The sequence below is a fragment of the Parabacteroides sp. PFB2-10 genome (assembly GCF_029893085.1).
Lineage (GTDB): Bacteria > Bacteroidota > Bacteroidia > Bacteroidales > Tannerellaceae > QVMG01.
In genome coordinates this window covers 1-44,972 of the sequence record NZ_JARXWI010000023.1, presented here as the reverse complement: position 1 = coordinate 44,972, position 44,972 = coordinate 1, and the positions used below count along the sequence as shown (strand labels likewise).

General features: G+C 46.0%; 31 protein-coding genes. 18 read left to right on the top strand and 13 right to left on the bottom strand.

Annotation, left to right across the window (positions count from 1 at the left end; translation table 11 throughout):
• Positions 1–79: 79 nt before the first annotated feature.
• The 5 genes from M2137_RS13970 to M2137_RS13950 all read right to left on the bottom strand — a co-directional run bounded on the left by M2137_RS13970 (position 80) and on the right by M2137_RS13950 (position 11,030).
• Positions 80–319, bottom strand: coding sequence for a hypothetical protein (locus M2137_RS13970; protein WP_280767063.1), 240 nt, complete (start codon positions 317–319; stop codon positions 80–82).
• Positions 320–579: 260 nt separating this feature from the next.
• Entirely contained in the window at positions 580–2,487 is a 1,908-nt protein-coding gene (gene yidC / locus M2137_RS13965) for a membrane protein insertase YidC (protein WP_280767062.1), read from the bottom strand.
• A 21-nt stretch (positions 2,488–2,508) separates the two neighbouring features.
• A complete protein-coding gene (locus M2137_RS13960) occupies positions 2,509–4,122 on the bottom strand; it encodes a CTP synthase (RefSeq protein WP_280767061.1) in 1,614 nt (537 codons plus the stop codon).
• Between the two features lie 121 nt (positions 4,123–4,243).
• Complete coding sequence (locus M2137_RS13955; protein WP_280767060.1) at positions 4,244–5,848, bottom strand: glycosyl hydrolase family 65 protein; 1,605 nt, start codon at positions 5,846–5,848, stop codon at positions 4,244–4,246.
• Positions 5,849–6,266: 418 nt separating this feature from the next.
• The gene (locus tag M2137_RS13950; RefSeq protein WP_280767059.1) at positions 6,267–11,030 is read right to left on the bottom strand and encodes a LamG-like jellyroll fold domain-containing protein; all 4,764 of its coding nucleotides are present in this window, start codon (positions 11,028–11,030) and stop codon (positions 6,267–6,269) included.
• Between the two features lie 288 nt (positions 11,031–11,318).
• Between M2137_RS13950 and M2137_RS13945 the strand changes: the two genes are divergently transcribed.
• The 5 genes from M2137_RS13945 (at position 11,319) to M2137_RS13925 (ending at position 18,018) form a co-directional block, all read left to right on the top strand.
• The gene (locus M2137_RS13945) at positions 11,319–15,461 is read left to right on the top strand and encodes a hybrid sensor histidine kinase/response regulator transcription factor (protein WP_280767058.1); all 4,143 of its coding nucleotides are present in this window, start codon (positions 11,319–11,321) and stop codon (positions 15,459–15,461) included.
• 121 nt (positions 15,462–15,582) lie between these two features.
• Positions 15,583–15,855: a VOC family protein gene (locus tag M2137_RS13940; protein WP_280767057.1), complete on the top strand. Its 273-nt coding sequence runs from the start codon at positions 15,583–15,585 to the stop codon at positions 15,853–15,855.
• A 36-nt stretch (positions 15,856–15,891) separates the two neighbouring features.
• Positions 15,892–16,422 (top strand): methylated-DNA--[protein]-cysteine S-methyltransferase, encoded by a 531-nt coding sequence (locus M2137_RS13935; RefSeq protein WP_280767056.1) that lies wholly within the window; start codon positions 15,892–15,894, stop codon positions 16,420–16,422.
• Between the two features lie 34 nt (positions 16,423–16,456).
• Complete coding sequence (locus M2137_RS13930; RefSeq protein WP_280767055.1) at positions 16,457–17,179, top strand: DUF169 domain-containing protein; 723 nt, start codon at positions 16,457–16,459, stop codon at positions 17,177–17,179.
• The gene (locus M2137_RS13925) at positions 17,176–18,018 is read left to right on the top strand and encodes a hypothetical protein (protein WP_280767054.1); all 843 of its coding nucleotides are present in this window, start codon (positions 17,176–17,178) and stop codon (positions 18,016–18,018) included. The genes M2137_RS13930 and M2137_RS13925 overlap by 4 nt, the downstream gene beginning before the upstream one ends.
• Here the strand turns inward: M2137_RS13925 and M2137_RS13920 are convergent.
• A complete protein-coding gene (locus M2137_RS13920) occupies positions 18,005–18,964 on the bottom strand; it encodes a hypothetical protein (RefSeq protein ID WP_280767053.1) in 960 nt (319 codons plus the stop codon). The genes M2137_RS13925 and M2137_RS13920 overlap by 14 nt on opposite strands.
• Positions 18,965–19,164: 200 nt before the next feature.
• On the opposite strand from M2137_RS13920, the gene M2137_RS13915 reads away from it, so the two are divergent.
• From M2137_RS13915 to kdsA, 13 genes are all read left to right on the top strand, one after another.
• Positions 19,165–19,452, top strand: a complete 288-nt coding sequence (locus tag M2137_RS13915) for an HU family DNA-binding protein (RefSeq protein ID WP_280767052.1) — start codon at positions 19,165–19,167, stop codon at positions 19,450–19,452.
• A gap of 156 nt (positions 19,453–19,608) precedes the next feature.
• Positions 19,609–20,262, top strand: a complete 654-nt coding sequence (gene upp / locus M2137_RS13910; protein ID WP_280767051.1) for a uracil phosphoribosyltransferase — start codon at positions 19,609–19,611, stop codon at positions 20,260–20,262.
• Positions 20,263–20,518: 256 nt separating this feature from the next.
• Positions 20,519–21,028, top strand: coding sequence for an RNA polymerase sigma factor (locus tag M2137_RS13905; protein WP_280767050.1), 510 nt, complete (start codon positions 20,519–20,521; stop codon positions 21,026–21,028).
• A 141-nt stretch (positions 21,029–21,169) separates the two neighbouring features.
• A complete protein-coding gene (locus tag M2137_RS13900) occupies positions 21,170–23,101 on the top strand; it encodes an NAD(+) synthase (RefSeq protein ID WP_280767049.1) in 1,932 nt (643 codons plus the stop codon).
• A 13-nt stretch (positions 23,102–23,114) separates the two neighbouring features.
• On the top strand, positions 23,115–25,010 hold the full coding sequence (locus M2137_RS13895; RefSeq protein WP_280767048.1) for an AAA domain-containing protein: 1,896 nt from the start codon (positions 23,115–23,117) through the stop codon (positions 25,008–25,010).
• A 258-nt stretch (positions 25,011–25,268) separates the two neighbouring features.
• A complete protein-coding gene (prmA, locus tag M2137_RS13890; protein WP_280767047.1) occupies positions 25,269–26,117 on the top strand; it encodes a 50S ribosomal protein L11 methyltransferase in 849 nt (282 codons plus the stop codon).
• Between the two features lie 96 nt (positions 26,118–26,213).
• Positions 26,214–26,468 (top strand): YtxH domain-containing protein, encoded by a 255-nt coding sequence (locus tag M2137_RS13885; RefSeq protein ID WP_280767046.1) that lies wholly within the window; start codon positions 26,214–26,216, stop codon positions 26,466–26,468.
• Between the two features lie 9 nt (positions 26,469–26,477).
• On the top strand, positions 26,478–26,894 hold the full coding sequence (locus M2137_RS13880; RefSeq protein ID WP_280767045.1) for a phage holin family protein: 417 nt from the start codon (positions 26,478–26,480) through the stop codon (positions 26,892–26,894).
• Positions 26,863–27,216 carry a hypothetical protein gene (locus tag M2137_RS13875; RefSeq protein ID WP_280767044.1) on the top strand — a complete coding sequence of 118 codons (354 nt, stop codon included), beginning with the start codon at positions 26,863–26,865 and terminating at the stop codon, positions 27,214–27,216. The genes M2137_RS13880 and M2137_RS13875 overlap by 32 nt, the downstream gene beginning before the upstream one ends.
• 251 nt (positions 27,217–27,467) lie before the next feature.
• Entirely contained in the window at positions 27,468–28,472 is a 1,005-nt protein-coding gene (gene gap / locus M2137_RS13870) for a type I glyceraldehyde-3-phosphate dehydrogenase (protein WP_280767043.1), read from the top strand.
• A gap of 144 nt (positions 28,473–28,616) precedes the next feature.
• On the top strand, positions 28,617–30,707 hold the full coding sequence (locus tag M2137_RS13865; protein WP_280767042.1) for an ATP-binding protein: 2,091 nt from the start codon (positions 28,617–28,619) through the stop codon (positions 30,705–30,707).
• Positions 30,708–30,756: 49 nt separating this feature from the next.
• Positions 30,757–31,680, top strand: coding sequence for a tRNA (adenosine(37)-N6)-dimethylallyltransferase MiaA (gene miaA / locus M2137_RS13860; protein ID WP_280767041.1), 924 nt, complete (start codon positions 30,757–30,759; stop codon positions 31,678–31,680).
• A 3-nt stretch (positions 31,681–31,683) separates the two neighbouring features.
• The gene (kdsA, locus tag M2137_RS13855) at positions 31,684–32,484 is read left to right on the top strand and encodes a 3-deoxy-8-phosphooctulonate synthase (protein WP_280767040.1); all 801 of its coding nucleotides are present in this window, start codon (positions 31,684–31,686) and stop codon (positions 32,482–32,484) included.
• A 2-nt stretch (positions 32,485–32,486) separates the two neighbouring features.
• On the opposite strand, the gene M2137_RS13850 is transcribed toward kdsA, so the two are convergent.
• The 7 genes from M2137_RS13850 to M2137_RS13820 all read right to left on the bottom strand — a co-directional run bounded on the left by M2137_RS13850 (position 32,487) and on the right by M2137_RS13820 (position 44,484).
• Positions 32,487–33,416 carry a TIGR01212 family radical SAM protein gene (locus M2137_RS13850; protein WP_280767039.1) on the bottom strand — a complete coding sequence of 310 codons (930 nt, stop codon included), beginning with the start codon at positions 33,414–33,416 and terminating at the stop codon, positions 32,487–32,489.
• 354 nt (positions 33,417–33,770) lie between these two features.
• Entirely contained in the window at positions 33,771–34,397 is a 627-nt protein-coding gene (locus tag M2137_RS13845; protein WP_280767038.1) for a lysine exporter LysO family protein, read from the bottom strand.
• The gene (locus M2137_RS13840; RefSeq protein WP_280767037.1) at positions 34,394–34,675 is read right to left on the bottom strand and encodes a LysO family transporter; all 282 of its coding nucleotides are present in this window, start codon (positions 34,673–34,675) and stop codon (positions 34,394–34,396) included. Before M2137_RS13840 ends, M2137_RS13845 begins: the two co-directional genes overlap by 4 nt.
• A gap of 15 nt (positions 34,676–34,690) precedes the next feature.
• Positions 34,691–36,613 (bottom strand): trehalase family glycosidase, encoded by a 1,923-nt coding sequence (locus M2137_RS13835; protein WP_280767036.1) that lies wholly within the window; start codon positions 36,611–36,613, stop codon positions 34,691–34,693.
• A gap of 15 nt (positions 36,614–36,628) precedes the next feature.
• On the bottom strand, positions 36,629–39,757 hold the full coding sequence (locus M2137_RS13830) for a glycoside hydrolase family 2 TIM barrel-domain containing protein (protein ID WP_280767035.1): 3,129 nt from the start codon (positions 39,755–39,757) through the stop codon (positions 36,629–36,631).
• 110 nt (positions 39,758–39,867) lie between these two features.
• Positions 39,868–41,379: a RagB/SusD family nutrient uptake outer membrane protein gene (locus M2137_RS13825; RefSeq protein WP_280767034.1), complete on the bottom strand. Its 1,512-nt coding sequence runs from the start codon at positions 41,377–41,379 to the stop codon at positions 39,868–39,870.
• A 24-nt stretch (positions 41,380–41,403) separates the two neighbouring features.
• On the bottom strand, positions 41,404–44,484 hold the full coding sequence (locus tag M2137_RS13820) for a TonB-dependent receptor (protein WP_280767064.1): 3,081 nt from the start codon (positions 44,482–44,484) through the stop codon (positions 41,404–41,406).
• Positions 44,485–44,972 lie beyond the last annotated feature (488 nt).

Genomic DNA, 44,972 nt, shown 5'->3' with positions numbered 1-44,972 from the left:
CAAAAACAACTACAAAAATGACCACGTTTTGAAACGCAACTTTAAGGGGTCAGTTTAAATTGGCCGAAGGGGGTCACGTTCAATGGAATTTCCAGTTTATTTCAGATGCTGATACTTTTTTCTTTCCGTGAGTGGTTCCGGCTTTGCATCGTTGTGCATCGTTATTCCATTTTTTTAGATCCGCCCGGTAACCAACATTAAAATCTATCTTTCCGGATTCATACCTTATGCGTAAGCGTACTTTTCCATCGGGCTTGTATCCAGTCTCTTTTGAGCCTTCTTTGTCAATAAAAAATAATATGTTACGGTTGATATTCATTTTAGTCCCTGTTTAGTCCCCGATTTACAAAAGTAGGGACTAAAAACGGGATATGCAATGATTCTTAAAAATATTTAGTTATATTATTGCTGGTTGTAAATCAATTGATTACATTTGTGTTTGATATTTCAAGATATTACGATTATACGGGCGTTTTGGAGTCTCCAGCTCCACAAAAAATCCCAACTGTATCTGATACAGTTGGGATTTTTTGTGGGTGATTAGGCCGGTTGGCTGTTATCGTTTGTGTTGTTGCATTGTTATCTCTTGCGTTGTTGCTGCTGTTGTTTTTGTTTGCGCAGAACCTCTTCCTGTTGCTTTTGGGCATCTTCGAGGCGCTTCATGAAGCTTGATTTCTTTTGCGGCTTCTTTTTGTTGGACTCGAGTTTGGCCAGGAGCTTTTCTTCGTTGATGAAGAAGCGGAAGGCGATGGTTTGTGCGATGGTCATCAGGGTGGAAATGAAATAATAATAGGTCAAACCGGATGCGTACTGGTTGAAGAATACCAGGAACATCAACGGCATAAAATACATCATTGCCTTCATTCCCGGCATTTGTTGCTGCCCGGTATTGGACATTTCCATGTTGAACTTCGTATAGATGATCTGCGTGACGGTCATCAACAGACAGAACAAGCTGATATGATTACCAAAGTAAGGAGTGATCAAAGGAATATAGGTGTTCCAGCTTACAATCGCATCGTAGGTCGAAAGGTCTTTTGCCCAAAGGAAACTCTCGTGGCGCAGTTCGATGGCCGACGGGAAGAACATGAACAAGGCGATCAGGATCGGCATTTGCAGAAGCATCGGTACACAGCCGCTCATCGGACTGGCGCCGGCTCGGCTGTAGAGTTCCATCGTTGCCTTTTGTCTTTCCATCGCTTTGGCTTCGCCCGGATATTTAGCATTGATCTCTTCCACCTGCGGACGCAATACACGCATCTTGGCAGATGACATATACGACTTGTAAGTCAATGGGAATAGAACAATCTTAACCGCCAGGGTCAACAGGAAGATGATCAGTCCGTAACTGTTGAAGAAACGACCCAGGAAGTCAAACAACGGGATGATGAAATACTGGTTCACCCAACGGAAAACGCTGCTTCCCAACGATACGATACGTTCCAGGTCGAGTTGCTGATCCTTAGGCACCCCTTTGTCGTAAGCTTTCAATAAAGCATAGCTGTTAGGCCCGAAGTAATAGGTGAAGTCGGTCGACTCACGTCCCTGTATATCAATAGGTACGGAGGTCGTCGCTTTGTAGTTCTTCAAGTGTACATCGGAGTTTAGCATTTTAGACTCCAGGGTAGTGCCTTCAAATCCTTCTCCTTCCATAATCAGAACCGTAGAGAAGAACATATCTTTAAATCCGATCCATTTCAGGCGGTTGGATATCTTTTTACTGTCGTTCTTTGCCTCACTCAGTTTCTCTACATCGTCGGATATGAATTTGTAGTGTAGCGCGGCATAGCGGTCTTCAAACTTACGTCCCTTTTCCTGCTGGCGGATATCCTGTTGCCAGATCAGGTCCAGTGCAGTGGTCGATGGCGACAACATACCGTTCATCCCGACCGCTTTGATGGAGTAAGTCATCATATAGTCGTCGGGCGTTAATGTATAGATAAAATCCAGGTAACTATCCGTATCCGTAGCCAAGCGCATGGTGATGCTATTCGGATCATTTCCTTTTATCGGCGTAAAGAACAGGTCGCGGGTATTCAGTATACGATTGCTGGCTGTGATCAGGGTGAAGTCGAACGTAACCTCATCCTTATCGAACAACACCAGTGGATCACCATTGTAGTTGTCGTACTCTTTCAACCGGGCGTAGGCCACATGCCCTCCCTTGTTGCTCAGGCGGATTTCCACTTTGTCGTTTTCCAGTGTGGCAAATCCTTCCGTTCCCGACAGGGCATTGGCGAAAATACCAAAATTGTTTTGCAGGCGCACTTGTTGCAATGAATCGCTTGCTTCTGCTGAAATAGGATCAGCCTCTTTGGCTACCGCCTCTTTCTCCATTTCTACTTGTTGCAGATATTCTATCTTCGCGATAGAGTCCTGGTATCTGCGTTGGGCTTCTATTTGTTCCGGGGTTGGCCGATTCAGCCAGCTGAAAACAAACAAGACCAGCCCGATCAATATGAACCCTAAAATTGTATTCTTATCCATTTATATTCAGTTGATGTATATTCAGTCTTTCTTTTGATTGTCTATGGCTGCTTTCACAAAGTTCAGGAAAAGAGGATTCGGGTTTACCACCGTGCTGTTGTATTCCGGATGATACTGCACCCCTACATACCAGCGGTGCGAAGGCAGTTCGACTACCTCTACCAGGTTGGTTTCCGGATTTCTTCCCGCGCACAGCATGCCGGCTTTTTCGAACTCTTCCTTGTATTCATTGTTGAACTCAAAACGATGGCGATGGCGCTCCTGGATCAATTCTTTCCCATAAGCCGCGTATGTCTTGGATCCCTCTTTGAGAAGACAGTCGTAAGCACCCAGACGCATCGACCCACCCATATTGGTAATGTTCTTCTGCTCTTCCATCAGGTCGATCACAGGGTAGGGGGTAGTCCGCTCCATTTCGGTCGAATTGGCCTCTTTCAAGCCTAAGACGTTGCGGGCAAATTCGATAACCATGCATTGCATACCCAGGCAGATTCCTAAGAGCGGAACATCGTTCTCACGCGCGTATTTCAAAGCGGCCAGTTTCCCCTCGATACCCCGCTGCCCGAATCCGGGAGCAATTAGGATGCCATCCATGTCTTTCAATAGCTCAGCCACGTTCTTATCGGTTACCTTTTCGGAATGGATTGTATGGAGATCTAAGCGTCTTCCGTTGTAAATAGCTGCCTGCTGCAATGATTCGTCAATTGATTTATAGGCATCCTGCAGTTCGACATATTTACCGACCAGTCCGATCTTTACATCTTTCTTAGCCGCCACCTTCTTGTCGAGGAAGGCTCTCCATTGTTTCATATCGGGTGTCGGTCCAACTTCCAGCCCCACACGTTGCAATACGATCTCATCCATTTTCTGGCGTTGCAACACCAAAGGCACTTCATAGATGGTCGGCACGTCGATAGATTGAACAACGGCATTCTCCGCCACGTTGCAGAATAGAGCCACTTTGCGCGTGATCGACTGGTTTAGCTCATGTTCGGTACGCAATACCAGGATGTCCGGCTGTATACCCAGTTCCTGCAATTGTTTGACAGAGTGTTGGGTCGGCTTTGTTTTGTATTCTTTTGCCGCGGCGATGTAGGGCACGTATGTCAGATGCACACAGAGGCAGTTCTTGCCTAATTCCCATTTCAACTGACGCACGCTTTCAATATAAGGCAGAGATTCGATATCCCCCACAGTACCACCGATCTCGGTGATCACAAAATCAAATTTGTATTTTGAGCCCAGCAATTTTACATTGCGTTTGATCTCGTCGGTGATATGCGGAACCACTTGTACAGTTTTGCCTAAGAAATCACCCCGGCGTTCCTTGTTGATTACACTTTGATAGATACGACCGGTAGTAATGTTGTTCTCTTTGGTCGTTTGTGTGTTGAGGAATCGTTCGTAATGCCCCAGGTCGAGGTCCGCCTCGTGCCCGTCGACGGTCACGTAACATTCCCCATGTTCATACGGATTGAGTGTACCCGGATCAATATTGATGTAAGGGTCAAACTTCTGGATGGTCACTTTATAGCCTCTGGCTTGTAGCAATTTACCCAGTGATGCGGAAACAATCCCTTTCCCTAAAGAAGAAACAACGCCCCCGGTAACGAAAATGTACTTTGTATCTGCCACGATAGTAATATTTTAGTTTCTTAATATGCAGTTTATTTTAAAAACGACAAAGTTAGTCAATTTCGTTTATATACCCCACGGTGTTGGGCTTAATTTATGCGAAAGTCAATTGAGGATTTATTTATAACTCCACCTTCAATTTCCCGATAGTTTCGTTTTGCGCTTTCATTTCACCATCGACAAATACCATCAAACCACGTCCTTTTCCGTATTTTGTACCTTCCCGGTCATATAATACGGTAATGGTTTTTCCTTTATAGCTCACTCCGTCCAGGCAGAACCATTCCCAAGCTTTGTCGGGTATCAAAGGGTTAACAACAAGCGAATTATCATCCTGCGTTCGGATGCCTACCAATCCGGAGATAAGGTTGTCGCAATAGGTCGAATGGTTGTAGTCTTTTCCTCGCTCCACGCCTCCCTTTTCATCCGACCATCTGCCATCTTTCCAGGCTTTCAGACGTGTACGCGAAATCCAATCGCCTGTATATGGATTCTGATTCTCATCAATCCAGGGGAGGATATTGCCTTCTTCATCTACGATTCTATGCGATAGGCTGTATTTCACAAACTGCTCGTAATAATCCGCTTTGGTTACAACATCCTGTTCGTAGTTATTCAATAGATTAGCAAGCGCAGTCAGCGTAACAGAGGTGGAGTAGGGCCAAACCGGACCGTTCCATTGACATTCGTGTCCTTTGTAAGTGATGATAAACCGGGGATGAGATTGTTCGGCTGTTGTCAGACCATAGGGAGCGTTAAATCCGTCATTTCGTTTGATATATTCCCAAGCCTTTTCATAGCCTTTTCCTTCGGTCGGCAGATTGAAATACCAGGGCGTATAACCATGCTGTTCCCTGACATCGACCCATTGGTCGTTTTTCTCCGAGCGTGTTTTGAAGAACGTAGCCTTTTTATCCCACAGTCCATTTAAAACAAGGTTTTTAATCGTGTCTGCTTTCAGGCGATAGATTGTTTGAATCTCTTTTTGGCCAAGCTTTTCAGCCATCTTAGCAATGGCCATGGCATCGCCATACATATATGAATTGATTGTCGGGCGTTTGCCGCTTCCGCCAATTTGCATTTCCATGGCATCGCGGTCGTCGTATGTGCTGAATAATCCGTCGCTGTTTCTTCCGATAAAGTGGCCATGATGCTGCCAACCCTTTTCCCAAGCCTGGTAGTTGGTGATTAAATCGGGCAATAATTCCAAGGCTACAGGATCTTGCGTTACATTGAAATATTCCCACAGAGAGTTTGCTGCCCAGAAGCTATACATGCGCGGATTTCCTTCGGTAAACCAGAATTTAGCATACGCATGCAGAAATTCATTGTTTTTCAACCAACGTCCTTCATAAAAATGATGCCCAGCCGCGCAGGATATCGAATTGTATTTCCCCGCCCAGTTGACCGTTGGCAGGAATTCTGAAATGATAAAGCCGGTTGGCGTTTGTTTTATATGCTTGCGGAATGTCCACCAACGAAAATAATAGGTCGTTTCAATCTCCTTATCAGGACACTCGAAAAAGGGAATATTCTTCTCCAGAAACCCCCAGGCGTTTTGATTGGGAATATATTGGGGATAGAGCTCGTTGTCGTTTTCATTGAACTTTTCGATATAAAACCGGAAATCAGCCGGGTTTAATACGAAGTGATCCTGGGCATTGACTTTTAATCCTAAGAGAATCATAAAAGCAATGATGATACCTAAAGTGAAGTGCCTTTTCATATTTTCTTCTTCTTTATTATGTATTATCCCCCTTTCCTATTTAGTGGGAATCAGGTAATGCTTTCTTTCCAAGTCGAAGTCCAACAGTCTGTAAAAATACGAAAAAGTTTTAAATCCCAATTGAAGATCGGCCTTAGCCAATCGATCTATCTTCCCATTCTTTCCAATCTGAAGAATTTATCGCTGCCCCGTTCTTATACCCCTGCCTCTTGAAATGTTAAAATGTGGATTGTAAGCAAAAAGCTTCTTTTACTTACAATCCCATACGTTAAAAAGTGTTTCTCCCGGGAGTTTGTCTCCAAAGTCCCGCTTTTTTGCGCGCAAAGTCCCGTTGAAATTACAAATCGTAAATTAGAGGTTTTGCCGGAAATGATCAAATTAACGTTTGTTCACATTGTTGTGGGTATCTAAATCAGGTTTATCTTTTCCATATTTTTTTCACCCAACCCGAACTGCCTTTTACAATCATCAGACCTTCGTTGTTGTCGTTCAGATTGATTTGTATTTCACCGATACCTTTTTGGGTTGTATACAGGCATTTTCCCGTCAGCGTGAAGAGGTTCACCGTTTCTTTTTGCGGGCTTTTGATATACAATAGATCACCTATGATATAAACATAGAGGCTATCCTCTTCAACGGAATCGATGGCGGTCGTTTCCTCAACGCTGACTTCGCAGATGGCAGTGAGGCCGCTATCTTGTGAGACCGCAATAATAACGGTCCATCCGGAAGCGACAGCTGTAACCTCCCCTTCATTGGATACCGTTGCAACGGAGGGATTGCTACTGATCCATTTTACCGATTTATCTGTTGCGTTCGAGGGTTTTATTGTTGTTGTTAAAACCTTTTTCTCTCCTTTTACCATAGATAAACTAACGGCACTGAGCAAGATGTCAGTTACTCTAATCTCATTTTGAGTCGTACTTTTTACGGTGATTTCCGATATGCAACTGGTTTTTCCGTCTTGTGTGACTGCTTTGATTTTAGCCTTTCCCGTTGATTTAGCAACCACGACTCCGTCTATCACATCGACTACATTTCGATTGTCGGATGACCATATCAAATTGCCTAACACGGCATTGTCTGGGAAAGCATATACGATAAATTTAAACAGATCTCCTACCTCCATCTCTTTTGACGCCAGGTTCATTTTTATGGATGCCGGCTTCTCGCCCATAAGCGCTTGAATCTCTTTTGCGGTTAATGCACGGTTGTAGATGCGGAATTCATCCAATAGACAGGTAGAGTAGGGATCTGAACTCCATTGTGACCGGACAAGATAATTTTGCATGGTTACTCCCATACTTTTGGGAGCAATCAATGTCGCGCTGGTCTCTTCGAATATCTGTTCGCCATTGACATACATACGGAATGTGTTGGTCGCCATATCCTGCGTTATGCTCAGATACACCCATTCATTTGTTGGCAGGGCATACTCCGTGGCTGCCACATATTCGCCCTCAGGGCCTATGATCTTATAGCGCACATTGTTTCCCGCTTTGGGGCATAACATCATAAAGACGCCGGAGCCGTTGCCAAAGTCAAACACGCGAGAGTTGCCCGATATCGAAGCATAATTTGCCCAGGTGGTCACGGTGAAGTCTTCCAGTTCGCTCACAATACCATCGGCCAAATGCACATACGATTTCTCTGACGCATCGAAAGAAATGGCAGCATTACTTTTTCCATTCTCCCATACAGCTCCATTTAACAAGGTTCCATGATAGCCTCCCCAGGCATCGTATGTGGTTTCATCCTGCCCCTCATTGAATGAGAAGTAGGCATGCTGGTTACTGCGCGGCATAATATGGAAACTTTCGTCAGGCACGAATGCTCCCGCTTTATTATAAGCTTCTACTTTATAATAATAATTTTTGTCATTTTCCAGTTGGTCATCCACATAGCGGTTGCTATCGATTCCTTCCGCGACAACCTCAAACCCTGACGCCTCACCGGAACGAGTAATCGGACTATCCGGATTTTCCGAACGATAAATACGATACATAACATCGTATTGGGAATCCCATGTCAGGGTAGCTTGCTTGTCTCCCGATGAGATATGAAGTCCGGATAGCTCGGTAGGTGCTATGATTGTTTTAGTGGCCACCGTCAGCGCATCGGAATCACTCGTTTCTCCCCGGTTGTTTATGGCTGAAACCGTATAATAATAGGTCGTTGCCTCCTTCAGGTTCGTATCCCTGTAAGTCGTGTCTGTAAAGAATTCTTGTATCGTTTCATACGCCCCATCTATGGCAGATGCCCTTTTCAGATTATACGACCTGGCCTCTTTCAATGCATTCCAGGAGAGATCAAGCATAGTGGAAGAGACTGCTTCGCCCTTTAATCCATCGGGTGCTTCGATTTCCGGATCCAACACAAAAGCGATCTCCCGTGAATAAATAGATGCTGTCTCTTTGTAGCTGATCGCTTTTACGCGATAGACCGCAGATTGGGAGCCCACTTCAATGGGGAATACGACATTTCCGCCATAGGTATAATCGGTTGTTGCATAAATGGTATCCAGTATGGCAAACTCGTTTTCGCTCGCCTGTTTGCGTTCTACTACATAACAACGACCTGTTTCTCCATTGTGATCATACCATTTCAGGGTGAAGGTTTTATAATCATCCGACAGGCTCGTCTGAATCCAAGGCGGAGCAATTTTCCATGTATGTATATACTCACCGGCTTTTTTGAAACCGACTTTCGATTGGAGTTCGGCAAATACTTTTCCGGCAGGGGTCAGTTTTCCGCCCAGTTCAATAGCTCGTGCATCCTGTACCCAGTTGTAAAAGAAATGATGTTCCAGCTTATCTAATTTCTCCATGTGAGCAAGAATCTCTGCCAGCTTCTTCCTTTGTTGTTCCGCGTTCTCCGGAGACAAAGGTTTGTTGACGGTTGTTACATTTCCGTTTTCATCATAGATTATATTCAGGTCTGCATCGCGCTTAGGCCCGGAGGCTGTTGCCCAAGACTCGTTTGTCCAGTTAGCTCCGTTGTTCCATTCCGTGATCCAGAGGGGGCGGCCGTTTGCGTTAGTAGATGTGGCGCTGACCATCCAATCCCACCAACTGGTCGGCTGATACTGATAAGCATGGGAAACGACAAAGTCTACGCGGTAATTCAACGAGTCGCAAATGGCCATAAACTGATTGAGCCATGAATGAGGAGTAGAAGAGGGAACCGGAGAACCGATACGCAACCCGGATTTGAATATTTCCGGCCACTGGGAGATAGCATCGTCTACGATAATGTCTGCCTGGTCGGGTCTTTCCGGTTCGTTGTATCCCAACACATGCGACACATTGTTTCTGGAGTTGATAATATCAAACGATTGCCATCCGAGGTTATGACGCATCGGCACATATTCCGTATCTATATTTTCGGTATTGGCAGCCGCATCCCAATCGTAAGATATGGTCGGACCTGCTTCATTCAGGGCATCACTTCCGACTCCGCCTGCCCATCCTTTTTTCGATGTCCATTCCCATTTAAACACGCGAACAAAAGAGACAAAGCCTTCCATTCCTTCAGGCATTTCCGCTACTTCCACATCTTCATCACTGGCAATAAAAACCCGACTGAAACCCGTACCATTAGGATTGTTCGCCAACGTGGCAGAGAAACCTTTTTTGAGTTTGAAAGATTGTATTTTATTATCGAAATCTCCCAGATTATTATGGTATTTATTGATCTCGAAAGATCTGGATTCACCGCTAAAGTTCTTTTCGGTATAAACCGTCAAGGCCTGCTTAGCGAGGTTCATGCCGTTAGGGATGATTACAGTTCCTGAAGCATAGATGGCTATACGATCCTTCTCTTCATTGAACGGCTGTCCGTTTATCTTTATATATTGTAGCCAGTCTGATTTCACTTTCGAAGGCTTGACAGCATTAAAATACAACCAGCTATCATCAGATGTCAGATCTATCTCGCTGTTCCGGATAGGCGTCTTTGAGGTCAATCTGATGTTTGAGTTTCCGGAAACCGTTACTTTCGAGTTGATAAAAGCGGCTATTTCAGTATCCTGATCCGTTATGTCGACCGGCATTTGTACAGTAGATCCGGAAGTGACAGGCGCGTATGCTCCGCTATTGTCGAAAGAGACTTTAGTGATCTGCATATCGACAGCTCCTTGAGGATAATTCTTCCCGATAATGATACGAGGAGCTATGTCTTGTTCAGTCAGGGATAGGTTTCCTATTGCCCAAAGTGCCTTGTCATTACAAGAGATGAGGATGTAATAGGTGCCTCCCGTTTCATCTGTTTCAAAAAGTACCTCCCGTTTATCCAGGTTATTTCTACCTGAGTTTCCATAATGCACACTTTTAATCAGTTCTTCTCCGGTGTTTTTCTTACTTATAGACAGTTCTATTTTCCCGCCATTATCTGAATTGTTTACCCAACCGGAATACAGAGAGAATTTATAGGATGTATTCGGTTTGAGGTTGCTCAACGGGTAATAATAATAAGTGCTGGTTGAAATGCTTCCATCCCACCGGATGTAAAATACCCTTCCTGCATATTTGGCTCCGCTATATTGCATAGTGTGTTTCTCCGTATCAAGAAATCGAATTCCGCTTCCTGCATTTAAATTGTTCCAGCTAAGGCTTTCCGTGCTTCCCCATCCCATTTCATCAGGTCTTACTGTCGATGATCCGGAATTCTCGCCCAAGCTCCCTTCAATCAGATTCTCGCCTCCTGCATCCGGCAACGTTGTTATCTCTTCGCCATCAACCAAATCATAGATATCTTCCAAAGACTTTGAATCAAGGTAAGTCCCATTTTGGTAAATATGAACCATAGTTCCTTCCACCGCATAACGAAGTGTCTGCTCTTCGGTTGATGAGAAGTTCAATGTCGAAGGGTTTGTCAATGAACTTGTCCACAAGAATTTCTCTGCTCCGATAGAAGTCCGGAAACCGGAACGGTTTTTTTTTCTGGCTTCGATGTCCAGTCCGCGGCCTTCAGCAGACATTATCTTTCCGGTTACTTCTACTGTAAAATCCGCTGTGTACTCAAAGGGGATCATCATTGTATCCACTTCATTGCTTTTCGTAAAACTGCGATTTCCGGAAAACAGGGTGTTTGCCAATTTTTCTTTTGCTGCCAGGTCTGGCTCCTGCGCACGTATGCTAAAACAGACGAATAGCATAAGGCATAATAGTAATGCTCTCTTCATGATAAAGTAGAATTTAAGAATTAATAAATAGAGTAATATTTGTTTGTCGTATTAAACCTGGCTTAACAATCGCATTTTGCTGGAGGCAAATAAAAGTCATTTTGCAGAGGTGACGGGATGTGATTTACTCAAAAAGGAAGACAAAGGGAAGGCCTGGGCAAATTGTCGTCCTTTTTGAATTTAAATTATCTATTATTAAAAACAACTTCACTTTTTGTTCTATCCAAAATTTGTATTTTTGTTTCGTTATCCGAATCATTTTAGCACAGTAAAACACAAGCGAATATCATGAAGGGGATCTGTTGTTCATGCAGCAAATATCTGTATGTTTTCTTTTTTCTGAGTAATCTGTTCATCGTGTCCGGCAGTGCCTATGCCGAATCCTATAAATTCAATCATATAACCATTGAAGACGGACTACCCTCCTCCGAGATATACCAGATATATCAGGATAAAGAGGGGTATATGTGGTTTGCTACCCGAAATGGGTTATGCCAATATGATGGGTATTCGATTCGTACTTACAAATCGAACCTGTACACACCTGAACTGCTTACAAACAATACCATCTATTGTGTTGCCGAAGACAATGATTCCCGCTTATGGATAGGCACATACAGCGGGCTAAACGTGCTGCATAAAAAGACCGGCATGCTTCAACAGATAACCCACGAAATGCTCTTAGGCCGATGGATCAGTAAATTGCTTATCACAAAAAACGGAGACTTGATTTTAGGAACTGAAAACGGTGTGTTCAGATATAATCCCGAAACAGAAGAATGCTCATTGATAAATTCCAGCGGAGGTGTCAAAGCTTTGATTCAGGACAGTCATGATTTTATTTGGATTGGAACATGGTCCAGTGGCATTTTCCGTTATGATCTTGCAGAAAATAAGACTTACAGCTATCCTTCATTCACTCCGAATAATTCTTGTTATTCGCTTTATGAAGATCAGAGAAAACGCATTTGGGTAGGGACTTGGGATGCCGGGCTTTTCGTTATCAGGAATCCGTATGATATGGATAATCTCCAGGTAAAAGGGTATAGTCACGACCAAAGTATGTCAAGCAGCATCGCCGACAACTATATATATGAGATATCGGAGGATCTGAATACCGGTATGATATGGGTAGGAACGCGAAATGGACTGAGCATTCTGATCGATGAGAATGAAGGGCGTTTTCAAACAATCTTACCTGACAACTCTAAAAATTCCATTTCATTCAAAACTATCAGTTCTCTTTTGCGTGACAAAGAAGGTACGATATGGATTGGCACAATGGGAGGAGGCGTGAATAGCACATGGACACGCAAAAGCGAGTTTAACAGCAACAACCTGGAAGAGGTAAAACATGAATATATTAGCACATCATCAGTAAGAGATATCATGGTAGACCAAAACGGACTTATCTGGATCGCCCTCGACAACCGAGGATTCTTACTCTACAACAGGATAACAGGGAAATATACTTACAATACGGACTCTCCCGATTTTCACGAATTCGGACGGTTACCAACTATTAATACAATCAAACAATCGCCGACAACCGGAAAAATATGGATTGGTACATTCGACTGGGGGCTTTATCAATATGACGAAAAAGCACCGGCGGGACAACGTGTCAAACTTTATAACAGAACGACGGCTCCCTGGATGTCGAATCAATGCGTTTTCACCATACAAGAAGACTCACGGCAGTTAACCTGGCTTGGTTTTAGGAATGGATTGATGGTAGTTACCCCTCAGGATGAAGGGATCAGCCTGAATGATGCAAAAATCAGGTCTACCTCTTTTTATTCATTTTCTTTCGTGGATATAACAGAAGATGAAGATGGAGGAATTTGGGCTGCCACCTCAAATGGAGGGATCGTGCGTATCATTGGTGACCCACGCGAAAAAGAGGACCTGCATATACAGGAATATTCGCCGGAAAACAAAAAACTTAATAATAGCTTTGCCACCTGCTTATTCATAGACAAGCAAAAGCGCCTATGGGCCGGCACGGAAGGAGGTGGATTAAGTCTGTACAACAAAGAAACTGATTCTTTTCTTCCGGTTCATCAACGATTAAATCTTCCCGGGGATGATATTTTCAGTATTCAGGAAGATACGAAAGGGAATCTGTGGATAGGATCCAATGTCGGGTTGATCAAATTACAAATACCCCATAATACCGATTCTGCCAAATATAGTCTATATACCTCTTCCGATGGCCTGCAAGACAACCTTTTCAATCGTAACGCCGCTTTTACGGATATTAACGGTGAAATGTTCTTTGGAGGACATTTTGGCTATAATTCCTTTTTCCCAGATCGCATGAGTGAAGAGAACACATTCCCTCCCATTGTTATCACCGACATTAAAATATTTAATAAACCATGGGGACAACTCGATCCCAAAGAACAAAATACGATTTCATCCTATGCTCCCGGATTTACTGACAAAATAAAATTGGATTATAATAAAAATAATTTCGAAATAGAATTTGCTGCGTTAGGATATGCGGCCTCTTCTCATATTAAATATGCTTACAAGCTGGAGGGATTTGATATGGATTGGCAATATACGGATGCCAGCCGGAGATTTGCCTATTACAACAATCTAAAAACCGGAAACTATACTTTCTCACTAAAAAACACCAATGCAAACGGCAGTTGGAATGACTCTGTCAAACAGCTACAGGTCACCATCCTGCCTCCACCTTGGGAAACCGCCTGGGCATACCTACTCTACGTATTATTGATTGTACTGGCGGTGTATGGAGGGTATCGATTCGTCAGATACCGGATCAAACTGACGCAAAGCCTTCAGTTAGCTGAGCTGGAACAAGCCAAGCGAGACGAGGTGAATCATTCCAAATTGCAATTCTTCACCAATATCACCCATGAGTTATTGACTCCGTTGACCATTATCTCCGCATCGGTCGATGAGTTAAAGCAAACAGCCCCCGAAAACAAAGAGCAATACCGGGTGATGACAAGCAATGTCAATCGGTTGATTCGTCTGTTACAACAGATATTAGAGTTTCGTAAGGCGGAAACAGGCAATCTAAAACTGAAAGTGTCCCAGGGGGACTTAGCCGGTTTTGTGCGCAATAGCGTAGAAAGCTTTAAACCGTTAATAAAAAAACAACGGATGCATTTCTCTTTGATATGCGATCCGGAATACTTCCCGGCCTATTTCGATCCGGACAAATTGGATAAGATATTGTATAATCTCCTGTCGAACGCGGCAAAATATAATACACCCGGCGCTGCTGTATGGATCGATTTGCAATATGATACGGAAAACGGATGGGCTGTTCTTTCTGTGAAAGATAATGGAAAAGGGATGTCAAAGGAGACGGTAAACAATCTGTTCAAACGCTTTTATGAAGGCGATCACCGTAAGTTTAAAACAGCTGGCACAGGGATTGGCTTATCACTGACAAAAGATTTGGTCTTATTGCACAAAGGAAATATCGAAGTAAATAGTGAACCGGGTAAAGGAAGTGAATTTAAGGTGATCATCCCTATTCGAAAATCTTTCTATTCGCCGGAAGAAATCGACGACAGCATATCTATTCCAGACAGCGAAACTTCGTATTCACTCCCTAACAAAGTCGTTAAGGAAAGCGACACCATCGAACAGCCTCCCCGCGAACACACCATCCTTCTAATCGAAGATAACGACGATTTATTACAATTAATGGTTCGTCTCTTGAGCTTGGACTTTATTGTGCATACCGCAAAAACAGGCACAGAAGGCATCCGCTGCATGGAAAATGAAGAGATCGACCTGGTTGTTTCCGATATTATGATGCCGGAGATGGACGGCATAACATTCTGTAAACAGGTCAAGAACAATCTGGAAACCAGCCATATCCCTATTATTCTGTTGACAGCCAAGAACCGGGAGGAAGACCGCGTGGAGGCATACGAATCGGGTGCTGATGGCTTTATCACCAAGCCGTTTAATCTGAGCGTATTGCATGCGCGCATCAACAACCTGATCAAAGCCAAAGAACGCAATACCCATGATTTCAAAAAACAACTCACCTTCGAGGCGAACGAACTCAATTATACCAGCCTCGACGAAGAGTTTCTGCAACGAGCCATCGACTTAATACACGAACACCTGGATGACCCCGAGTTTGACCAGGTCATGTTCCAGGAGGCCATGGGCACCAGCCGGTCGACACTCTATCGAAAACTCAAATCTCTTACCGGGCTTAACCCCTCTTCTTTTATCCGTAACATACGCATCAAAGCAGCATGCCGGATCATGGAAGAAAAGAGAAATCTGCGTATCTCCGAAGTGGCCTATGCCGTCGGATTCAACGATCCGAAGTATTTCAGTGCATGCTTCAAAAAGGAAATGGGCATGTTGGCCAGCGAATACATGGAGCGCTTTGTTCCCGATTCGCTTCTGAATGAAAAAACCAATTAGGTTTTTGGTGTTTAGATGCCCCTTGAACGGCTTTATAAAATTGCATAAAACATCTGGCAAGCTATTTTGTCAGGTGTTTTTTTATAGGTATTTTTACAAGCAGAACAAATTTGAAATGCATATGAAAATCGAACACATAGCTTTTTGGGTAGATGATATTGAAAAGATGCGGGAGTTTTACCTTTACTACTTCAATCTATCCTGTGGGGATAAATATGTTAATCCCACCAAGAACTACACCTCCTATTTCCTTACCATCAATGAAGGCGGAAGTCGCATTGAACTGATGAACCGGCCGGATACGATAGCAAGTGAACCACGCACATCGGGTGATGGCTACTATGAAAGCGCTGTCCTTGATCCTGAAGGTAACTATATAGAATTATTAGGGTGATTGGTTTGAAACTGTCAATTATAAAAATCGAATAATATGGAACGACTATTTGTCAATATCACTCACATGGAAACTGAATTGGGGTTGATGGTTGCCGCAGCAACGGAGAAAGGGATTTGTATGTTCGAGTTTGCCGACTATAAACTGATCGATTTGGAGCTCAGCCAATTGGGCGAACAGTTCAAAGCCCCGCTTGTACAAGGCGATAATCCGCATTTCAATACCCTTCGTAAGCAGTTGGACGAATATTTCAAAGGAGAACGCAGGGAGTTTGATATTCCGTTGGATCTGGTTGGCACGGAGTTTCAGAAAACTGTCTGGCTTGCTTTACTGAAAATCCCCTACGGCAGCACCACAAGCTACGGAAAGCAAGCCGAACTGATCGGTAAGCCATCCTCTGTTCGAGCAGTTGCCAACGCCAACGGAAAGAATAAAATCTCCATTATCCTGCCCTGCCACCGGGTTGTCGGAGCCGATGGGTCGCTCACAGGGTATGGCGGAGGGCTGTGGAGGAAAAAGAAATTGCTGGAATTTGAGAAAGAAAATATGTCGGCAACTGTTGGATAAGGAATTGATTTATACTTAACAAAACAATAGAACGATGGATATCAATCTTTTTATTAATAATTACAGGGAAGCCTTTGGCGAAAAGGCGGAACTACCAATCGTTTTTTGGTATTCCGATACCCCGCTTGCCAATACCGAAAAGATAAATGGCTGTTTCTTCAAAGGGCTGAAAGCTGTGAGAGAGGGAAATCTCATAAGTCTGAATGCGGAGGTGATTGGCTGTGGAGGAGGAAAGTTCTATACCGGTTTTGCCGAAATGCCCGAACGGGTACCTAACTTTGTTTCGTTGAAAGAAAAATATAAAAAGACGCCCGAAATGGTGGTTGAGTTTATCGAAAACCTGGGTGTGCCGCTTACCAATCGGATGTATCTGAACTTCGCCCGTATCGACAGGGTTGAAACTTTTGACGAGGTAGAAGGCCTCCTGTTCTTAGCTACGCCCGATATACTTTCTGGGTTAACAACATGGGCCTATTTTGACAATAACTCGGAAGACACGGTTACTTCGATGTTTGGTTCAGGCTGTTCGGCTGTGGTAACCAATGCGGTGGTTGAGAATAGCCGAAACGGAAAACGAACGTTTATCGGTCTTTTCGATCCTTCTGTACGTCCTTATGTGGAAGCGAATATCTTAAGTTTTGTCATCCCTATCTCCCGGTTTAAGGAGATGTATTACACCATGCGGGAAAGCAGCCTGTTTGACACGCATGCATGGAAGAAGGTACGTGAACGGATTAACAATGAAATTGTCAAATGACCCATCGTTTACCTTACATACCGGACGAGTTATTACCCATTGTTCAGGGCAAGCTTCATGATTTCAACCAAAGAAGATTTGCGGATAAGGGGTATTACATCGTGTTGTATCCAACCAATAAGTCGCTCTATTATACACTTTGGTTCTACAATCCGGACGCGGAATATCACCCTTTCATTTATTTATTCAACCTGGAATTGGACGCCCTCTCTTCTGTCCGGAAAGCCATGCGTACAATCGCCAATTCCCTATTGCCGCTGGAATTAAAAGAAGAGATCGCTTCCACTCCTTATCAGGGTGATGATATTGTCTTGTTTGGTAAATACCGAGGGCATCACCTTCAATCGATCTACCTGATCGATCCACGTTATATAAACTGGATCGCCGACAAGTATGAAGCGAAAACAAAAAGCGAACGCCGTTTCAAGGAGTTAGCCAAGACTTACAACAAGGTGTTCCTGGATCTTCAAACCAAGAAGAAGTATAAGACCGCCTCCGGCCATTTTGCGGGTAGGCCGGGTGAAAAGATTGAAAACTTGGAATTAACGATTACCAAAGTGCGTGTTGAAGATGATTACTACAAAACCTATCTTGTCGGTGGAGTGGAGTATTTCTATGTCGACCAGTTGCTGACTGCAACCGATTCGGCCGGTAATTATTTTTTGCTGACAATAAAGGCGAAAGACAGAAGTCTTACGTCTAAAACACTTTCACCTGGCACACATCCGTATCAAAAAGATGAAAAAATACATATTGCTTCGGCGAAAGTTTTAAAACAAATAGAATCGCATAACACGAAGTACACGAAGATCGGGTATGTTAAGTTCACAGGGAATTAATAGATTCACGTTGTTTTTTCAGAAAGGCTAACCGCTCCTTTTCACCACATTGTGAAATGAGCGTGGCGTAGCGCTTCAGTGAATCGATCCAGATTCTTTGCTCTTCGCATATCCCCGGATTCTCGGAATGAATGTAGTCGATTCCGAACATATGGAAAGCGCTCAATTGAAAATGTTCTTTACTTACGTAGGTATAGGAGGCCTCCAGGTTAATGCTGGAGATATAAATGTCTACTTCATTACCATTCGCATATTTCCCTTTGTGCGCAATCTCTTCAATTTCATCGATCAGATTGTTCAATTCCTCTTTCATCAATCGGACCTCCTCTCCCGAAACAAGCTCCATTTCATAAAAGAAACGGATGTCTTCGATGAGTGTAGCAAATATGTTTTTATCCCACAATAAGGTGGTATGTGCTACTCCCCGGTGCATATCCGATACCTGATGTGTGATTTCGGAAAGGTTGTCAGGCAAGGTGACGGAACTCATCTTTGGCATACTCTTAATGCCATGAGTCTGATGCAACCAACTGCATACGCGGAATTTAGTTAGTGTCTTATATTGTAAATAATAAAGAAACGGCAAATGACTGGAGGCATTGCTCGCTTTTCCTGTTGGCGTATTCCGCACATATAAATACAGGTTATAGTAACCTTTGAGTATACCGTAAATGTAATCAAACGGGTTTTCCTCTTTCTGCAGATTAAAGGAAAACATGGCACCGTGGGTAACCGAATTGCCGGCGATCTCATCAAGCGACAATCCCAATTCCTTGGCAATGAGAACGACTTCGTAAAAGGAGAAAGGAACATCCCCCCGGATTCGACGATAGGCAGCCTCTTTGCCTATGGATAATGTCTCCATCAGAATATGAAGCACGTTTCGATCGTCAAGCATTTTCTCCTTAACCGCCTCTATCAATTCACTATTAAGCTCTGACTTCATGTTTAGTTCACTTTTGTTGTGTTTTCAATTATCGCAACTAAAATAGTAAAAATACCAATATCATTTCGTTTTTCGAAACAATTACGGCCTATTTTTATACAGTATATTCTGTTATAAAGCCTTGAGTTCGTTAGATAGGTAAATTTGAACACCACACAACGCTTATATTTGTATAGGTTTAATCAGAAACATTAACTATCATGAACAAGAAAGAATTTATCGACGTTTTAGCCCAAAAAGCAGATCTGTCTAAGACAGATGCCAAAAGAGCCCTGGAGGCCTGCATGGAAATCGTAACGGAATGTATGACCAAAAAAGAAGAAATCGTATTGATTGGATTCGGTACCTTATTGCCCAGGCCGCAAAGCAGCCGCCTCGCCAGAAATCCTAAAACGGGTACTCCGGTCATGATCAAGCCGCGTACTACCGTAAAATTCAAACCAGGCAAATTCCTGCTTGAAGCGATGAATGAGGGACATGAAAATTAAAACATTATCAGGATCTGAATCAGGATCAAGGCAGCAGAGAATCTATTTTATACCTCTTATTCTTTTGACGGAAAACAGATAAAAAATAGATTCTTTTTTTTCGTAATAGTTGGCAACAACACCCGTAATGACTACTTTTGACTCCCAAAAAAGTATATGAAGGTTATTTATCTGAACACGCCAAATTCCATCTTAAACAGTTTTGTTGCCGAGCTGCGCGACACCACCATACAGAAAGACAGTATGCGTTTCCGCCGTAACCTGGAACGCATTGGAGAAGTCATGGCTTATGAAATCAGCAAAACATTTTCGTTCACAGAAAAGAATATTCAAACTCCCTTAGGCATAGCTCCAACCTATACACCGGATAACCAAACAGTCCTGGCGACGATCCTGCGTGCAGGAATACCTTATCACCAGGGATTTTTAAGTTATATGGATCACGCAGAGAATGCGTTTGTTTCCGCTTACCGGAAATACAAAGACCGATTGAATTTTGATATCCACATTGAATATATTGCTGCGCCTCCTTTAACCGGAAAAACATTGATCATTACCGACCCGATGCTTGCCACGGGCTCATCGATGGAGCTGGCTTACGAAGCCTTACGCACCAAAGGGGAACCCGCCGAAATCCACTTTGCCGCTATCATTGCCAGCCGGCAAGCGGTCGACTACCTGCAGGAAAAACTGCCGGAAGCGCCCATTACCCTGTGGATTGCTGCCCTCGACGACGACCTGGACGAGCATGCCTATATTGTACCTGGCCTGGGAGATGCCGGTGACCTGGCTTACGGTGAGAAGGAATAAAGGGATGCTTTCTTGAGAATTGTAATCATTTTGTTGAAAATGTCATTTTTCTCAACTTGAAAAGGTTGAATATTCTATTCAAAAACCGCTTCATTTCTTGAAAAACAAAGAACTTTCAATTCTTCAAATATTTTCTTCAAAAAATTGTTTTCCATCTTTTTCGCTCTTCCTACATTCGCATATCGATCAGCGATAAATCAGCGATTTCAGGGAGTAAATAAGGTTTTTATAATAACAGCGAAAAACGATTTTAACAATGACTGCTTTACAATTTCAGACAAGATTACTCAGTTTGCAAGACAACTTATTCAGTTTTGCACTGACACTGACCGCAAACAAGGAAGACGCGCAGGATTTACTGCAAGACACGACACTGAAAGTGTTAGACAACCGCGACAAGTTTACGGACAACACAAACTTCAAAGGTTGGGTGATGACCGTTATGCGTAACATTTTCATCAACAACTACAACCGGATGATCCGCACACATTCTATTATTGATGCCGGAGCCGACCTGTACAATGTAGACTCTTTCGACCATTCAGGCTTTGATTCACCGGAAGGATGCATCGACATGAAAGAGATCAACCGCGCCATTGAAGGCTTGAGTGAAGATATGAAAGTACCTTTTGCCCTTTTCGTAAGCGGATACAAATACGACGAAATATCCGAAATGATGGATATACCTATGGGCACAGTCAAAAGCCGGATATTTGTTGCCCGCCAACGTTTACAAAATGAATTAAAAGATTTTTATTGCAATTAATAACCGTTTCCACATTTAAAGATTTTAGACAAAAAGAAAAAAGAAGGTGAAGCCCCCCGGTTTCACCTTCTTTTTTTTGTATGGGCCTATTGTGTGAGCTCGCTGAAAAAGACTTATCTTTGAGCCTTGACTTAAAGGATTATGAACTACGGATTCGTTAAAGTAGCCGCGGCTACTCCACCGGTAAGGGTGGCAGATTGTTTTTATAATATCGAACAGATAGAAGTTTTCATGCGAAAAGCAGCCGAACAAGGAGTGCAAGCCATTGTCTTTCCGGAATTATCTGTTACAGCGTATACCTGCCTGGATCTGTTTTTGCAACAGACGCTGATTGAAGAGGCGGAAAAAGCGCTTGTTCAATTAGTAGAAAACACCAAAGACATTGACATGCTTACCTTCGTCAGCCTTCCTCTGCGAAGCGGGAATTGCTTAGTCAACGCCTGTGTAGGCATACAAAAAGGACGCATATTGGGCGTTGTACCCAAGACATATCTCCCCAACGGCAAAGAATTTCAGGAGAAACGCTGGTTTACCTCCGCTACCGACCTGCAGGGGAACACCATAAATATATCCGGGCAGCTCTATCCTATGAGTGAAAATATGCTGTTCACAGCGGGAACTGTCTCTTTCTGTGTGGATATTTGTGAAGACTTATGGATGCCGATTCCTCCCAGTTCCAGACTGACCATGGCCGGGGCAACGATTATCGTCAACCCGTCGGCCAGCAATGAGGTGATCGGAAAACACCAATATCGTAAGCAATTAGTAAAACAACAATCCGCCCGTTGCCTGGCAGGCTATGTCTATGCTACGGCAGGTTATGGCGAATCGACCTCCGATGTTGTCTTTGCTGGCAGCTCCCTGATTGCGGAAAATGGAAACATCCTGGCTGAAGCCAAACGCTTTCAACGCGATGGCGAACTGCTCATCAGCGAGATCGATATTGATCATTTACTCCATGACCGCATGGAAAATACCAATTTCAACAAAGGACTGACTGGATTCGAACGGATCGAAGTGTTGCAGGTATCAGCTTCTCTCCCCCATACCGACCAGCCTGTCGCGCTTACACGTAAGATCAATCCGCACCCATTCCGCCCAAGCGGCGAAAAGCTGTCGGAACATTGTGAAGAGATACTGCAAATACAAGTGGCCGGATTAGCCAAACGACTGGAACATACACAGGCACAAACCGCCGTTATCGGGATCTCCGGCGGACTGGATTCGACACTGGCTCTATTGGTCACCGTGATGACATTCGACCTGCTCCAAATCCCCCGGGCAAATATAACAGGCATTACCATGCCCGGATTCGGCACCACCGGCCGCACCTATGCCAATGCCCTCAGCCTGATGCGTTCCTTAGGCGTGACGATCAGGGAAATATCTATAAAAGAGGCCACCACCCAACATTTCAAAGACATTAATCATGACCCTGCCGTGCATGACGTGACCTATGAAAACAGCCAGGCGCGCGAACGGACACAGATCCTGATGGATATCGCTAACCAGGTGAACGGTCTGGTGATCGGCACCGGCGACCTCTCCGAACTGGCGTTGGGCTGGGCTACCTATAATGGCGACCACATGTCGATGTATAATGTCAATGTAAGCATCCCCAAAACATTGATTCAGTCGCTTGTCGTTTGGATAGCGGAAAACCGGGCCGACGAAACGTCGCGCCTTACCCTGCTTGACATCGTAGATACGCCTATTAGTCCGGAGTTAGTACCCGCCGACACGGAAGGAAACCTATTGCAGAAAACGGAAGACCTGGTTGGCCCCTACGAACTGCATGATTTCTTCCTTTATTATTGCATGCGATTCGGCAGCCGTCCTGCCAAAATATATTACCTGGCACAACTGGCTTTCGACGGCATCTACGACAAAGCAACCATCAAGAAGTGGCTACATACCTTCTATCGCCGTTTCTTCCAGCAGCAATACAAGCGCAACTGCCTGCCCGACGGCCCCAAAGTCGGGAATATAAGCTTTTCACCACGCAGTGACTGGCGCATGCCAAGCGATGCGGCCTCCGCCATGTGGCTGAAAGAAATAGAAACACTCGATTAGTGCCCTGTTTCAGATGCAACACCCCCCTGCCTCTGCTTTGGCCGATCTGCAGAAACAGTATGATCTGCTTCAGTTGGAGTATGCCTACGAGAAAGAAAACTATCGCCTGCAGGCAGAGCGTATCGGTGTCGAAAGGAAGATTCAGCAAGGCCTGTGCTGGTATCCTGTCGCGCCGGGCAGGAGTTATTACAACTCCCTGAATCAGCTTGTCGTTGTCGTGGAGCGGCGTTCAGACTTCGAGACCGAGCATAACTTTGAACCCGGCCGTCCCATTGTCTTTTTCAATACCGCGTTGAGCGGTGAAATGCAATACCTCACTTTTACCGCAACAGTTAGTTATGTCGGCGACGAGTATATGGTGGTGGTTCTGCCTTCGGCTGCCGCTTTGGCCGAGGTGCAGGGAAGAATGGATCTGGGTATTCAGCTCTATTTTGATGAGACCAGCTACCGAATCATGTTTGAAGCCCTGACCCGGGTGATGAAAACAAACACCGGTCGGCTTGCCGAATTGCGCGAGAAACTGATCGGTAAACAAATGCCCTCCACCCGCTCCCTTTTTCCAACCCGCTTCCCCTGGCTGAATCCGTCGCAGGAAAGCGCCGTCAACAAAGTATTGGAAGCCAAAGATGTCGCAGTGGTACATGGCCCGCCGGGCACCGGAAAAACAACCACCTTAGTCGAAGCCATTTATGAAACGCTGCGCCGGGAGAACCAGGTATTGGTCTGTGCCCAGAGCAACGCAGCAGTCGACTGGATCTCGGAGAAGCTGGTCGACCGGGGCGTCAACGTGCTCCGCATCGGAAACCCGACACGGGTAAACGAAAAAATGCTTTCATTCACCTACGAGCGTCGCTTCGAGGCACATCCCGATTATCCGGAATTATGGAGTTTGCGGAGGAATATCCGTGCCTTACAGTCGGCCTCGCGTAAGAGCGGAAGCAGTGGAGAGACCGTTCGCAACCGCCTATCCCGCATGCGCTTCCGCGTGACAGAACTGGAAGTGAAAATCGATATGGAACTATTTGAGGAGGCGCGCGTAGTGGCCAGCACCTTGGTTGGTTCCGATCATCGCCTGATGCTGAACCGCCACTTCACCACCCTCTTCATCGATGAAGCCACACAGGCATTGGAACCCGCCTGCTGGATCGCGATCGGCAAGGCCGACCGGGTGATCCTCGCCGGCGACCACCAGCAGCTTCCACCCACCATCAAATGTCCCGAAGCCGCCCGTGGCGGGCTCGACTTCACCCTGATGGAGAAGATTGTTAGCCACAAACCCCAATCGGTCTCCCTGCTCACCATGCAATACCGCATGCACCAAGCGATTATGAAATTCCCTTCGCAATGGTTCTACCACGACCGCCTGGTGGCAGCCCCGGAGGTGAAAGAGCGCGGCATTCTGCAATACGATCAACCCATCAACTGGATCGACACCTCGGAGATGGATTTCACCGAAGAGGTGCGCTCGGGAAGCATGAGCCGCGTAAACAAACAAGAGGCACAATTATTGATCGCCGAGCTCAAAGCCTACCTGGAAAAAATCGGGAGAGACCGCATCCTGGAAGAAAACATCGACTTCGGACTGATCTCACCCTATAAAGCACAAGTCTATTACCTGCGCCAACGCCTCAACCAGGACTCTTTTTTCAAACCCTACAAACGACTGATCAGCATCCATACCGTAGACGGATTTCAGGGGCAGGAACGCGATGTGATCCTGATCAGCCTGGTACGTGCCAACGAAACGGGGCAGATTGGCTTTCTTCACGACCTACGCCGCATGAACGTAGCCATCACCCGTGCCCGAATGAAACTGATCATTCTGGGCGATGCCCAAACACTCACCAAACATACCTTCTACCGTAAGCTGTGGAACTACATTCAGGAGATCAACCAATCGCCGGAATAATTGCCATAGGCTACCCCCTCGTTCTAAAAGTGTTAAAAAGCAAAATGTAAGCAAAATGGCCATTTTGCTTTACAATATGATACGTTAAAAAATGTTTCTCCCGGGAGTTTGTAAAAATACTCCTGCCATTTCGAAAAAAAACTCCTGCGATTTTGACAAAATGATATTTCGCTTTTCGAGAGAAAAAGGGGGATTTAACGTTTGTAAACCATAAATTAATTGTATATTTACCCACCTGAAACGTTATACACAAACCAAATGAATTATTACGAACTGACGATCACCTATACAAGCTCTCTTCCTCAAGATATTATTCATGATATACTGGCCTCGGAATTAGGCGAGGTCGGGTTTGAAAGCTTCACGGAAACAGACAAAGGACTGCTCGCTTATATCAAAGAAAATCTATACGATAAAGAGGCATTGCAAAACCAACTCCGCTCCTTCCCCCTTGTTGATGTCACCTTTCATATCGAAGAGGCGCTGATCAAAGACCGGGACTGGAACGAAGAGTGGGAGAAAAATTATTTCAAACCGATCCGCATCGATCAGGATTGCCTGATACGCGCCTCTTTCCATGAAGAGGAGCCGGGATATACCTATACGATTGTGATCGATCCCAAAATGGCCTTCGGAACCGGGAACCACGAAACGACCTATCTGATGATCAAAGAGATACTCGGGATAGACTTTGCCGGGAAAGAGGTATTGGATATGGGATGCGGCACGGCCGTTTTGGCTATTCTGGCCGCTATGAAAGGAGCACAGAAGGTGACGGCGATCGATATCGACGAATGGGCTTTCAAAAACGCGTTGGAAAATATTCGCCTGAATAAAAGGGAAGAGATTGATGTGGCCTGCGGAGGCGCTGAATTGATTGCCGACTATCCGCCTTTCGATATTATCTTTGCCAATATCAACCGCAATATCCTGTTGCAGGACATACCCACGTATGCCCAAAACCTGAAACCCGGCGGACAGCTTTATATGAGCGGATTCTACCGCGAGGATATACCTCTGATCGAAGAGGCATGTAAACAGCAGGGCTTGCGCTTGATCTCTTTTACGGAGAAGAATAACTGGGTCGCTGTAAAAGTTGAAAGTTAAAGTCTTTTAACACTAAAAGGAGAAGATCTTTTAAACTATAATTGAGTTAAAAGCGTTATGAATATATAGATTATAAACAATTAAAGCATTGAGATTATGAAAGGTTCAGATTCAAAATTATTAGTAGGTCTTGCCATTGGTGTAGCTGTAGGTGCTGCTGTAGGTTATTTAGTAGGGTCGGATAAAGGCGAAGAGCTGTTGGAAGAGCTGAAAGATATGGCAGGAAAAGCAAAAGAAGGATTCAATGTAGCCGTGGCTAAAGCAAAAGAATCCGGACAGGAAGCGTTGAAAACAGCAAAGAACTATAAAGATGACATGCTGAAAACGGCTCAGGGAGCAACGGAAGAATAACATCAGTTTATGGATAAAGATTTAGGACAAGTTTTCACAGAGCTGAAAGATGATCTGACAGCGTTTGTAGAACTAAAAGTCGAATTCCTGAAACTAACAGCATATGAGAGAGCGGGGAAATGGATTTCCTCACTCTCCTATGTATTGGCATTAGTTGTGCTCGGTATATTTGCGGCCTTTTTCATTTTTCTGGCTTTAGGGTTTCAGATCGGAGAATGGCTCAACTCTACCAGTGCAGGTATTGCTATTGTAGGAGGAATCTACCTTCTCGTTATCGGAATCTTAATTATGAATAAGAAATGGTTCACCGGAAAACTCACCAACAGCATTATTGCTGCTCTGGATGATGAAGAGAATGAACCGGTACAAACAAGTGAAACAATCAATGAAGGCAGTGCAGAAGACACCCCTGGAACAGCTTCGTGAAAAGAAGCAATCTATAAAGCGGGAAACGGACGCCCAGGCGCATAAGATAAACAACGATCTGAGCTATTTGCATGAGAATGCAGGACGGCTGATCATTGCCAGTGCCGCGTCTGCCCTGTTGCCGGGAAAAGCCAAACGCAGCCCTTCATCACAACAGGTTTCCATGCCGAATATCGCTACAGACGGCGATGGAAATGCGCTGGGTGGTAGCGGACTTTTTTCTATCGCATTCAAGATGGCGCAACCATTCCTGCTTACCTGGGGAATCAAAGGAGCCAAGAAACTTATCGGCAGTCTCTTCTTCAAAAAGAAAAACAGGTAAAAATAAGTGAGTTTTAACAATTAATTTATGTTAGAAAACACATTTTTCTACTCTCAGGAGAAACAACTTATAAAAAACATAACTACCTTTGCAGTCGAAAAATCATGAACAAGATGAAATGTAGAGGAATACTTTTCGCAGTATTTGTATTAATGCTCTTCGTATTGACCTCATGCGCCACACCTTGTGGATGTTAGAAGTAAAAGCAAAAACAGTATTTTTAATAAACCCATTTAAAAAGTTTTATTACAATGATTAAAGTAGGTATTAACGGTTTTGGTCGTATCGGACGTTTGGTTTTCCGTGCAGCTCAGACAAGAAATGACATCGAAGTTGTAGGTATTAACGACTTGATTAGTGTTGAATACATGGAATACATGTTGAAATACGACACAGTTCACGGTAAATTCAACGGTACTGTTGAAGTAAAAGACGGCAATCTGGTTGTAAACGGTAAAGCAATTCGCGTTACAGCAGAAAGAAACCCGGCTGATTTGAAATGGGATGCGATTGGTGCAGAATATGTTGTTGAATCAACTGGTTTGTTCCTTTCAAAAGATACAGCAAAAGCTCACGTTGATGCTGGTGCAAAATATGTAGTTATGTCTGCTCCTTCTAAGGACGACACCCCTATGTTTGTTTGCGGTGTGAACCTGGATGCTTATGTAAAAGGTACTCAGTTCGTATCTAACGCATCTTGTACTACCAACTGTTTGGCTCCTATCGCTAAGGTATTGAACGACAAATTCGGTATCACTGACGGTTTGATGACAACTGTTCACGCTACTACTGCTACGCAGAAAACAGTAGATGGTCCTTCCGTAAAAGACTGGAGAGGTGGCCGCGCTGCAGCTGGTAACATCATTCCTTCTTCTACAGGTGCTGCCAAGGCAGTAGGTAAAGTAATTCCTCAGCTGAACGGTAAACTGACTGGTATGTCTTTCCGCGTTCCGACTTTGGACGTTTCTGTTGTTGACTTGACAGTGAACCTGGCTAAGTCTGCTACATACGAAGAAATCAAGGCTGCCATGAAAGAAGCTTCTGAAAACGAACTGAAAGGTATCCTTGGATACACAGAAGAAGATGTAGTTTCTTCTGACTTCATCGGCGACGCTCGTACTTCTATCTTCGACGCGAAAGCCGGTATCGCTTTGACCGACAAATTCGTGAAAGTTGTATCTTGGTATGACAACGAGTGGGGTTATTCAAACAAAGTGTTGGAACTTATCGCTCACATGGCTAAAGTAAACGGATAATTAATATCCTTATATACATTGAAAAGCCGCATCAACCAATGCGGCTTTTTTTTATTCTATTTAAAACCGTTTATATACAATTTATTATTATTCTTTTTTATTACATTTGCTTTCTGGATATAGTAACCCTATAAATTGCTTGAAATGAGCCTGATCAGAAATATTATTGGCGGCAAGAACACGCCTTTCAATTCACTCAGTAAAACCGTTAAAGAGATTTTCCAGTTATTTCTCGATTGTGAAAAGTCGGAGGCTGCCAAGAAAGGATTGGCCAACGTATTGGAATTCTTCGATGCCGACCGGATATATATCGGGTACTTCAATGAAAATGACTCCTCCATTTCTTTTATTCATGAGAATACGGCCAAAGGCGTTGCCAATGCCACCGGCATATTGAATCAGCAATTCAATCACCAAAAGAAATATTCCGAAGAAGAATATCCCTTGTGGATTGGAAATATAAAGAATGGCATCGACACGGTTATCTCGGATATCGACCGGATGCCTATGATCTCTTTTACGGAGATACCCCTTTTATTAGAGAATAATGTAAAATCATCGATCACCACCTCTATCCATCAGGATGGTGTCGTTTGTGGTTTTCTGGGGATCGATTTCGTGAACCGGAAATACAAATGGACGAAAGAAGATATTGAAAACGTGCATTTCTTTGCCAACATCTTTTCCGTTGTGATTGAAAATGAATATATGCAAAAAGAGATCGAGGAGACCACCCTGGAGGCATTCAAGAGCAATACGCTTTTTCAATTAATATTCGACACATTGCCTGTCGGCATCGAACTATATGACAACAACGGTATACTCCGGAAAATAAATCCCTACGGTTTACAGTTATTAGGCACAAAAGAAGAGGAGGTATTAGGCGTCAACCTGTTTGAGAACCCCAATATCTCTCCCAAATCTTTTGATAAGCTCCACAAAGGGGAACCCACGGTGTTTGAAAACGACTATTATTTCGACAGAGTAAACGAAACCGGCTATTACAAATCGACCAACAGCCGAAAAGTCATGCGCCTGATCGGAAAGTGTACGCCTTTGAAAGACATGCACGGCCATGTGTTCGGATACCTGCAGCTGGTGCATAACGACACCGGTTATTATAAGACAAAGGAGGAGATCAACACCAATCTGACCAAACTGCAAATGGCGCTGGAAGCACAAAACGCTTTCTTCTGGGAATATGATGTTAAAAACGATAAAGCGATTATCGACAATTCGCTCGATAACAAGAAAGAAAACAGCTTAGCGGGATTCCAACAAGAACATGCAGCCAATATCTCCACCTATTTTGAATATATACATCCCGAAGATGCGGAAGCCTTCAGGCAACATCTTCAGGAGTTGCTGCGGGGAGCGATCCCCTCTTTTGAGGAGACCTATCGAATGATTATTGCCGACAAGACATACTGGATATACACTTGTTTGCGCACCTACAAACAGGATGATAACGGCAAACCGGAAAGGATCATTTGCCTTACGACCGATATCTCGGAACAACGGGAGAAAGACCTGGAACTTATCAAGAACAGAGAGTTCAACCGGGTCAGAAGGTCTTTCGTATCAAACATCAGCCACGAGATACGCACGCCGATGAATGCCATCCTCGGTTTCACAAAAATCTTGACAGAGTCGAAAGAATCCAGCGAACAAGCCCGTGAATACGGAGAGATCGTGCAACAAAACAATGAGATCCTATTGCACATGATCGACAGCATACTGGACTTCACACAAATCGAAGCCGGTCCGATTATTTATGAAAAGGAGCTGGTCGATATGAAAGAGATCTGTCGCGCGGCCATCAACCTGACTACCTTTAATAAAAAAGAAACGATAGACTTCCATTTCGACTCATCACTACCCTCACTATTCGTCCATGTTGATAAGAAACATATCAAACAAGCGATTTACCATCTCTTAGACAACGCGAACAAATTCACCGAGAAAGGCTCCGTCTCCCTGTCATACAGACAAGACGAAGAGGGCAATATCAGGGTGGAAATAACAGACACCGGCATCGGATTAAGTCAGGAGGAAATGGCTCATATCTTCGATCAGTTCTACAAAATCGACGATTATCAACGAGGCGTAGGACTCGGATTGAGCATCACACGGCGATTTATTGAAGACCAGGGTGGACAGGTTGGTGTGAGATCCGAAAAAGGAAAAGGATCAACCTTCTGGTTTACACTGCCTGTAGCCGAACAACCGGTATAGTCGACGTGGCGGGGGATAATCCGGTAATTTTCCTTACTTTTGTCTCTCAATGGAACCATACGAGCTTATTACCCTATTAGGCCCAACGGCATCCGGGAAAACACCTTTTGCCGCGGCGCTTGCCGCGCGCTTAGACACGGAAATTATCAGCGCCGACTCCCGACAGATCTACCGCTCCATGGATATCGGTACGGGAAAGGATTTAGCAGATTACGTCGTAAACGGGAAGCAGATCCCCTACCATCTGATAGACATCCATCCGCCCGGCTACAAATACAATCTGTTTGAATACCAGCATGACTTCTTTGCTGCCTATCAGGATATCAAAAGCCGCGGGAAACTGCCCGTGCTTTGTGGCGGTACAGGCATGTATATTGAGGCGGTACTCAAGGGTTACAAGCTATTAGACGTTCCGCAAAATCCTCCTTTACGCGAATCATTGAAACAGAAGTCGCTGGAAGAGCTGGAGGTGATCCTGGCCTCTTACAAAGTATTGCACAACAAAACCGATGTCGATTCCGCCCAACGCGCTATCCGGGCGATCGAAATCGAAGAGTATTACCGCACAAAAGCGCCCGATGTCAACGAATACGATCCGCTGCATAGCCTGATTATCGGAGTCGATATCGACCGTGAACTTCGGCGAAAGAAAATAACCCGGCGACTGCATGCCCGCTTAGAGGAGGGAATGGTCGAGGAGGTGAAGAGCATACTCGAAACAGGCGTACAGCCGGAGGATCTGATTTATTATGGTCTGGAATACAAATACCTCACGCAATACATCATCGGCGAGCTCACCTACGATGACATGGTCAGCCAATTAGAAATAGCCATCCACCAGTTTGCCAAGCGACAAATGACCTGGTTCCGGGGAATGGAGCGCCGAGGCCATACAATTCACTGGATAGATGCCACGCTTCCCACGGAGGATAAAATAGAAATAACAATAAAACTATTAAATAATACATATTGAATCATGGTGACAATTGACAACTTCAAAAGCGACAACTTCTTCCTGATGGCCGGTCCATGTGTGATCGAAGGCGAAGAGATGGCTTTGCAGATAGCAGAAAAGATCCTTCATATCACGGAAAAACTTTCTATCCCCTATATATTCAAAGGCTCTTACCGCAAGGCTAACCGCTCGCGTATCGATTCCTTCACCGGAATTGGCGATGAAAAAGCGCTTAAGATCTTGCGAAAGGTACATGAAACGTTTGGCATACCGACCGTAACCGACATTCATGAGAATCAGGAAGCCGCTATGGCCGCCGAATATGTCGATGTATTACAGATACCGGCCTTCCTGTGTCGCCAGACCGATCTATTGATTGCCGCGGCAAAAACCGGCAAGATCGTCAACATTAAAAAGGGGCAATTCCTCTCTCCCGCCGCCATGGAATTTGCCGCACAAAAGGTAGTCGACGCAGGAAACAATAATGTGATGATCACCGAGCGCGGAACCACCTTCGGATATACCGACCTGGTGGTCGATTGCCGGGGCATTCCTCAGATGCAACAGTTTGGTTTTCCGGTGGTGATGGACGTAACCCATTCGCTTCAACAACCCAACCAGACCAGTGGCGTTACCGGCGGCCTTCCTGCCCTGATCGAAACCGTAGCCAAAGCAGCCATCGCCGTAGGCGCCGACGGCCTCTTTATCGAGACACATCCCGACCCGACAGTAGCCAAATCTGATGGCGCCAATATGTTGAAGTTGGATCTTCTGGAAGAGCTTTTGGTTAAATTAGTTCGTATCCGGGAAGCGATTCGATAAATTTACTCCTGGGAAAACAATCTCCCCTGCCAGGTATTCCGCTCTTCCAAGCGGCGGTTTACCTTGGCGGTAAACTGGTAATTCTTCCATCCCCAGTCGGGAGCGATCAATAGTTCCTTCGGCGATTGGGAAACAAACCGTTCCACCACAAAAGAGGGGTTCAGTCGTTCTATAAAATCGATCACCAATTCCACATATTCCTCTGCAGTATACAAAAGGAACCGCTCGGGGTGTTCCATGTATTCCCGCCCCATGCGCGTCTGACGGATCAGTTGTAATTGATGCAGTTTGATGGTAGTCAGTGGCAGATTCGACAACAGATCGGCATGATGCAGGATCTCCTCACGCTCTTCACCAGGCAGTCCCAGGATCAGATGCGCCCCGGTATAAATGCCCCTGTCGGCTGTTCGCCGTATGGCCTCTTTCGACTCTTCCCAACTATGTCCCCGGTTGATACGTTCAAGCGTACGATCCAGGGTCGATTCTACCCCATACTCCACCATCACAAAGGTATGTTTCGACAGTTCCGCCAGATAATTCAGTAATTCATCCGGCATACAATCCGGTCGTGTCCCGATAATCAACCCCACCACATCCGGAAAGGCCAACGCCTCTTCATACTTTCTTTTCAGCGTCTCCAGTTCGTCGTAGGTATTGGTATAGGCCTGAAAGTAGGCCAGGTATTTCATCTCCGGGTATTTGCGCGAAAAGAAAGCGATTCCTTCTTCCAACTGTTCCCGAACCGATTTCTCCGTATGGCAATAGTCCGGGCTAAAGGTCTGGTTGTTGCAATAAGTGCATCCGCCTACCCCCTTCGTGCCATCCCGGTTTGGACAGGTGAATCCCGCATTCACAGAAATCTTCTGCACCTTAAAAGGAAAGAACTCCCGCAGGAAGTCTCCAAAATCTCTATATCGCTTCTCTTCGTTCATCTTAGTCGGTGTTTTTTGAGCGTCTATTGTGTAAATATACATATTATCTCCCGATAAAGCCTAATCCGCCTTTTTTGCCCATTTTTCTCTCTTTTTAAACATTTCGTAGTGTAAGCACGGAAGGGCAATTTTAACTAAAACTCGCCCTTTTTGCTTACTATTCGTATTGTTAAAAAGTGTTTCTCCCGGGGGTTTGTGAAAAAAGTCCCGGGTTTTCGGAAAATTTCTCCTGCGGTTTTGACAAAATGATATTTCTGCCTTTAGGAAGCGAACGTTATTTTGCAAATCGATAGCGTAAAGCAAATTATTGTAAAGCAATGTTTGCTTCGATGTATATCGAATGTAGTATTTTTATTATAACGTACAGAAGAAAGAGACCAATAGGGGGACACTCAGGTCGACCAATATGCCATGCAGGATGGCGACGAATACGAGGTCTTGTCCGGAATATTTGGTGATGATAGGCAGGGTGGTGTCGATGGTGGTGGCTCCTCCGGCACAGATGGGAGCCAGGCGTCCGAAATACTTCACCATTAGTGGGGCGAACAATAGGGTGATAATCTCCCGCATAATATTGGTCATAAGCGCGATTGTGCCCAATTCGGCGGCCAACTGAACACCCAGAGAGGCCTCTTTGAGTTCGGTGATCAGGATGGACGAGAGCGAATAGTAGGCAAAACCGCTGCCTACCGCCAAACAGTCAAAAACACTCCATTGGGTGATAACCAGACTGACCAATGCCGAGAAGGAGAGGGTGCCGATGATGGTTGCCAGCGGAACCAATAATAGGGTGGGGCGGATGTTACGGATAATATCTCCCAACTTTTTATCGCAGCCGATACTGATTCCCACCTGAAGCATCAATAGGTATAATACATAACGGGTGAGATCGCCCTCGATCGTGATCTCAAACAGGTTCAATCCCCATCCCAACACGCATCCTAAGGCAAAGAAGAGTACCACGATAAGACTTCCTTTCATGATTTACCCTCCTTTTTTTTGAAAACAAATCGATAGACAAGCCAGGCTGCCAGGACACTGCCCAGGGTGCCAGCCACGGCCAACAGCAACGCCTGTCCGCCGAGCAGCGGCAGGTTGCGGATGATATTCTGATCGCTCCCCACCTGTATGCCCAATAGGAACAGGAGAAGAATAATGGTATAGTTAATCGGTTTCCCGATATGCTTCAGAAAGGTTGCTTTGCGCAGGAGATAGCCGATGGCTATCCCGCCAAACATAATGCCAATGACAATAAACATAGATGTCTTTTTTTACTACCTCCCATATTCCCAGTACAACATCAACAGATGGGCGGCACTCCAACTGAAGTGAGGCGCCTTTAAGGTGCTTCCGTCGTGCGTGTCATAGTTCTCATGGATTGGAGCGCTTCCTGTTAATCCTTTCAGGCGGGTGAACACCTGCTCAGTGAAGCGGTCGGCCTCTGCCTGATAACCATATTTACGCATCCCTGAAATACCAAAATAGACCTGATCGAGCCAGATAGGGCCTCTCCAATAACCGGCAGGCATGAATTTCGGATTGTCTGCTGCAATTGTAGGGAATGGGATATAGGTTGCAAATTTAATAGGATTTGTGAATATTTCTACACAAGAGGCGGCCTGTTCTTGGGTAGCCAATTCTGCCCAGAGTGGAATGCAGGCTTCCGTTCCCTCTTCCATTACGAAGCTGCCGTCTAAGCGTTTGTCGAAAAAGAAACCGGGATCGTCTGCGTAAAAGTAATTATGTACATCGGCTGTGCGATCGGGTTCGTTGAATTCCTCTCCGGCAACAGCGGCCAGCTTGCCCAGTAGGCGATGTTCGAGTGCCAGGAAGCTATTCAGATCGACCGACTCCTGATCGAGGCTCCAGGCGCCCGGGCTGTTCTCTACCATGCGGGAATCATCGAAACGGATGGCGTTATCCATGCCACTCTCCCAGGCTGCCGCCTCGAGTGTGCCATCGCAGGCACCGAATTCGCAGATGCCGTTTCGGTTATGATCGCGGTATTGATACCACCAACGGTAGTAAGCCAATAGTTTGGGGTAGATCTCTTTCACGAATTCCGCATCGCCGGTTTCCCGGAAGATCGCATCGACGGCCCAGGCGGCCAACGGGGGTTTGCTGTTACGGGCGTTGTTTTCTATCGCCTCACTATAAATGCAATCGATGATCATGCCTTCGGGTGTCTGATAGTCGAACATGGTACGCACCTGCTCTTTGGCCAGGCGCGGCGCGAAACGAGCCAATGCCACAGCATGTTTCCAGGAGTCCCACCCCCAGAACCCCATAAAGTAGCCTACCCCATGGCTCGGAACCACACCGTCGTGGTAAAGGTCGCCGCGCGCCGCTTGCCAATTGGCCATAAGTGTCATGACGGCTTTCACCGCCACCCGGTCGAATTCGGCGGGCATATCTTCGCGAAGAGCCGCCGTCAGGTAGCCCTGCCAGCGATCTTCCGTTTCTTTTTTATACTGTGCGGGGGCGCTCAATACAAAGGAGGCCTTTTGCAACGCCTGGCGTTGTGATGCCGGATCGGTATAGAAAGAGATCACCACCTCGGCTTTCCCCTTGCGAACCGACAGCGTCTCATAGCCATTCTCGTCGATTAGCAGGCCAGTTTCGGGCGAGAAGGATACCGCCACACCCTCTCCACTTGTTCCGGTAAGGAGGAATGTATTCTTATCGACAGCGCAAGAGGCTCCTTTCTCCAAGGCTTCCCCGAAGAAGCGGAAATGCGATGCCCGATCACTGGTTATGGAGAGCAGGGCGGTGGATGAATCGATGAATATCAATCGTTGTTCGATACTTCCTTTGGCCGATGAGGCTTTGAGATAGAGCTCACCGGGGTAATAGATAACGGTGTCCGGATGATAAACAGCCGAACGGTCTTCTTCTTCGAAGCAAACCTGCACTACGCTTTGGGAAATCCACCTCCGTTTGTTCATATCCAGATGAAAAGGACCACAAAATCCATTCACCCAGTTGTCGGCCTTCGGAGGCGTAAAGCCATACCAGGCGCCGCCATCGGTAAACCATCCGTTGCACCGGCTCTTCCCATCCGGCGTGTAACGGATATCTAACAGGTTCCCATATTCGAGAGCGATGCGTTCGGTCTCCTGTTCCTGCTGGAAGCAGGAGGCAAGAACCAGACATACCAGTAGGATGGCCGAACAGGTATAGATTGATTTCCTCTTCATGATATTCAGTGTTTGTTATTGTTTTATTTTGTCCGGAAGATGATCGGAGGCGGTGACAGGCAGGAGGATGAACTCGTAAGACTGCTCGACCGGTGTGATCGTGTATTCCGGATGGGTCTTGGCGCCCCAGGTATTGTCGCCACCGACACCCATCTGTTGATGGTCGATATTGAGCCATACCAACGGCTGTTTCTGGATGCTTCCCCCGTGTACATTCTTCACAGTAGAAGGAATGTATAAGAGATCTTGCTGATGGAAGTTCCAAGCGCTGACATTCAGTGGCTCACCAACGGCTTTAATCAATAGGCCATCGCCATCCCTGTTTTGCAAGGCTACCCAACGAACATCCGTTTTGTTGCCCGTTTCCTGGGCACGCACGTATGGATGGTATTGCTCCCAGACAGATGCTTTGTAGAGGTCGATATCGGCTCCGCTCTTCCGATCCCAGTAATTCTCATGCGGACCACGGCCAAACCATGTCATCTGGTCGTATTCTTCCCGCAGAATCATGCGCATCCCCAGGCGAGGTATCTCTGGTAGCGGCTTCTGACCGGGCGTAAAGGTGAAACGGGTACGGAGGCTTCCGTCGGCATAGATGGTATACAGTACGCTGCAAACAGACTCCTGCTCTGGCATCTGATAACGGATCGCCATTGTTACCTCTTCGCGATTGTCCGAAACGGTTACCACCTGGCTTTGCAACAACAGCTGATCGCTGGCCTCTTTCCAGATGGCGCATCGGCTTCCGGTGCGGTTGGCTACATCGTTGTCGGTCATCGGGCGCCAGAAGTTGGGGCGTAAGCCTTCCAATAGATACGTCTTTCCGTTGACCGAATAGTGGGTGATCTCGCCATCTTCTTTCGAGAAAACGAGGGTGGCGGATGCTGATTGGATCCGATGCTCGGCGTTGTTTTCCGTATGACTCAGCGTGCCTCGCTTGGAAGTAGCGGGTGCTTCAGGCGTTTCTACCGGAAGCAGCCATTGCGCTTCTGCCGCTTTATGCCCTTTGGGTACCAACGGCGCTTCCTCTTTGGTCAGAGCCGTAATGTGAAGGAAATACTCTGTATTCGCTTTCCCTTGGATGGATGGTAATGGGAGGCTTACCTCTGCCGACTGATGAGGTGCGATGGTGGGGAGATGGAATAGCCCTTGTCCGACGATCTCGCCGTCGGCTTTCACGGTCCACCGGTAGTCATACACATCGCTTGTCAGGAAGTCGTGGCGGTTGGTGATGCGTAGTTTGTTGTTGGCAAAAGGCACCGGCTCGAAATGCATATACTGATAGACGCGTTTAACCTCCCATATATGCGGATGCAGGGTGCGGTTGGCGGCGACAAGGCCGTTGGCGCAGAAGTTGGAATCGTTGACCACCCCGACAAATCCCATATCGCCTCCGTAGGCCCAGATGTCGTTTTCGTTTTCATCTTTTTGGGCGAATGTCTGGTCTACCCAGTCCCAAATAAAGCCGCCCTGGAGATTCTCATATTTATAGATAAGCTCCCAATAGTCTGCTAAGTTGCCGACGCTGTTCCCCATCGCGTGGGCATATTCGCAAAGGATCATCGGGCGACTTTGCCGTTCATTGACCCACTGGCGCAAGGCCCATACACGGGCATACATGGGGCAATAGATATCCGACACGCTTTGCACGCCGCCCCCTTCGTATTGCACCGGACGAGACGGATCACGCTTTTTGGTCCAGTGATAGATTGTCTCGAAATGCTTCCCGTAACCCGACTCATTGCCCAGGCTCCAGGTGATGATAGAGGTGAAATTCTTATCGCGTTCCACCATGCGCTGCATGCGCTCCATATAAGGAATATCCCAGCCTTCCCAATTCGCCAGCGTGCGGGTGGTCGGATGGTCGGTCATACCATGTGATTCAATATTCGCTTCGTCCACCAAATAAATGCCATATTCATCGCATAGTTCATACCATTCGGGGTAGTTCGGATAATGTGAGCATCTCACGGCGTTGATGTTAAAGAGTTTCATCAAGCGGATATCTTCGACCATGCTCTCTACCGAGATTGTACGACCTTTGTGCATATCGTGTTCATGGCGGTTCACCCCTTTAAGCAGAATAGGCGTACCGTTCACCAACAACATACCGTTTTTGATTTCTACTTTCCGGAATCCGAATTTGTGCGTAAACGATTCGGTTACCTTGCCTTTTGCGTTTAGCGTGTTTACGACAAGTGTATAGAGATGAGGTGTCTCTGCGGTCCATGTTTTTACTTCGGGAAACGCTTTGTTGAAATGCAATTTATGTTCTTTGTTTGTTCTACTCTGAAGGATAGAGGAGGCGATTTCCTTTCCTTCATCCAACAGCTTTATTTGTATTTTCGTGCCTTTGATTGGTCGTTGTTCGTCAAGGGTGAGGGATAGATCGAATAATCCATTCCGATAGTCAGGGCTAAGGTCGGCGATGATTTCGAAGTCTTTGATATGCACTTTGGGACGTGCGATAAGCATCACATCCCGCTCTATGCCGCTATACCGCCAGTAGTCTTGTGCTTCCAGGTAGGAACCGTCGCTGTAACGGTAGACTTCGACCGCCAGTTCGTTCTCACCCGGTTGCAGGTATTGCCCGATATTGAATTCGGCAGCCAGGCGACTGTCTTCGCTATAGCCTACGAAATGTCCGTTTACCCAGCAGTAAAACGCCGATTCCACCCCGCCGAAATGCAATAGAATATCGTGACCGTCGAACGCTGCCGGAACACGAAAGGTGGTTTTGTATGAACCGACCGGATTGTAATCCGCAGGAACATAGGGTGGGTTAGGGGGGAAAGGATAACGGGTATCCGTATAGATTGGCGCATCGAACCCTTGTAACTCCCAACTGCCCGGCACCTCGATGGCTGCCCATTCCGACACATCGAATCCCTTCTCGTAGAAAGAAACGGGGCGTTGCGAGGGACTCTTGGCGAAGTGAAACTTCCAGGTACCGTTGAGCGAGTGGCGTCTTTCGCCTGATTTCTCTTTGTGGAGAGCCGCTTTCTCGGATGCATAGGGAACCAAATGGGCGTTGAGCGGTTCCCGGTTTATCTGGTTGATATATTGGTTTTCCCACTCTTTGGGTTGCGCAGATGCAATCGTGGAGAGCAATAGGCTATAAATGATGACCAGCGTGTATTTCATGATATCATCGGATTAATCTTTCAATCAAACGTGAAAGAGCAGTAATTCTTTTGTACAATGTATCGCATGGGTGCGCGATCATTCGGCACACCCATGCGACATAAAACCTGTTAATTGACTTCGTTATTTGTGTTTACCTCCTGGATTGGAACCGGATAGAAATTATTCTTCGCCGGATCGAAACCGGTACGGCCAGCGGCGGCTAATGCCTCCCTTACTTTTCCCCAACGGCGAAGGTCATAGAAACGCATATTTTCCAATGGGAATTCCAGCATACGTTCATGTTCGATCTGTGCGCGTACGTCGGCTTGCGATGTGCCTGTCATGGCTGGCATATCCGCCCGGGCGCGTACCTGATTGATCAATGGGATGGCTTCCGATGTGCGCCCCAGCTCGTTCAGGGCTTCCGCTTTCATCAACAATACATTGGTGTAACGCATCAATATGATATTAGGCGCGAAATAGTTGGCATACATCCCGGCATAATCGGCAGGCATGTATTTGCGGAACGCCGGTTTGTCGGCTCCCTCAAACCACTCGTCGTATGTATAGCCATACACGTTGCCCGCCTCTGGGTCATTGAAGTATTCATCTTTGATAAACAATGTCTCGTAAAGGCGGCTGTCATAGCGTCCTGTCGTGGCTATTTTCCCCTCTTTTTTGTATTCCGCTACCAGGATATCGGTTGGAAGAATCTCTTCCCATCCCCAGAGTTCGCCGCAACCGATGAAACGATGGAGTTGCGTGCGATAGCGGGCACCGTTTGCCGTGTTGAGCGTCAATTGTAATTCGAAGATACCCTCTTTGGAGTTTTTGTTTGTTCCGTCGAAGAGGCTACGCAATTCTTTGACTAATTCATAGCCGGTTACCTGATTAAGTGCGGTGATCGCGGCATTCAGGTGTGACTCTTTATTGGCCGATTCTTCGTAAGCGCGTGTCAGATGTGCCCATCCGAGGAAGGCATAGGCGGCTCCACGCGTGGCGCGTCCTTGTGTTTCTGTTGTGCGTTCAGCCGGGAGGGCGGTGGCTTTGGTAAAGTTGTCGATAATGAAATCCCATGTTTCGGCGCGTGAAGCAAGCGGTTTATCGAGCTCGTCGGTCGAAGAGATATACTTATCGCGCAAAACGATCTGTTCCCAGTTGAGCAATAGCTTCATGTGGTAATAGCCACGCAAGAAGTAGCCCTCGTTTTGAATCATGGCACGATCCTCTTCGGTGATCTGTCCCTGGGGAATGTTCGGCACATTTTCAATAATCTGGTTGCTGTAGTTGATGCCATAATAGTTGTCGCGCCAGTAGGCCGTAAACTGTGAGTTCCCGTTTGTATAGGTGAAGTTTGCCAGTTCGATCCAGTTCGGGTAGTTGTAGGCATCCGATCCCGGCTTGATGATGTCTTCGCGATAGGACTCTACCGGGAAGTAAACCTCCGGAAACTCCCAGGTATCGGTCGAAGCTTCCAATTTGGAATAGGCGGCAGCCAGTCCGGCTTCGGCGTCTTCTTTATCTCTCCAGAAAGAATCGGAGGTGAGTTCGTCGGGTGATTGTACCGTCAGGAAATCGTCGCAACCTGCCAGGCTTCCGGCAAGTAAGAGCGCAAGGGTGAAATATTTTATTTGTTTCATAACGAATGAGTATTAATGATAAGATTAGAAAGTAAGTTGAAGACCGACCACATAGGAGCGGGTGAACGGATAGATATGCGTATCGATACCCGTATTCAATACCGAACCGCGAGAGAACTCAGGATCGACCCCGTTGTAAGGCGTGATGGTGAACAGGTTTTCGCCACTTACATAGAAACGAAGGCGGTCGATATGCATGCTTTTCAAGAGCGAGCCGGGCAGCGTATAACCCAGTTGCATCTGGCGCAAACGGATATAATTTCCATTTTCCAGGAAGCGATCCGATTCGCGGGCATTCCCGTTCGGGTCTTGCAATATGGCACGCGGCACGTCCGTATTGGTGTTTTGTGTTGTCCAGGCATTCAGAGCGGTACTCAGGAAGTTCGATCCGGAGCTCATCCCTTCATAGAAGTAGCGGTTGGCATTGTATAATTTGCCACCCCATCCTCCTCCGATCAGGAAGGAGAAGTCGAATCCTTTGTAGGAGGCTCCAAAGGAAAGGTTGGCTTCCACTTTCGGGATCGCTACGCCGCAGTTCTCTTTGTCCTCTTCATTGATAGCTCCATCCTCGTTTACATCTCTGAAACGGATATCACCCGGGCGGGCATTGGGTTGCAACAGTTCACCACTGGCGTTTTTATGCGCCGCTACCTCTGCTTCGTTCTGGAAGATACCATCCGTGCGATACAGGAAGAAGCTGGCAATCGGGCTGTCTACGCGTGTCTGTGTCGGGAAGTGTTCGGTTCCCCACTTCAAGCCTTCGCCATAAAGCGCCTGCTTCGGATCGGATAGTTCGACCACTTTATTGTCGGTCGTGCTGAGGTTGAAGCCAACGTTATAATCGAAATCACCTACGCGGTCGTTCCAGTTAAGTTCCAGTTCGATCCCTGTATTACGGATCTTCCCTACGTTCATAACCGGATTCCAAAGACCTACGGATGGTGCCAGTTTCTTGGTGATCAACATATCTTTGGTCTGGTTGTAGTAGTAGTTGAACGATCCGTGCAGCTTCCCGTTCAGGATGCCAAAGTCAACACCGACGTTCTTGGTGTCGGTCGTCTCCCACTGCAGGCTACGGTTGGCCAATCCCATAGCAATACTTCCCGGCCAGGGTGTCGAACCCGAGCCCTGTACATAACCACCATATAGGTTATTATAGGTTGATATCAACGCTTGGAAATCATAATAGCCCAACGCCTGTTCGTTACCCAGTTGTCCCCAGCTCGCGCGCAGTTTCAGGTTATTGAACAGTCCGCCCTGCGGGAAAAAGCCCTCTTCCGAGATACGCCATCCGAGTGCGACAGATGGGAAGAATCCCCAGCGGCTTTCGCTACCGAACTTAGAGGAACCGTCCTGACGGAAGGTGGCCTGAATCATGTATTTACCGGCGTAGGAATAGTTCAAACGGCCGAAGAATGATACGCGGCGGTATTCATACAAGGAGCCTTCCCCTGTGTAAGTGCCTCCCTTTCCGGCATCGATGGTAGCGAAGTTAGGATCGAGGAAACCGGCGGGCTTATCGCTGGATACCAATTGTCCGTCTTTTACTTCGTAAACAATTGTTTTCCCTTCGACAGCTACCGAGTTCCAATTGCTATCCTGCAAAGTAACCGAGTTACCTGCCATGATATTCAGTGAGTGGTCGCCAAAGCTGCGGTTGAATGTCAATATATTATCGATCACCTGCTCTTCCCAGTAGGTAGACGATTCACTATGATAGGGATATTCAGTCTTCGAACGTACATCGGAGATATAGGGAGGTGTATGATATTTATAACGCTGGTGGCTTCCCCGGTACGAATAGGCGGTCTTGAAGTTCAGCCAGTCGGTGAAGTTTGCCGTGATGGCGGCATTGGCCGTGATATGGTAATTGTTGGTCACCGCGTCACGGTAGTGATTGTCGGCAATCACGTTACGGTTGCTTGGCAGACCATTGCTATCGGTCAGGCCATACCCATATTCTTTGGTATCATCGTAAACGGGCACTAATGGCGAGATCATATAGACCTCTTTCAAGGAATACTGAGGCTGTTCGCTCTTGGTCGCACGAAAGCCCAGGTTAGCTTCAATATCAAAAATACTCTTCGAAGCAGAGATTTTCATGCGGGCATTTTCCTGTTTGAAATGGTTGCCCAACAGAATTCCTTTATCATCCGCGTGATTGTAGGAGATAGAGAAACGCGCGTTCTCACTACCTCCGCGTACACTTACCATATAGTTCTGAGAGAGACCGTTGCGGAAGACTTCATCCTGCCAGTTGGTATTCACACTGCCGGGGCTGGTGATATAACCCGGTAGCTCCACTGCGCCTTTGGGATACTGCGCGTTGTAGTTGTCGTACATCTGCTTATGCACCTGCACATAACCCTTGGCGTCCAGCATTTCCAGCTTTTTCGCTACCTGTGTGCTGTTGAGGTAGGCATTGAAATCGACTTTGATTTCCCCTTTCTTCCCATTCTTTGTGGTGACAATGATAACGCCGTTGGCTGCTGTCGACCCGTAGATGGCTGCAGCGGCACCGTCTTTCAACACCTCCATGGAGGCAATGTCTTGCGGGTTTACATTGTTGATGCTTCCGGGAAATCCGTCGATGATGTAAAGTGGCTCATTGTCGCCAAACGATTTCACCCCACGAATCTTTACCGATACGCCGGCGCCCGCGTTACCTCCTGACTTACGGATGTTGACACCGGAAATTTTACCCTGCAACGCCTCCGCGGGATTGGTGGTGGCGCGACTGGCCAGTTCATCAACATTAACCGAGGAGATCGCACCGGTGAGGTCGCTCTTTTTCATCGAACCATAGCCGATAACCACTACTTCATCCAGTTTCTCCGTGTCTTCTCTGAGTCTGACCTCCAAGCGCGCCTGCCCATTGTAGGTGACCTCTTCCGTTACAAACCCGATATAGGAGAAAATCAATACGTCGCCTTGACGCACTGCTATTTCAAAGGCTCCGTCAATATCCGTAATGGTACCGACAGTAGTCCCTTTTTTCAAGATATTAACCCCCGTTGCCGGAGTATTAAGATCATCATAGACGACTCCCTTTACAACTGTTTCCTGCGCGAACGACAGCAAAGGCAAAAGAGAGAAAAGCACCATGAAAATGGTTGCCTTAAGGAAAGAGCCGGCCTTCGACCGACTGTGAATTTGTGTTATTCCCATGACTTGAATATTAGATTAAGTAATAAAAAGCTTTGATCACAAGAATAGTCGGTTTGAAGATGTAAACCATAAAAAAAGGGTCTATATAATACCTACAAAAGCCTGTTTATGGGCTATTTATGATCTACAAAATAGCCTAATCGGATATTGATAATCAGTCGTTTATATATAAATTGTGTACTACATATTGCTTTTAACAGAAAAAAATGACTTTCAATCCGGAAGTAACTGCTCCGCTATTGCTGTTGATCTTCAGATTATGTAATATTGGAAGGAGAAAGGAAAAAGGAGAAGGGGAGAAAGGAGTGAGGGATATTCCAATTTGGGAAAATGTGAAGGTAAGCAGGTAACGCCCATAGGCGTTTAACTCCTAATAACCCCCAGTGAAGAGAGCGAAGCGAACGACTGGGGGTGCTGCATAAAGG

Coding starts and splice junctions, on each gene's coding strand:
- M2137_RS13880 (WP_280767045.1), top strand. CDS start 26,478: ATGGATAAAGATTTAGGACAAGTTTTCACAGAGCTGAAAGATGATCTG.
- M2137_RS13820 (WP_280767064.1), bottom strand. CDS start 44,484: ATGGTGCTTTTCTCTCTTTTGCCTTTGCTGTCGTTCGCGCAGGAAACA.
- M2137_RS13845 (WP_280767038.1), bottom strand. CDS start 34,397: ATGAAAGGAAGTCTTATCGTGGTACTCTTCTTTGCCTTAGGATGCGTG.
- M2137_RS13970 (WP_280767063.1), bottom strand. CDS start 319: ATGAATATCAACCGTAACATATTATTTTTTATTGACAAAGAAGGCTCA.
- kdsA (WP_280767040.1), top strand. CDS start 31,684: ATGGTGACAATTGACAACTTCAAAAGCGACAACTTCTTCCTGATGGCC.
- M2137_RS13895 (WP_280767048.1), top strand. CDS start 23,115: ATGCAACACCCCCCTGCCTCTGCTTTGGCCGATCTGCAGAAACAGTAT.
- upp (WP_280767051.1), top strand. CDS start 19,609: ATGAAGGTTATTTATCTGAACACGCCAAATTCCATCTTAAACAGTTTT.
- M2137_RS13885 (WP_280767046.1), top strand. CDS start 26,214: ATGAAAGGTTCAGATTCAAAATTATTAGTAGGTCTTGCCATTGGTGTA.
- M2137_RS13950 (WP_280767059.1), bottom strand. CDS start 11,030: ATGAAGAGAGCATTACTATTATGCCTTATGCTATTCGTCTGTTTTAGC.
- M2137_RS13915 (WP_280767052.1), top strand. CDS start 19,165: ATGAACAAGAAAGAATTTATCGACGTTTTAGCCCAAAAAGCAGATCTG.
- miaA (WP_280767041.1), top strand. CDS start 30,757: ATGGAACCATACGAGCTTATTACCCTATTAGGCCCAACGGCATCCGGG.
- yidC (WP_280767062.1), bottom strand. CDS start 2,487: ATGGATAAGAATACAATTTTAGGGTTCATATTGATCGGGCTGGTCTTG.
- M2137_RS13940 (WP_280767057.1), top strand. CDS start 15,583: ATGAAAATCGAACACATAGCTTTTTGGGTAGATGATATTGAAAAGATG.
- M2137_RS13840 (WP_280767037.1), bottom strand. CDS start 34,675: ATGTTTATTGTCATTGGCATTATGTTTGGCGGGATAGCCATCGGCTAT.
- M2137_RS13925 (WP_280767054.1), top strand. CDS start 17,176: ATGACCCATCGTTTACCTTACATACCGGACGAGTTATTACCCATTGTT.
- M2137_RS13900 (WP_280767049.1), top strand. CDS start 21,170: ATGAACTACGGATTCGTTAAAGTAGCCGCGGCTACTCCACCGGTAAGG.
- M2137_RS13825 (WP_280767034.1), bottom strand. CDS start 41,379: ATGAAACAAATAAAATATTTCACCCTTGCGCTCTTACTTGCCGGAAGC.
- M2137_RS13945 (WP_280767058.1), top strand. CDS start 11,319: ATGAAGGGGATCTGTTGTTCATGCAGCAAATATCTGTATGTTTTCTTT.
- M2137_RS13905 (WP_280767050.1), top strand. CDS start 20,519: ATGACTGCTTTACAATTTCAGACAAGATTACTCAGTTTGCAAGACAAC.
- M2137_RS13935 (WP_280767056.1), top strand. CDS start 15,892: ATGGAACGACTATTTGTCAATATCACTCACATGGAAACTGAATTGGGG.
- M2137_RS13955 (WP_280767060.1), bottom strand. CDS start 5,848: ATGAAAAGGCACTTCACTTTAGGTATCATCATTGCTTTTATGATTCTC.
- M2137_RS13920 (WP_280767053.1), bottom strand. CDS start 18,964: ATGAAGTCAGAGCTTAATAGTGAATTGATAGAGGCGGTTAAGGAGAAA.
- M2137_RS13850 (WP_280767039.1), bottom strand. CDS start 33,416: ATGAACGAAGAGAAGCGATATAGAGATTTTGGAGACTTCCTGCGGGAG.
- M2137_RS13930 (WP_280767055.1), top strand. CDS start 16,457: ATGGATATCAATCTTTTTATTAATAATTACAGGGAAGCCTTTGGCGAA.
- gap (WP_280767043.1), top strand. CDS start 27,468: ATGATTAAAGTAGGTATTAACGGTTTTGGTCGTATCGGACGTTTGGTT.
- M2137_RS13830 (WP_280767035.1), bottom strand. CDS start 39,757: ATGAAATACACGCTGGTCATCATTTATAGCCTATTGCTCTCCACGATT.
- prmA (WP_280767047.1), top strand. CDS start 25,269: ATGAATTATTACGAACTGACGATCACCTATACAAGCTCTCTTCCTCAA.
- M2137_RS13835 (WP_280767036.1), bottom strand. CDS start 36,613: ATGAAGAGGAAATCAATCTATACCTGTTCGGCCATCCTACTGGTATGT.
- M2137_RS13865 (WP_280767042.1), top strand. CDS start 28,617: ATGAGCCTGATCAGAAATATTATTGGCGGCAAGAACACGCCTTTCAAT.